Origin of the sequence: Salegentibacter sp. BLCTC (genome assembly GCF_015143665.1) — a bacterium.
In the GTDB taxonomy this organism is placed as follows: domain Bacteria; phylum Bacteroidota; class Bacteroidia; order Flavobacteriales; family Flavobacteriaceae; genus Salegentibacter; species Salegentibacter maritimus.
In genome coordinates, this window is sequence record NZ_WYEW01000010.1 from 1 (window position 1) to 57,671 (window position 57,671).

Annotated in this window: 53 protein-coding genes and 1 tRNA gene (1 of these 54 running past the window's edge); 21 read left to right on the forward strand and 33 right to left on the reverse strand. The window is 37.7% G+C overall.

The annotated features are described in order from the left end of the window. Positions 1-126 precede the first annotated feature (126 nt). Positions 127-1,080 (forward strand): amidohydrolase family protein, encoded by a 954-nt coding sequence (locus GUB10_RS12970; protein WP_227740411.1) that lies wholly within the window; start codon positions 127-129, stop codon positions 1,078-1,080. Positions 1,081-1,425: 345 nt separating this feature from the next. Here GUB10_RS12970 and GUB10_RS12975 read toward each other — a convergent pair whose 3' ends face one another. From GUB10_RS12975 to GUB10_RS13015, 9 genes are all read right to left on the reverse strand, one after another. Next, a complete protein-coding gene (locus GUB10_RS12975; protein WP_193711889.1) occupies positions 1,426-3,582 on the reverse strand; it encodes a prolyl oligopeptidase family protein in 2,157 nt (718 codons plus the stop codon). A 129-nt stretch (positions 3,583-3,711) separates the two neighbouring features. Beyond that, on the reverse strand, positions 3,712-4,221 hold the full coding sequence (locus GUB10_RS12980; RefSeq protein ID WP_193711890.1) for a DUF4625 domain-containing protein: 510 nt from the start codon (positions 4,219-4,221) through the stop codon (positions 3,712-3,714). A 51-nt stretch (positions 4,222-4,272) separates the two neighbouring features. Beyond that, a complete protein-coding gene (locus GUB10_RS12985; protein WP_193711891.1) occupies positions 4,273-4,617 on the reverse strand; it encodes a hypothetical protein in 345 nt (114 codons plus the stop codon). After that, on the reverse strand, positions 4,617-6,992 hold the full coding sequence (locus tag GUB10_RS12990) for a TonB-dependent receptor domain-containing protein (RefSeq protein WP_193711892.1): 2,376 nt from the start codon (positions 6,990-6,992) through the stop codon (positions 4,617-4,619). Before GUB10_RS12990 ends, GUB10_RS12985 begins: the two co-directional genes overlap by 1 nt. An 81-nt stretch (positions 6,993-7,073) precedes the next feature. Beyond that, the gene (locus GUB10_RS12995) at positions 7,074-7,394 is read right to left on the reverse strand and encodes a hypothetical protein (RefSeq protein WP_193711893.1); all 321 of its coding nucleotides are present in this window, start codon (positions 7,392-7,394) and stop codon (positions 7,074-7,076) included. A 71-nt stretch (positions 7,395-7,465) separates the two neighbouring features. Continuing rightward, positions 7,466-8,455, reverse strand: a complete 990-nt coding sequence (locus GUB10_RS13000; protein ID WP_193711894.1) for an aspartate-semialdehyde dehydrogenase — start codon at positions 8,453-8,455, stop codon at positions 7,466-7,468. A 267-nt stretch (positions 8,456-8,722) separates the two neighbouring features. Then, positions 8,723-9,157, reverse strand: coding sequence for a large-conductance mechanosensitive channel protein MscL (gene mscL, locus GUB10_RS13005; RefSeq protein WP_193711895.1), 435 nt, complete (start codon positions 9,155-9,157; stop codon positions 8,723-8,725). A 69-nt stretch (positions 9,158-9,226) separates the two neighbouring features. Continuing rightward, the gene (alr, locus tag GUB10_RS13010) at positions 9,227-10,333 is read right to left on the reverse strand and encodes an alanine racemase (RefSeq protein WP_193711896.1); all 1,107 of its coding nucleotides are present in this window, start codon (positions 10,331-10,333) and stop codon (positions 9,227-9,229) included. After that, complete coding sequence (locus GUB10_RS13015) at positions 10,326-10,973, reverse strand: thymidine kinase (RefSeq protein WP_193711897.1); 648 nt, start codon at positions 10,971-10,973, stop codon at positions 10,326-10,328. Before GUB10_RS13015 ends, alr begins: the two co-directional genes overlap by 8 nt. A gap of 385 nt (positions 10,974-11,358) precedes the next feature. Between GUB10_RS13015 and GUB10_RS13020 the strand changes: the two genes are divergently transcribed. Genes GUB10_RS13020 through GUB10_RS13030 form a run of 3 tightly spaced genes read left to right on the forward strand, consistent with a single transcriptional unit; the run spans position 11,359 to position 13,401 of the window. After that, positions 11,359-12,153 (forward strand): hypothetical protein, encoded by a 795-nt coding sequence (locus GUB10_RS13020; protein WP_193711898.1) that lies wholly within the window; start codon positions 11,359-11,361, stop codon positions 12,151-12,153. A 10-nt stretch (positions 12,154-12,163) separates the two neighbouring features. Then, positions 12,164-12,835, forward strand: coding sequence for a 16S rRNA (cytidine(1402)-2'-O)-methyltransferase (rsmI, locus tag GUB10_RS13025; RefSeq protein WP_193711899.1), 672 nt, complete (start codon positions 12,164-12,166; stop codon positions 12,833-12,835). After that, a complete protein-coding gene (locus GUB10_RS13030; RefSeq protein ID WP_193711900.1) occupies positions 12,835-13,401 on the forward strand; it encodes a uracil-DNA glycosylase family protein in 567 nt (188 codons plus the stop codon). Before rsmI ends, GUB10_RS13030 begins: the two co-directional genes overlap by 1 nt. A gap of 20 nt (positions 13,402-13,421) precedes the next feature. Here GUB10_RS13030 and ade read toward each other — a convergent pair whose 3' ends face one another. Next, the gene (ade, locus tag GUB10_RS13035) at positions 13,422-15,050 is read right to left on the reverse strand and encodes an adenine deaminase (protein ID WP_193711901.1); all 1,629 of its coding nucleotides are present in this window, start codon (positions 15,048-15,050) and stop codon (positions 13,422-13,424) included. Positions 15,051-15,182: 132 nt separating this feature from the next. Between ade and recJ the strand changes: the two genes are divergently transcribed. Further along, entirely contained in the window at positions 15,183-16,877 is a 1,695-nt protein-coding gene (gene recJ, locus GUB10_RS13040; protein WP_193711902.1) for a single-stranded-DNA-specific exonuclease RecJ, read from the forward strand. A 148-nt stretch (positions 16,878-17,025) separates the two neighbouring features. Then, a complete protein-coding gene (locus tag GUB10_RS13045; protein ID WP_193711903.1) occupies positions 17,026-17,379 on the forward strand; it encodes a hypothetical protein in 354 nt (117 codons plus the stop codon). On the opposite strand, the gene GUB10_RS13050 is transcribed toward GUB10_RS13045, so the two are convergent. Both GUB10_RS13050 and GUB10_RS13055 read right to left on the reverse strand, forming a co-directional pair. Next, a complete protein-coding gene (locus GUB10_RS13050; RefSeq protein WP_193711904.1) occupies positions 17,380-18,135 on the reverse strand; it encodes a UDP-2,3-diacylglucosamine diphosphatase in 756 nt (251 codons plus the stop codon). It abuts the gene before it with no gap. Between the two features lie 142 nt (positions 18,136-18,277). Then, positions 18,278-18,751 (reverse strand): 6-carboxytetrahydropterin synthase, encoded by a 474-nt coding sequence (locus GUB10_RS13055; protein ID WP_193711905.1) that lies wholly within the window; start codon positions 18,749-18,751, stop codon positions 18,278-18,280. 100 nt (positions 18,752-18,851) lie between these two features. Here GUB10_RS13055 and GUB10_RS13060 point away from each other — a divergent pair, with 100 nt between their 5' ends. Continuing rightward, positions 18,852-19,508: a 2OG-Fe(II) oxygenase gene (locus GUB10_RS13060; protein WP_193711906.1), complete on the forward strand. Its 657-nt coding sequence runs from the start codon at positions 18,852-18,854 to the stop codon at positions 19,506-19,508. Positions 19,509-19,788: 280 nt separating this feature from the next. Here the strand turns inward: GUB10_RS13060 and GUB10_RS13065 are convergent, their stop codons facing one another. The 4 genes from GUB10_RS13065 to GUB10_RS13080 form a co-directional block, all read right to left on the reverse strand. After that, the gene (locus GUB10_RS13065; RefSeq protein ID WP_193711907.1) at positions 19,789-19,977 is read right to left on the reverse strand and encodes a hypothetical protein; all 189 of its coding nucleotides are present in this window, start codon (positions 19,975-19,977) and stop codon (positions 19,789-19,791) included. Positions 19,978-20,066: 89 nt separating this feature from the next. Continuing rightward, entirely contained in the window at positions 20,067-20,834 is a 768-nt protein-coding gene (locus GUB10_RS13070) for an enoyl-CoA hydratase/isomerase family protein (protein ID WP_193711908.1), read from the reverse strand. Positions 20,835-20,950: 116 nt separating this feature from the next. Next, the gene (locus GUB10_RS13075; protein WP_193711909.1) at positions 20,951-22,279 is read right to left on the reverse strand and encodes an MATE family efflux transporter; all 1,329 of its coding nucleotides are present in this window, start codon (positions 22,277-22,279) and stop codon (positions 20,951-20,953) included. A gap of 69 nt (positions 22,280-22,348) precedes the next feature. After that, the gene (locus tag GUB10_RS13080; protein ID WP_193711910.1) at positions 22,349-22,882 is read right to left on the reverse strand and encodes a GNAT family N-acetyltransferase; all 534 of its coding nucleotides are present in this window, start codon (positions 22,880-22,882) and stop codon (positions 22,349-22,351) included. 72 nt (positions 22,883-22,954) lie between these two features. On the opposite strand from GUB10_RS13080, the gene GUB10_RS13085 reads away from it, so the two are divergent. Then, a tRNA-Ala gene (locus GUB10_RS13085) sits at positions 22,955-23,028 on the forward strand. A 291-nt stretch (positions 23,029-23,319) separates the two neighbouring features. On the opposite strand, the gene GUB10_RS13090 is transcribed toward GUB10_RS13085, so the two are convergent. The 5 genes from GUB10_RS13090 to GUB10_RS13110 form a co-directional block, all read right to left on the reverse strand. Continuing rightward, positions 23,320-24,222 carry a S9 family peptidase gene (locus tag GUB10_RS13090; protein ID WP_193711911.1) on the reverse strand — a complete coding sequence of 301 codons (903 nt, stop codon included), beginning with the start codon at positions 24,220-24,222 and terminating at the stop codon, positions 23,320-23,322. Positions 24,223-24,228: 6 nt separating this feature from the next. Further along, on the reverse strand, positions 24,229-27,012 hold the full coding sequence (locus GUB10_RS13095) for a PD-(D/E)XK nuclease family protein (RefSeq protein WP_227740412.1): 2,784 nt from the start codon (positions 27,010-27,012) through the stop codon (positions 24,229-24,231). Between the two features lie 27 nt (positions 27,013-27,039). Next, positions 27,040-28,458, reverse strand: coding sequence for an OmpA family protein (locus tag GUB10_RS13100; RefSeq protein ID WP_193711912.1), 1,419 nt, complete (start codon positions 28,456-28,458; stop codon positions 27,040-27,042). Positions 28,459-28,648: 190 nt separating this feature from the next. Continuing rightward, on the reverse strand, positions 28,649-29,842 hold the full coding sequence (gene kbl, locus GUB10_RS13105) for a glycine C-acetyltransferase (protein WP_193711913.1): 1,194 nt from the start codon (positions 29,840-29,842) through the stop codon (positions 28,649-28,651). 31 nt (positions 29,843-29,873) lie between these two features. Next, on the reverse strand, positions 29,874-33,005 hold the full coding sequence (locus GUB10_RS13110) for an exodeoxyribonuclease V subunit beta (protein ID WP_193711914.1): 3,132 nt from the start codon (positions 33,003-33,005) through the stop codon (positions 29,874-29,876). A gap of 169 nt (positions 33,006-33,174) precedes the next feature. Between GUB10_RS13110 and GUB10_RS13115 the strand changes: the two genes are divergently transcribed. Then, a complete protein-coding gene (locus GUB10_RS13115; RefSeq protein WP_193711915.1) occupies positions 33,175-33,783 on the forward strand; it encodes a superoxide dismutase in 609 nt (202 codons plus the stop codon). A gap of 501 nt (positions 33,784-34,284) precedes the next feature. On the opposite strand, the gene GUB10_RS13120 is transcribed toward GUB10_RS13115, so the two are convergent. The 4 genes from GUB10_RS13120 to purN form a co-directional block, all read right to left on the reverse strand. Beyond that, positions 34,285-36,183, reverse strand: coding sequence for an amidophosphoribosyltransferase (locus GUB10_RS13120; protein ID WP_193711916.1), 1,899 nt, complete (start codon positions 36,181-36,183; stop codon positions 34,285-34,287). Positions 36,184-36,243: 60 nt separating this feature from the next. Then, complete coding sequence (locus GUB10_RS13125; RefSeq protein ID WP_193711917.1) at positions 36,244-37,167, reverse strand: PfkB family carbohydrate kinase; 924 nt, start codon at positions 37,165-37,167, stop codon at positions 36,244-36,246. Positions 37,168-37,342: 175 nt separating this feature from the next. Further along, complete coding sequence (rnhA, locus tag GUB10_RS13130; protein WP_193711918.1) at positions 37,343-37,810, reverse strand: ribonuclease HI; 468 nt, start codon at positions 37,808-37,810, stop codon at positions 37,343-37,345. Continuing rightward, on the reverse strand, positions 37,810-38,409 hold the full coding sequence (gene purN, locus GUB10_RS13135; protein WP_193711919.1) for a phosphoribosylglycinamide formyltransferase: 600 nt from the start codon (positions 38,407-38,409) through the stop codon (positions 37,810-37,812). Before purN ends, rnhA begins: the two co-directional genes overlap by 1 nt. A 148-nt stretch (positions 38,410-38,557) precedes the next feature. On the opposite strand from purN, the gene GUB10_RS13140 reads away from it, so the two are divergent. The 5 genes from GUB10_RS13140 to pyk all read left to right on the forward strand — a co-directional run bounded on the left by GUB10_RS13140 (position 38,558) and on the right by pyk (position 42,841). Continuing rightward, on the forward strand, positions 38,558-38,794 hold the full coding sequence (locus tag GUB10_RS13140) for an acyl carrier protein (protein ID WP_013069791.1): 237 nt from the start codon (positions 38,558-38,560) through the stop codon (positions 38,792-38,794). A gap of 16 nt (positions 38,795-38,810) precedes the next feature. Continuing rightward, the gene (fabF, locus tag GUB10_RS13145; protein ID WP_193711920.1) at positions 38,811-40,064 is read left to right on the forward strand and encodes a beta-ketoacyl-ACP synthase II; all 1,254 of its coding nucleotides are present in this window, start codon (positions 38,811-38,813) and stop codon (positions 40,062-40,064) included. Between the two features lie 11 nt (positions 40,065-40,075). Then, positions 40,076-40,807, forward strand: coding sequence for a ribonuclease III (rnc, locus tag GUB10_RS13150; protein WP_193711921.1), 732 nt, complete (start codon positions 40,076-40,078; stop codon positions 40,805-40,807). 115 nt (positions 40,808-40,922) lie between these two features. Beyond that, a complete protein-coding gene (locus GUB10_RS13155) occupies positions 40,923-41,411 on the forward strand; it encodes an IPExxxVDY family protein (RefSeq protein ID WP_193711922.1) in 489 nt (162 codons plus the stop codon). Continuing rightward, positions 41,411-42,841, forward strand: coding sequence for a pyruvate kinase (pyk, locus tag GUB10_RS13160; RefSeq protein ID WP_193711923.1), 1,431 nt, complete (start codon positions 41,411-41,413; stop codon positions 42,839-42,841). Before GUB10_RS13155 ends, pyk begins: the two co-directional genes overlap by 1 nt. Positions 42,842-43,031: 190 nt before the next feature. Here pyk and dinB read toward each other — a convergent pair whose 3' ends face one another. Further along, on the reverse strand, positions 43,032-44,135 hold the full coding sequence (gene dinB / locus GUB10_RS13165) for a DNA polymerase IV (protein WP_193711924.1): 1,104 nt from the start codon (positions 44,133-44,135) through the stop codon (positions 43,032-43,034). A 295-nt stretch (positions 44,136-44,430) separates the two neighbouring features. On the opposite strand from dinB, the gene GUB10_RS13170 reads away from it, so the two are divergent. The 5 genes from GUB10_RS13170 to GUB10_RS13190 are packed head-to-tail and all read left to right on the forward strand — an operon-like array spanning position 44,431 to position 47,333. Continuing rightward, a complete protein-coding gene (locus tag GUB10_RS13170; protein ID WP_193711925.1) occupies positions 44,431-45,096 on the forward strand; it encodes an NAD(P)H-binding protein in 666 nt (221 codons plus the stop codon). After that, the gene (locus GUB10_RS13175) at positions 45,097-45,564 is read left to right on the forward strand and encodes a CYTH domain-containing protein (protein WP_193711926.1); all 468 of its coding nucleotides are present in this window, start codon (positions 45,097-45,099) and stop codon (positions 45,562-45,564) included. Positions 45,565-45,574: 10 nt separating this feature from the next. Then, positions 45,575-46,075 carry a YciI family protein gene (locus GUB10_RS13180; protein WP_193711927.1) on the forward strand — a complete coding sequence of 167 codons (501 nt, stop codon included), beginning with the start codon at positions 45,575-45,577 and terminating at the stop codon, positions 46,073-46,075. Positions 46,076-46,107: 32 nt separating this feature from the next. Beyond that, positions 46,108-46,389: a GNAT family N-acetyltransferase gene (locus GUB10_RS13185; protein ID WP_193711928.1), complete on the forward strand. Its 282-nt coding sequence runs from the start codon at positions 46,108-46,110 to the stop codon at positions 46,387-46,389. 17 nt (positions 46,390-46,406) lie between these two features. Next, positions 46,407-47,333 carry a DUF5996 family protein gene (locus GUB10_RS13190; RefSeq protein WP_193711929.1) on the forward strand — a complete coding sequence of 309 codons (927 nt, stop codon included), beginning with the start codon at positions 46,407-46,409 and terminating at the stop codon, positions 47,331-47,333. Between the two features lie 78 nt (positions 47,334-47,411). Here the strand turns inward: GUB10_RS13190 and trxA are convergent, their stop codons facing one another. The 7 genes from trxA to GUB10_RS13225 form a co-directional block, all read right to left on the reverse strand. Further along, on the reverse strand, positions 47,412-47,711 hold the full coding sequence (trxA, locus tag GUB10_RS13195; protein WP_193711930.1) for a thioredoxin: 300 nt from the start codon (positions 47,709-47,711) through the stop codon (positions 47,412-47,414). A gap of 134 nt (positions 47,712-47,845) precedes the next feature. Continuing rightward, the gene (locus GUB10_RS13200; protein ID WP_193711931.1) at positions 47,846-49,252 is read right to left on the reverse strand and encodes an efflux transporter outer membrane subunit; all 1,407 of its coding nucleotides are present in this window, start codon (positions 49,250-49,252) and stop codon (positions 47,846-47,848) included. A gap of 2 nt (positions 49,253-49,254) precedes the next feature. Next, positions 49,255-52,416, reverse strand: coding sequence for an efflux RND transporter permease subunit (locus tag GUB10_RS13205; protein WP_193711932.1), 3,162 nt, complete (start codon positions 52,414-52,416; stop codon positions 49,255-49,257). A 9-nt stretch (positions 52,417-52,425) separates the two neighbouring features. Further along, positions 52,426-53,547: an efflux RND transporter periplasmic adaptor subunit gene (locus tag GUB10_RS13210; RefSeq protein WP_193711933.1), complete on the reverse strand. Its 1,122-nt coding sequence runs from the start codon at positions 53,545-53,547 to the stop codon at positions 52,426-52,428. 16 nt (positions 53,548-53,563) lie between these two features. Continuing rightward, positions 53,564-54,046, reverse strand: a complete 483-nt coding sequence (locus tag GUB10_RS13215) for a GbsR/MarR family transcriptional regulator (RefSeq protein WP_227740414.1) — start codon at positions 54,044-54,046, stop codon at positions 53,564-53,566. A gap of 71 nt (positions 54,047-54,117) precedes the next feature. Further along, positions 54,118-54,957, reverse strand: a complete 840-nt coding sequence (locus GUB10_RS13220; protein WP_193711934.1) for a phospholipase A — start codon at positions 54,955-54,957, stop codon at positions 54,118-54,120. Positions 54,958-55,107: 150 nt separating this feature from the next. After that, positions 55,108-56,184, reverse strand: coding sequence for an isoaspartyl peptidase/L-asparaginase family protein (locus GUB10_RS13225; RefSeq protein WP_193711935.1), 1,077 nt, complete (start codon positions 56,182-56,184; stop codon positions 55,108-55,110). A 196-nt stretch (positions 56,185-56,380) separates the two neighbouring features. Between GUB10_RS13225 and GUB10_RS13230 the strand changes: the two genes are divergently transcribed. Both GUB10_RS13230 and GUB10_RS13235 read left to right on the forward strand, forming a co-directional pair. Continuing rightward, positions 56,381-56,923, forward strand: a complete 543-nt coding sequence (locus GUB10_RS13230; RefSeq protein ID WP_193711936.1) for a 3-hydroxyanthranilate 3,4-dioxygenase — start codon at positions 56,381-56,383, stop codon at positions 56,921-56,923. Between the two features lie 60 nt (positions 56,924-56,983). Continuing rightward, a protein-coding gene (locus GUB10_RS13235; RefSeq protein WP_193711937.1) for an aldehyde dehydrogenase family protein crosses the window boundary here: on the forward strand, positions 56,984-57,671 show its 5' end (the start). It continues 866 nt past the right edge of the window; only the first 688 of its 1,554 coding nucleotides appear in the window; its start codon is at positions 56,984-56,986; its stop codon lies off the right edge, out of view.

Genomic DNA, 57,671 nt, shown 5'->3' on the forward strand with positions numbered 1-57,671 from the left:
AACGTTTACACTCTTTTTTAGGGTATAAAACTCCTTATGAAGTAGAACAAAAATTTTATCAATTTAAAAATGTAGCATAGGTCTTAGAAAAAATGTCCGACTTTTTCTTGCAAGTCCAGAATTGCTTTGGCGGCATTAATAGACGGGAGTAATGCAAATATGACTGCTACAACACCATCTGACGGAAGACAAACCGTTAGACTTGCAAAAGGTGAAGGTTATGAGTTTATAAAAGTATATTCTCAATTGAATATTGAGACCTATAAAGCTATTATTGATGAAGCAGAGAAACAGGGAATCAAAGTTGTGGGTCACGTTCCTGCCGCATTTGAAGGAAAACCTGCCGAGGATTTTTTTGTTCCTCACTTTGGGTTAATCGCACACGCAGAGGAATTATCAAAACAAACGGAAGAGTTCAGCTTTGAAAAAGCACAAGAGTATGCACGTTTGGCTAAAAAAAATGGTACTTGGTTAATTCCTAATTTATCCAATCTTGTTTATATAGCAAAACAAGCACGTTCGCTTGATAGTGTATTAAACCTTAAAAGTTTTAAGTTTGTCCACCCGCTTATGCAGAGTAAATGGATTGAATCCAATCAGTATTACCAGGGTACAAATGCCAAACGTATTGCTTACTTCGATAAGCTCGTAGACTTTCATGTTAAAGTAGTTAAGGCTTTTAAAAAGGAAGGTGTTCCAATGGTTACAGGAACGGATGCAGGAACTTCTGGAATTGTATGGGGGTTTTCACTTCACGACGAACTTAAATTATTGGTAGAGGCAGGCTTAACTAATGAAGAAGCTTTAGCCTCTGCAACCCGATTAGGCGCTGAATGGCTTGAAATTGACGATAAAATTGGAACAATCGAAAAAGGAAAGTTTGCAGATTTAATTCTATTAGATAAAAATCCGTTGAAGAACATTAATAATACCCGCAAAATTTCTGGTGTCTTTATAAATGGCAAATGGATTGATGAAAATAAACTTGATGATATGCTTTCTTATGTTGAGGAATGGAACAATGCCAATAAAGAAAATTATAATTGGAAAGAAGTGATAAGAAAAATAAGAGGGAGATAGATTAAAACTATGCCTAATAACTAAGCTTTCCGAGAAGATAAATTCGAAGCGGGCGGTATTGCCAGAAATGAAAGTATTTTTAACTAAGCTGGTTTCTTGCTAGTGAGCCATATATGGGATTTAGTTTAATGAAATACATATAATTATTATAAATATTTGTACATAAAAAAGAGGCTATCTGAAAAGTCTATTCTCGTCAAGCTGAACTTGTTTCAGCTTCTAACATGTTTTTAATTATCAACACGTTAGATCCCCGATAAAGAATCGGGGCAGGCTTTGAAATAAATTCAAGATGACGGTTTAAAACCTTTTCAGACAGCTTCTTTAAAATAAATACTAAATAAATTATCCTTTTAGGTTTTCTTCAGTTTTATTGGGTAAAGTCTCAAAACCCATATTGTAAAGTGTAAAGCCAAAAATATCGGCATATTCTTCAATAATCATACTGGTAGGCTTTCCGGCTCCGTGCCCGGCTTTGGTTTCAATTCTTATTAAAGTGGGGTTATTACCGGCTTGTTTTTCCTGCAATTCAGCAGCAAATTTAAACGAGTGCGCAGGTACCACACGGTCGTCATGATCTCCGGTAGTAATTAAAGTAGCAGGATATTCTGTTCCTTCTTCAACATTATGAATTGGTGAATAATTGTAGAGATACTCAAACATCTCTTTGTTATCTTGAGATGTTCCATAGTCATAAGCCCAACCCGCACCGGCGGTAAAGGTATGGTAACGTAACATGTCTAACACCCCAACGGCCGGAAGGGCTACTTGCATAAGATCTGGGCGTTGGGTCATGGTAGCTCCTACTAAAAGTCCGCCGTTAGACCCTCCGCGAATGGCCAGGTAATCGCTAGATGTATAGTTTTCTTCAATAAGGTATTCGGCAGCTGCAATAAAATCGTCAAAAACATTTTGTTTTTTCAATTTTATCCCGGCATCGTGCCATTCTTTACCATATTCGCCACCACCCCTAAGGTTTGGCACGGCATATACGCCGCCTTGTTCCATCCAAATCGCATTTGCGGTATTAAAAGAGGGCGTTAAACTTACATTAAAGCCTCCGTAGCCATAAAGTATTGTTGGGTTCTTACCGTTAAGCTCAAGGCCTTTTTTATGGGTGATGATCATAGGAACTTTTGTTCCGTCTTTTGAAGTATAAAATACCTGTTTGCTTTCGTAATCTTCGGGGTTGAATTTTATATTTGGTTTATTATAAATCTCAGAAGTCCCTTCTTCAATATTGTATTTGTAAATCGTACCCGGAGTTACATAATTGGTGAAAGAATAATACAATTCTTTATTTTCTTTTTTAGTTCCAAAGCCACCAGCAGAACCAACTCCCGGAAGTTCAATTTCACGAACCAATTCGCCTTTATAATCATATTGTTTTACTTCTGAAACTGCGTCTACCATATACCTGGCAAAAAAATAGCCTCCGCCGGTAGAAGGGCTTAATACATTTTTGGTTTCAGGAATAAAATCTTCCCAGTTTTCGGGACCGGGATTTGTAGCGTCTACGGTTACAACTTTACGATTAGGTGCTTCTAAATTAGTAACGATAAATAATTTACTTCCTTCATTTTCTATAACATAAGTATCAGAATCTTCGTGATCTAAAATGCTTACTAATTCTGAGTTTTCTTTAGAAAGATCTTTCATAAAAAGTTTTCCTCCTGAAGTAGAATTCCTGGCAGAGATAAATAAAAAGCGATCATCTTCTGAAACACTACCACTAACATAACGATGCTTTTGTGCTTCTGAATCTCCAAAAATTATTTGATCTTCATTCTGTGGGGTTCCCAATTTATGATAAAACAGCCTATGCTGATCTGTTTTTGCCGAAAGCTCGCTACCCTCGGGTTTCTCGTAGCTGGAATAGTAAAAACCTTCGTTGCCTTTCCAGGAAATCCCACTAAATTTTACATTTTGGATCGTGTCTTCTATACGTTCTTTATTTTCGGTATCTATTACAATCACTTTCCTCCAGTCGCTACCGCCTTCAGAAATGGCGTATGCCGCTTTGCTACCGTCTTTAGAGAAACTTAAACCGGCCAGGGAGGTGGTGCCATCTTCGCTAAATTTATTAGGATCAAGAAAGGTTTCCGTTTCACCATCATCACCTTTTTTCCTATAAACCACATATTGGTTTTGAAGTCCGTCATTTTTATAAAAATAAGTATAATCACCTTCCTTAAAGGGAGCCCCTATTTTTTCGTAATTCCATATTTCAGAAAGACGTTCTTCGAGTTCTTTTTTATACGGAATACTGTTTAGATAATCAAAAGTAACTTCGTTTTGGGCTTTTACCCATTTTTCTGTTTCTTCGCTTCGGTCGTCTTCCAGCCAGCGGTAAGGGTCTTTTACTTCGGTCCCAAAATAATCGGTTACCGTATCTACTTTCTTGGTTTCTGGATAGTTCAAAGTAATTTCTTTTTCTGATTTAGAATTGTTGCACGAAGCCAGGACGGCAAGGGCAAAAATTCCGGAGAATGTTTTTTTCATAAATTATTATTAATGAGGATAATGCCAAATGTAATTAATTTTAGAATGTATTTTTATAAAGTTGATAAATTAATGATGGCCGTATTATTAATAATACGGCCATCATTAGTAGAATTAAAAATTTAACTATTAGTGGTCATGGTCATGGTCGTGATCGTTACCATCACCATCATGATCCCCTTCTATATGAAGTTCAAGAAAGGCTTGCGACTCGTTGCCGGCAGCATCGGTTACAAATAAACCAAAATGGTAATGCCCTTCGCTAATATGCTCTCCATTAATTTCAGCAGGCACTGGAATATGATGATGAGCTTCAAAGCTTTTTTGTCCTGGTTCTATTTCAAAAACCTCACTGTAGCTCCACGGATTATCCTTATGCCCTTCCTGTTTTGCAATGGCGTGTGTATGCCCGTCAAAAGCATTGTGAATTTCCACCTTATAAGAAGCCAATTCTGTATTATCGGTTAAAAGTGCATCAAAATGAACTTCCCCTCCCGGGGCGATCTCTTCTCCGTCTACTGGATCTGAAATTACAATTTCCGGAGCTTCTGTGTCTATTACATTGTCATCGTCTTCACTACAAGAGGCCAGGAATAATGTTGCGGTAATACTAAATAAATAAACTAATTTGGTTTTCATTTTTGAATTTTTTTATGTTTTTCTCTATATCGAGATTGAAATTTTATGTTTTTATTTTTTATACGGGAAATTACTTTTGAAAGGTGGCCCACGTAGCTGAAAGTTAAAATTAGGTTGCTGTACATAATTTTCCAGGCAGCAGTGTTTTATACGATTTCTTAGCGTTTCGTTTTTGTGCGATTTCTTTAACTTTTCTTCGCTTAAGATTAAAGGAGAGAATCCATTTAGATGGTAGTTGCAAGTATGATATTCAAACTCATTTGACTTCTTAAAAACAAGCTTGCTATTATCGTAGGAGTGATGCTTTACTACAAAATAATGCATAGCACTTACTCCCTGCGGAAATAAAAACACGGCAAGTAAAAAGATGCTGATATGTTTTTTAAGCTTTTGCATTATTTGATGGGTATCTTCACCATTAACTGGATGTTTCTACCCATTTCAGGGATTTCCAGGGCCCGGTAAAAATTGGTATGGTTAAAATATTTAGTATTAAAAACATTGCTAGCCTGAAGGTTTATGGCCGCTTTAAAGTTTGCTAGTTGGATATTAGTTCTTAATCCACCACCAAAAACCTGATAACTGGGAGTTATTTCTTCATTTTGCGCAACCCTTTCCTGTTGAAAGGCAAAAGTGCTAGTGGCAAAGATTTCGGTATTTTTAAATGTTTTAGACTTATGGGAAAAATCGTAACCTATTTCAAGAAAACCATTTACGGGCGGGGTAAAAGGTAAAGGGAAGTTGCGGGATTTGTCACTGGTTACCTGTCGGTTATATAAATATTCAAAAGTGAATTGGGTATGCCACTTTTCTGCAAAAACTGTATAAAAATCGAACTCTACCCCGGTTAATAGTGCTTCACTTTGAGTGAATTGGTAAACTTGCCCGGCGTGTGGTAAAATTGAAAATCGTCCGCTGGGATTTAGAAAAATGTAATTTTCAAAATAATACAAATAAGGGCTTAGGGAAGCCTTTAAATCGTTTTTACGGTAATTCAATTTTGTATCTAAAACATAGCCTTTTTCAGGGTCTAAATTTGAATCGCCCCGCTCGTGCCTAAAAGAACCGTGGTGAATACCATTGGCGCCCAGCTCTACGGCCGTAGGTAGCCTAAAACTGGTACCGGTGTTTACAGAAAAGTCCCAATTTTTGTGGAAATTAAATAGCGCCCCGGCCATTACATTTACGTTGCTGAAGTTCCTGGTTGTTTGTTCGCTACGAGTGGCATAATCTGTAGCGGTGGTTGTGGTGCTTCCATTTCCAATTAAATATTCATATAAATTGCTATCGTAAAAGCTTTCAATTTTAATCTTGCTAAGATCCAGTCTTGCACCTGCATTTAAATTGATGTTTTTTGAAACCTGGTAAGAATGTGTGGCATAAATTCCCTGGTTAACGCGAGCGTATTCCGGGAGCAAAAAATTGTAACCACTAATAGTATTATCCTGAAGCTGGGTTTGAACCCCAATAGAAGTAGTATGATTTTCAATAAAATCTTTAGTAAATTTCACCTGGGCGTCATAAGTGTTAAGGTCAAAATTGAGCTCTAAATCTGGGTTAACTGCAGGGGCTAGCTGCCCGGTATAATGTGTATGGAACCGGCTCCATTCCTGCCGGTGGTTATTTTGGAAACCTAAGATAGCTTCTAGCTTGAAGTTGTGAAAAAACCATTCATTTTTGTTGATAAGCTTTAGATGGTTAACCCGCTGAAACGGATACTCGATATTTCTTTGGTCCCCATCGTCCTGTACCCTGTTTGTAGAAGGAATACCATGGGCCCCCGGGAAAAAACCAGATTTAAAATAAACATTGCTAATGCTAAGGCTTCCTTTGTAATGCTCTCCCAAATAACCTACCTGTCCATATAAATTAACCTCTTTTCCTGCGGTGTTTTTTAGCCTATTATTAAAAATAGGGACATTTCGGTTTAAGTATACAATAGTATCTGTAGGTACCGAATAATCTCCAAATTCACTTCCGGTGGCTTTAATTTTATAAAAAAATCGCTTATTTCTTAAGGCCAAATTGGTTGAAGCGGTCAGAGTATTGTTCACGCTTTTGGTAAGTCCAATTACTTCGCCTGAAAGCCCTTCCCCGGGCACTCTATCATTAATTATTTTTATAACTCCGCCAATGGCGTCGCTACCGTGTTCTATAGCACCAACACCTTTTATAATTTCAATATCTTCTACAGAGAATGCGTCTATTTCCAGCCCATGGTCGGCACCCCATTGCTGGCCTTCCTGTTTAATACCGTTTTCGGTGACCGCTACACGGTTAAACCCAAGTCCGCGAATTATAGGTTTAGATGCACCTGCACCAATTTCAGAAGCATTCACGCCGGGTAAGCGTTCCAGGCTAGTAGCCAGTGAGCCAGAAAATTGTTCCTGGAGGTACTTTTTGTTAACTTTTTCGATATTTTCAGAAGACCTTCTGCGCGCATGGCTATTTATAAAAACTTCTTCTAAAGCGGCAGCATCTTCTTTTAGTTTAAAATTAACCACAGTATCTTCAGCCAGTGAGATTAGTGTATCTAAAGTTCTAAAACCAATATATGAAACGTTGATACGATGCTCACCTTCCTTTAAAGCACCAATGCGGTAACTGCCATTTTCCCCGGCTAAGACAAACCGGTTATTTATATGAATATGAGCTCCTAAAAGAGCTTCATCCTGTTCATTTACAACCCTTCCCTCTAATTTTAATTGTTGGGAAAAAGTAATTGTAGGAAAAATGGTAAAAAGCAATAAAACAAATTGTAATTGTTTCATAGAGAAAAATACTGTGATTAATAAAAAGAGAATACAGTAAAATCAACTTTTAAAAAGTTAGATTTTATGCTTAAAAATTATTTAGCTAATCACAGCTGGAGGAGCCCTAAGGGAAAATAATCGGTTAGGAAAAAGGTTAACTGTTTCTGCTAAAGAGATAGCGTAAACCGTTTCTTTTTGGGGAGTATATATTTCGTAAGTAAATATTGAGGGGGCATCAATATTGGAAATGTGGAAATCACATACATCACAATCTATAGATGCCTGGGTAAACTCTATACTTATTGCTGAATTGCTTTCAGAGCTTACTTCATGATGAAACGCGTGCAGGGCAGGCAGAAGGCTTGCTGCTAATATCACTATACCTAAAATAGTGCTTATATGTACGCTAATTTGTTTCATTGGTCGCAAAAGTAGAAAACCGGCCCATAATTACAAGCCGGTTTCTTTCTTTTAACAAAATTAGTCGAAATTTACACCAATTTATTTTCAACCAGGTATTCGGCAATTTGTATAGTGTTGGTAGCGGCGCCTTTTCTAAGGTTATCGGCTACTATCCACATATTTAAACTTTTGGGTTGCGAGTAATCCCGACGAATCCTACCTACAAAAACATCGTCTTTGCCTTCAGCATAAATGGGCATTGGGTAAGTATTGGTGTCTGGATTGTCCTGTACACTTACTCCCGGGAATTCACTTAATATTTTTCTTACTTCGGCTTCCTCAAAGTCGTTTTCAAATTCAATATTCACAGATTCTGAATGCCCGCCAACCACAGGAATTCTAATCGCGGTTGCACTTACCAATACCGATTCGTCTCCCAAAATCTTTTTGGTTTCTTTGGTAAGCTTCATCTCTTCTTTGGTATAGCCGTTTTCCTGGAAAACATCACAATGTGGCAAAGCATTCTTATGAATAGGGTAGGGGTAGGCCATTTCCCCTTTTTCATTTTTATATTCGTTTTCCAATTGTTCTACAGCTTTTACGCCGGTACCGGTTATAGACTGGTAAGTAGAGACAATAACTCGCTTAATTTTAAAAGCGTCGTGCAATGGTTTTAATGCCATTAATAACTGGATAGTAGAACAGTTAGGGTTGGCAATAATCTTGTCTTCTTTTGTTAATTCTGAAGCGTTAATTTCGGGAATTACCAGTTTTTTGGTTTCATCCATTCTCCAGGCCGAAGAATTATCTACTACCGTTGTTCCGTTTTCGGCAAATTTGGGAGCCCACTCTAAAGAAGTTTCGCCCCCGGCAGAAAATAAGGCGATATCTGGTTTAATATCTACCGCAGTTTGAAGACCAATAACTTCATAGTCTTTTCCTTTAAAATTGATCTTTTTTCCTACAGATCTTTCAGAAGCTACCAGGTATAATTCAGTAATTGGAAATTCCCTTTCGGCTAATACTTTTAGCATAATTTCGCCAACCATTCCGGTGGCACCTACCACTGCAATTCTCATAATTATATTTTTTTGTCATTTCCGCAATTCGACAAAGTCTAGCATAAACTTTGGCGGAAATCTTCTTTGTTTAATATATGTTCTTAAAACAAGCCGCAAATTTATTATCCTTGGCTTAACTTACATAGTTTCAGTCCTTAAAATTGAAAAGAATTATTGTTTTTAAACTAATTTGTGATTTTAGTTAAAAAAAGACCCCGCAGTTTCCTGTGGGGTTTAGTTAAATTACGACATTTTTAATATGAGCAGTATAGCGGTGCTCGTATCTTAAGTTCTACTGTTTTGTTTTTTTAACTCATCTCTAATTTGAGTAAGTAAGTCTTCCTGGGTGGGACCTTTTGGTTCTACTAACTTTGGAGCCTCTTTTTCTTTTTTGGTCTTTTCGTAGGCACGCAGTACTAAAAATATAAAAAAGGCAACAATTAAAAAGTGAATGATCGTATCTATTAAATTTCCATAGGTAATTACAGCGGCTTCAGCTTCTTTTGCTGCTTCAAGGCTGTTGTAAGAAGCGCCGTCTAAAGAGATAAACTTCTGTGAAAAATCGGTTCCACCTGTTATTAAACCTATTATAGGCATAATAACATCGGCCACAACAGAAGCGACAATTTTATTAAAAGCAGCACCTATCACTACTGCAGTTGCAAGAGCTATAATATCGCCCTTGAGAATAAATTTCTTAAAATCTTTAAAAAAACTCATGCTAAATTTTGGTTAGATTAGTAGAAAACCAAATTACACAATAATTGAATATAAAAGGAATTAAATTAATTAGTCGATAATTAAGCGCTTTACTCGTTGTGAGATACCGGTAATAAGTTCATAGGTAACAGTGCCTCCTTTTACTGCTAAATCACTAGCCTGCTGTGGGCCACCAAAAATAATTACTTCATCACCTTCATTACAGTCAATACCTGTAATATCTACCATAATACTGTCCATACATACAGTACCTACAATAGGAGCGTACTGTTCGTTTATAAAAACTCCAGCTTTTTTATGGCCATAAATACGTTTTATGCCGTCTGCATGGCCTACGGGCAGGGTAGCGGTTTTTCCAGTTTTCTCTGCTTTAAAAGCTCGCCCATAACCTACCGTATCGCCTTTTTCTAAATATTGAATCTGAGAAATAATAGTTTTAAAAGTGGCAACAGGTTTAAGTTTTTTGTTGAGGTTTTCATCGTTGGCAAAGCCATAAAGTCCCAGGCCGCTTCTTACCATAGAAAAGGCAGCAGAAGGGTAGTTGAAAATCGCTGAGGTATTACAAAGGTGCAATAAGGGTTCGTAGCCAATATCTTTTATAAGTTTGCCTGCCAGTTCTTTGAATTTATAAATTTGAGAAAGGGTGAATTCCCTTTCTTTCCAGTTTTCGCTGGCTGCTAAATGAGTAAATGCCGAAACTACTTTAACAGATTGTGTGCGCCTTAAACTTTCGGTAATATGGTGGTAGTTAGCCTCGGTAAAACCAAGCCTATTCATACCCGTGTTAAACTTTATATGTACCGGATAGTTGTGTTGCTTTTGTTTTTCAGCTAATTCTATAAAAAGATGAAGTGTTCTGGCGCTATATAAATTAGGCTCCAGGCAGTGTTCAATAATTTGCGGATAATTTACAGGTTGCGGATTTAATATTAAAATAGGTGAAGTAATTCCTGCTTTTCTAAGCCTAACTCCCTCTTCTGTATAGGCAACCGCAAAATAATCGGTACCTAAACTCTCCAATTTCAGGGCTATGGTATCAGCATCATGACCATAGGCAAAAGCCTTAATAACCGACATAAATTTAACACCCGGTTTTAGCTGGGATTTTATCGTTTTAAAATTATGAGCTAAGGCGTTAAGGTCTATTTCCAGAACGGTTTCTTCGGCTTTAGGCATTTTTATTCTTTAATTTAGCTTGTAATTCTTCAGCATCTTTCACATCAAACTTATTCACTCTTTCTTTAAGCATAGCCTTATAATAAGCAGCACGGCTTAAAGGTTCGTACTCTTCATTCTCCCCAAGAAAAACCAAATCGTCATTAATTGCTTTTCTGTAACTAAATTGAGCCAGGTTTCCGGTATGGGTACAAACGGCATGTACTTTGGTAACATATTCTGCCGTGGCCATAAGATAGGGCATAGGGCCAAAGGGGTTTCCTTTAAAATCCATATCCAATCCTGCTACAATTACCCGAATTCCCCTATTGGCAAGATCGTTACAAACCGTTACAATCTCATCGTCAAAAAACTGGGCTTCATCTATACCTATCACGTCGCAGCCATCGGCCAGAATCCTAATGTTGGAAGCCGAAGGCACGGGAGTAGACCTAATTTCATTAGAATCGTGAGAGACCACCATTTCCTCGTCGTAACGGGTGTCTATGGCAGGTTTAAAGATCTCTACGGTTTGTTTGGCAAACTGGGCCCTTTTTAAACGGCGAATCAGTTCTTCGGTCTTGCCCGAGAACATACTACCGCAAATAACCTCAATCCATCCAAATTGCTCTTCGTGATTTACTGTATTTTCGAGAAACATTTTGTAATTTTCAAATCGAAATGGGAACTTGCCCTTTTTGATAAAGTTGGAACAAATTTATTAAAAATACAAGCTGTTAGCGGCTCGTAATTACTAAAGTTATTAAAGTGGGCTATACGAGCCCGATTAAAGCCGGGGAGCTAAGTATTGCAAAGAGAAATCAATAATCCCGAATAAAGGTAAAAGTTAAGGACTGCTGGGGGAGTTTAATGAGTAAGGCACTTTTTTTGCAGCTATATTAGCTGTTGGTTGGTGCGTAAATACTCCTGGGAGGCTTGAAACTCGTAAGTTTTCCTATTTAAAACTTTATAGGTTTTCCCTAGGTGATTTTATGGATATTTGAGTTATTGTAGATAAAATTGGGTTTATAAATATTGCTAAAAAGATGAAAAACAGACTTAAAAAAAGCTTAGTAGAGCTTGCCGAAGAAATAATTTCGGAAAAGGAAAAGTTAGATACCAAAGCCCTTAAATTAAAGGCAGCGAGCTTATATGAGCAGCTTTCTATATTGAATTTTATGGAACAAAACCTCGAGGCACTTGAAACTCCTGAGGAAGTTCCGAGCCCTAAAATAGAGAAGAAGCCCGAGCAGAAAGAACCAATGCAGTATCAAAGGGACGATTATGCGCCTGATGGAACAGAATACCGAAAGGATGCCGATGCCATTACCGAACCTAATACAGAAAAAATAAAAGATATAGTTGCGCAAATGCCTGCGGAATCTGAGCGTGTAGATGAACTTATAGAACAGGCAAACCCTAAACCAAAGGCCCCTCCGGCACAGCAATCTCTTCAAATGGATATAGAAGAGCAATCAAAACCTAAACCCCAGGCACCTAAAAACGATTTTAGAAATATTGGGGTAGATTATGATAACCTTCCAGATTTTACTCCTTTAAATAACAAACAAAAAGACCAAAGGCCTAAATCGGTAAACGACAGGTTAAAAAAAGGAATAAATATTGGCCTTAACGAACGTCTGGCATTTATAAAAAATCTTTTTGATGGAAATACTTCAGATTACAACCGGGTAATTTCCCAATTAAATACCTTTAGCTCTCTAGAGGAAGCTCAAAAATTCATCCAATTGGTAGTGAAGCCAGATTATAACCACTGGGAGGGAAAAGAAGATTATGAAGAGCGGTTTTTGGCCAAAATAGAGAATAAGTTCAGTAATTAAAACTGTTTTAATGGCAAAACTGTTCCTGGTGCCCACTCCAATAGGAAATTTAGACGATATGACTTTTAGGGCTGTAAAAGTGCTAAAGGAGGTTGATACCATACTTGCGGAAGACACCCGAAATAGTGGTAAACTTCTAAAGCATTTTGATATTGGTACGCCTATGCAAAGTCACCATATGCATAACGAGCATAAAACCGTAAATCATATTGTTGACCGGATTAAGAGTGGAGAAGACATAGCATTAATTAGCGATGCCGGTACGCCCGCTATTTCAGACCCGGGATTTTTATTAACACGGGCCTGTGTGGAAGCAGGTATAGAGGTAGATTGTTTACCCGGCGCAACAGCTTTTGTCCCGGCGCTGGTAAACAGCGGTTTCCCTAACGATAAATTTATTTTTGAAGGATTTTTACCGGTAAAAAAGGGCCGGCAAACCCGTTTAATTTTACTGGCAGAAGAAACCCGTACCATGATTTTTTATGAGTCACCCCATAAATTACTAAAAACACTAAAGCATTTTTCAGAATATTTTGGCCAGGACAGGCCGGTTTCGGTTTCCAGGGAAATTACCAAACTGCACGAAGAAACCATTCGCGGTACAGCCACCGAGGTGCTTGAACATTATACAAATAAACCTCCTAAAGGAGAAATTGTTATTGTGGTAAAGGGGAAATCTTAATGCAACAACTGCTAAAAGAAGCCCGGAATTGTAAATTTTGTGAAAAGCATTTACCGCTTGGGGCAAAGCCTATCGTAAATGCCACTAAAAATTCTAAAATCGTTTTAATTAGTCAGGCGCCGGGTAGAATAGTGCATCAAACCGGGGTTGCCTGGAATGATCAAAGCGGAAAAAAGCTTCGGGAATGGTTGGGGGTAAACGAAAATACTTTTTATAAGCCTAATAACTTTGCCATTCTGCCTATGGGCTTTTGTTACCCCGGAAAAGCTAAAACCGGAGATGCACCACCCCGAAAGGAATGTGCACCTATGTGGCACAATACTATACTTTCAGAATTAAAAAATGTAGAGCTTACAATTCTTATTGGAGCCTATGCAGCAAATTATTACCTGCCCGGCGAATTAAACCTTACCGAAAAAGTAAAGGCTTATCGGGATTTTTTGCCCAATTATTGGTGTTTACCACATCCTTCGCCGGTAAACCGGTTTTGGCGTACTAAAAACCCTTGGTTTGAGGAAGAAGTAGTCCCTAAATTACAAAACAGGATCCGGGATATTATTGCTTAGAGTAACCTTGTTACCAGGATTTAAATTTTCTGTAAATCAACAAAATCAAACTTTTTCCCGCTAAACAAGCCTTTATCCGAAAGTTTTAGATCGGGAATGACCAAAAGAGCCATAAAGGAAAGCGTCATAAAAGGAGCTTTTAAAGTACTGCCCAATTCTTTGGCCATTTTATCTATTTCCTGGTATAATTTGCCGGTTTCCCAACCATCTTTATCGCTAATAATTCCGGCAATTGGTAGCGGTAGAACTTTTTGATCATTTTCATTCACGCTACAAATTCCGCCTTTATTTTCAATGATGAGGTTTACCGCATTGCAAATCTCTTCGTCTGAAGTTCCCAGCGCGATAATATTATGCGAATCGTGCGCAACCGAGCTGGCGATGGCTCCTTTTTTCAATCCAAAATTCTTTATAAACGCTACCGCAGGAGCTTTGTCTTCATACCGGTTAACCACCGTTATCTTTAAAATATCCTGTTCAATATCTGAAATTAATTCCCCGTTCTTTTCTAAAGCTTTCTGCTGAATTTCATTAGTAATAAGTTCTCCATCCAGGGCTTCGATTACTTTTATAATATCTCCAGCGGCTTTTATTTTAAAATCTTCCGGGTTTTTAGAGGAAGTATTAAAATTATTCGGCTTTTCAAAGGCAGAAGATTTGATGTGAGAGTTACCATTTTCAGCAACTAACTTACCGTTGATATAAGTTTGTAAAACTTCAAAGCTGGTTAGGTCATTTACCACAATAAAATCGGCCGGATCGCCTATTCTTAGTTGTCCAACTTCCAAATTATAATGATTCACCGGATTAATACAGGCAACTTTCAGTACCTTAAAAACATCAATTCCTTTGGCAACTGCTCTTGCACAAAGCTGGTTAATATGCCCTAAAATAAGGTCGTCTGGATGTTTATCATCAGAGCAAAACATCATATTTTTATAATGTTCGGGAAGCAAACTTATAAGCGCTTCAAAATTTTTGGCGGCACTACCTTCACGAATAATCACTTTCATGCCTAAGCCAAGCTTTTCGGCTGCTTCTTCTACGGTATAGCATTCATGATCTGTAGAGATACCCGCTTCAGCATATTTTTCGGCATCGTCGCCGCGCAAACCGGGCGCATGCCCATCAACGGGTTTTTGAAAATGTTTGGCCCAGGCAATTTTCTTAAGTACTTCTTCATCTTTAAAAATTACGCCGGGATAATTCATCATTTCGGCAAGATATTTTATTTCAGGTAAGGCCAATAAATCTTTAATAGCTTCAGAATCAATAATCGCCCCCGAAGTTTCAAAACTGGTTGCCGGCACACAGGAAGGCGCACCAAAATTAAATTTTAACGGACTCTCCTTTCCGTTTTCAATCATAAACCTAACGCCTTCTTTCCCTAAAACATTGGCAATTTCATGCGGGTCGGAAACTGTGGCTACCGTACCGTGAATTACAGCCAGACGGGCAAACTCTGTGGGGACCAACATAGAACTTTCAATATGAATATGTGCATCTATAAATCCGGGAAGTAAAAAGCTTTTTACATTGTGTTGCTTTTCTTCAATCATTGTGATTTTCCCGTTTTCGATGCTGATTTCTGCAGGGAAAATCTTTCTGTTTTGAATATCTACGTACTGTCCCTGTATAATTTTAGTCATATTTTATCTATAAATCCTGAAGTGTGAAAGTAGGGATTATTATTAATTACTGAAATTTTTTGGAAGTCGGTTTTAGTGAAATCCCTCTTATTTTGATTGAAATACAATACGTATTTTTGGGAAAAAATTACAATGCGCTGGACTATAAAACCTAAACCCGATCCCTTATTAGTTGAAAGATTAGCCGAAGAATTGGGGGTAGAAACACCCGTGGCAACATTGTTGGTTCAGCGGGGTATTTGTAGTTTTGAGGCCGCCAAAAAGTTCTTTAGGCCCAGCCTGAAAGACCTGCACGATCCATACCTGATGAAAGACATGAATTTGGCGGTAGACCGAATTCAGCAGGCCATCGCTTCCGGAGAAAATATTATGGTGTATGGCGATTATGATGTAGATGGGACTACCAGTGTAGCCCTCATGGCTTCTTATTTAAAAACCCTTACCGCAAATATCGCCACCTATATTCCCGATAGATATACCGAAGGTTACGGGGTTTCCTACTGCAGCATTGATTTTGCAGCCGATAATGATATCTCCCTAATTATCGCGCTTGATTGTGGAATTAAAGCTATAGATAAAGTAGCTTATGCGGCCGAAAAAGGAATAGATTTTATTATTTGTGATCACCACCGGCCGGGAGAACATATTCCCGAAGCTGTGGCAGTTTTGGATCCCAAAAGGGAAGATTGTGAATACCCCTATAAAGAACTTTGTGGTTGTGGGGTTGGTTTTAAATTAATTCAGGCCCTAAATACTAAAAGAGGGGGAGCTCCTGAGGTTTTATTGCCTTATCTAGACCTGGTTGCTACAGCCATTGGTGCCGATATTGTGCCCATCACCGGAGAAAACCGAATTCTGGCTTATCATGGGCTGAATGTAATTAATGTAGCCCCAAGAATGGGTTTCAAAGCAATTTTAGCTCAGGTTAAAAAAGATAAACTCACGATAACCGATGTTGTGTTTATTATTGCGCCTCGTATAAATGCCGCCGGAAGAATGAAGCATGGTTTGCATGCGGTAAATTTACTTACCGAAGAAGATGAGGCTACTGCTATGAATTTTGCCGCAGAGATAGAGAGTTTTAATGCAGAAAGAAAGGATACCGATAAAGCAATAACCGTGGAAGCACTGGCCCAGATTGAGGACTTAAAAGAGCAGGAACGATATAGTACCGTGGTGTACCATGAATCCTGGCATAAAGGGGTAATTGGGATAGTAGCATCGCGATTAACCGAAACCTATTATCGTCCCACCCTGGTTTTTACCAAAAGTGGGGAGAAACTGGCTGCTTCAGCGCGTTCGGTGAAGGGATTTGATGTGTATAATGCCCTGGAAGCCTGTAAAGAGCATATAGAACAATTTGGCGGGCATAAATATGCAGCGGGACTCACTTTGGAAGCTTCGGAATATGAGAATTTTAAAGCGAAGTTCGAGTCGGTGGTTTCTGAAACTATAGATAGAAGATTACTAACTCCTGAGATTGCTGTAGATGCCGAAATTGAACTGGATGAGATTACCCCGAAATTCTTTAGAATTTTAAAGCAATTTGCTCCTTTTGGCCCGGGTAATATGAGTCCTGTTTTTATGACCCAAAACCTTAGTGATACCGGTTATGGCAAATGTGTGGGTGCCGATGAAGCACATTTAAAATGCCGGGTAAAACAAAAGGGTAAAGAACCCGTTTTTGATATGATTGGTTTTGGGCTGGGAGAGAAATTCGAGACAATTTCAGAAAAGAAAACTTTTAAGGCGGTGTATTCTTTAGATGAAAATGAATGGAAAGGGAAGGTTTCCATTCAGTTGAAATTAAAGGATATCAGTGAATAAATTACTTCTATTTAGATTCATTTTAAATAAAAACTTTATATTTGACTAAGCTTCCTGGAAATAAGGTAAGTGGTTAGGAAATGATAGTTGAACTTTGAGCTTGGTTTCAAAGTTTTTTAATCTCGATTATCGAGAAAAATATTTTAAAATGGAAGATGTAGCTTTAATTTATCATAACAAATTGGGGATTTCCTTTAGGTGGAAAAATAACTTACCAAACGCCGATCCTGCGCGGGTACAGATGGTTTTTAAAGATATGGGCTTTTATTTATTGCCCGAAGAAATTAAGTACTTTTCCAACAATATACAGGCAGCTAAATATTATAATTGCGGTAATTGTAGCAGAGAAAAATCCTGTAGGAATATTCTTTTGAGATCTCCACTTGAAAAAATGGATTTTGCGGTAAGTTCCATAGAGCTGGAACAAATTTCAGATTTAATAGAGGGAACTTTATTTAAGTTAAACCTGGAAGATTATTTAAACGGCTGTGGGAGGAATTAGTTATTTCAATTTTTTCAGCTCAGTCTCTTTCCCATCAAAAACCGCGTAGGTATAAAAATCTATCCAATCGCCGGTGTTGATATAGGTAGATTTTCCGCTTAAATCTATTTCCAGGGGTAAATGCCGGTGACCAAACAGAAAGTAATCGTAATGTTTTTCTTCTAATTTTCTACGGCAATATTGAATAAGCCATTCTTTTTCTTCTCCTAAAAACTCCTGCTCTTCCTTTCCCGAAATTGCCTTATTTTTTACCGAAAAATATTGTGCCAGCGGAATGCCTAAATCGGGATGTAACCATCGATAAAGCCATTTTGAAAACGGATTGGTAAATACCTTTTTCATACGCTTATAGCCGTGGTCCCCAGGCCCCAAACCGTCCCCATGGCCCACAAGAAAAGTTTTATCGTTAAATGTGAATTCCTGCGGCTTATGAAATACAGGGATATTTAATTCTTTTTCAAAATAATCGTGCATCCATAAATCGTGATTGCCTACAAAGAAGTATACGGGAATACCACTATCTTTAATTTCGGCCAGTTTTCCTAAAACCCTCACGAAACCTTTAGGTACAGCATGCTTATACTCAAACCAAAAATCGAATAAATCTCCGAGTAAAAATATGGCAGCAGCGTCTTCTTTAATTTCATCCAGCCATTTTACAAACCTTATTTCCCTTGGTTTGCTTTCTTCCTGGGTAGGTGCACCCAGGTGATTGTCACTGGAGAAATAAACTTTTTTGCCTTCGGGGATATTCATTTATGATAATTCTAAGCTGTAAATATAAATATTTTAGGAAATGAGTTTATAGGTTTGGAAAACCTGAGATTTTAACCCTTCCGTCTTAATCTTCTCTCGAAGATTAATCCACCTTCCCTCAAAAGGGAAGGAGTTTCTTTGGTTACTCCCCCTTTGGGGGCTGGGGGGCCTGATCGCTTGCATACCATTCAGCAAAACTGGATTCGGTTTCCTGTAGTTTTAGGGAATGTAGTTTTATATGCTCGGGTAAATACTTTTGAATCTTTTCAGCAAAATCCACTACCATATTTTCGCTGGTAGGCTGGTAATTTACCAGGATTACGTGATGCCCCCTATTTTTTAATTCCTCGGCAAGCTCTACGTGGGGGGTGTTTTTATTGAAAACCGTTGCGTGGTCAAACTGATCTACAATTTCAGATTTTACAATTTTTTTTAAGTCCCCAAAATCTATCACCATACCAAACTTTACATTGTCTTTATCGGTAATTGGCTCCCCAATCACACAAACACTAAGTTTATAACTATGGCCGTGAACATTTCGGCATTTTCCATCATAACCATACAAGGCGTGGCCGGTTTCAAAAGAGAACTGTTTGGTAATTCTAATCTTGCTCATTCTGCGTTATTTTTGGCAAAGTTAAGGGTTTTTTAGCGTTATATTTTTTTCCTAAACAATTAAGTTTCTGTTGTATATTTGTAGGCTTTTTTTATAAAAAATGAAAACCAAAACTGATTTAGAACTGTTTGAACAACTGGATTTTAAAGAAAATCCTTTCTACGAAAATATTATTACCAATTTAGTTGAAAATCACTATAGCATTGTAGATAATTTCTTTAATACTGAAGAGGTTGCGATGCTTCGAAGGGCATTAAAATTAAAATTTGACGAATCCCAATTTAAAAAGGCTGCAATTGGTAATAGAACCAACGAAATTGTGGCGAAGTCTATTCGGGGAGATTTTATTCTATGGCTCAATGAAGCCGAAGCAGGGGAGGCTGAAAATTTGTTTTTTAATAAAATCAATTCATTAATAGCCTATTTAAACAAAACCTGCTTTTTGGGGATTTTAACCAAGGAATTTCATTATGCGCTTTATCCCGAAGGTACTTTTTACCAGCGGCATTTAGATACCTTTCAAAATGATGGAAGGAGAAAACTTTCTTTGGTATGTTATTTAAACGAAGAAGATTGGAAACCTGAAAACGGTGGGGAATTGGTAATTTATTCCGAAGAAAATGGGGCGGAGGTAGCCAAAGCTATTTATCCAATGCCGGGTAGGGTAGTGATTTTTGAAAGCCAGTTAATGGAACACGAGGTAAAACCGGTAAAAACTGCCAGGTTGAGTATAACCGGTTGGTTAAAAACCCGATAATCGAGAATAAATTCTCCCAAATTATTTTCTAAACTAAACTACCTCTGGGAAAGCCCACGGGGCATTAGTTGAAACTATTTTTTAATTTCGAGGTAAGCCCTGGGGTATTAAACCACTTGGCGTTACCAATAAAGCTTTTTAATCTCTGGTCGAAAATTGGCCGCAATAGGTTAATTCTTGAATTTCTTATAAAGCACTACAACAATTAAAACAAGTGCTAAAATTAGCCAAAATCCCATTCCGCTTAAAAAGCTTAAAAATTCCCAGGTATCTTCTCCCATTAGTTCATACGTTTTTTCTGCTGCCTTTTTCTCCAATTATAACGCGCATAGAAGAAAACGGCAAGAATAAGTAAAATACCCAGCAAATACAGCCAGTTGCCAATAATAAACTCCCAAATGGTAAAACCCCATTCCTGTTCGCTGTTGGGGTCTCTATCTTTTGGTAAATGTTCCTGTAGTAAACTCATAAGCTTGTTTTCAAAGTGGAATTTACGTTTTTCCGGCCGGCAAATATGTTATAAGGATGCTAATTTAGAACTATAATTACCTGGCCTATTTACTTTTTATATTTGGCTAAAGCGTTTTTTGTAAAATCTGAAAGCACTAATTCTCCAGATATTGCTGCTCTTTCCGGAAGTAATTGTTCCCAGTGATCTGTATTTTTCCAAAGCATTTGCTTCATCTCATATAAGGCTTCGGGGTTATAAGATGCCAGCTTTTCGGTAAAAATGGCTATTTCTTTATCTAAATCTTTTAGGTTTTCAAAAACACGGGCGTAGAGACCTTTATCTTTTGCCCAATAGGCGTTTTTCCATTCGTGGGCAGCCAGGCTTAGTTCACCCAATGCACCCACACCAATTTTGCGTTCTACAGCCGGAGCAATTACAAAGGGGCCAATACCTATGCTAATTTCTGAAAGCTTTATTGCGGCAGCATCGGTAGCCATAGCATAGTCACAGGCAGCAACCAGGCCTACGCCACCGCCAACTGTTTTTCCCTGAATGCGGCCTACGATAAGTTTCTTACATTTCCGCATAGCGTTTAAAACTTTGGCAAAGCCCGAAAAGAAGAATTTTCCTGCCTGCATAGTTTCAATTGCTACCAGCTCATCAAAAGAAGCACCGGCGCAAAAGGCTTTTTCGCCCTCAGATTTTAATAAAATAACTTTTACGCTCTGGTCTTCCGATAGTTTGTAAAACTCTTTCTCCAGTCGTTCTAATAAGTCTGAAGGAAAAGAATTACTGGCCGGATGACCAAATTCTAAATGAGCAATCCCATTTTCTATATGTGTGTATAAACTTCCGTTTTCTCGTGTGGTTGCCATAAATTCATTTTTCAGTTAGCTGAATACTCAAATTTAGAAAGATTAATTTTGAAAAGTACTGTTTTGGTTTAATTGTTTTTACCTGCTCACTGTTACTGCCAACTGGCCACTGAGAATCAAACTTCTTTTTGCAAATATTTCCTTCGGAATTTAATAACCAGTCCGGCACTGCGAATAAGCATCCAAACAAAAAATGCGATCCATATACCATAGAGTTGTAGCCCAAAATAATCTGAAATTAACAGGGCAGGGGTAAAGCCCAAAAACGTGGCCACAAGCAATAGGTTTCGCAGGTATTTTGCTTCGCCCAAACCTTTAAAAATCCCATCGAACATAAAGGCAATGGCGTTTACCGGTTGCATTAATAATACGATCCAGAATACCGAGGAGAAAATGGCCAATACCGCTGTGTCTTTATTAAAAACCAGGCCAATTTCATTGTATAAAAGTCCGCAAACAGCCATAAGGATAAAGGCTATCAAAACCGCGTATTTGCTAATTTTCTTACTGAGTTCCCATAAATTTTTATAATCCCTGGCACCCAGTAATTTTCCGCCAATCGCGTTTCCGGCATTGGCATAGCCATCTATAAAAAAGCTAAAAAACAACCAGATATTCATTAAAATACTTTGTGCTGCGATATAATTTTTCCCATAATCTGTTGCATAGGCATTTGCCAGGTATATTGCGAAATTTAAAGCGGCTGTTCTTACAAAGAGGTTGGCAGCCATAAGCAAAAGACCTTTTAGCCTGGGGTTTATATTCAGACTTAGTTTTAAGTGGAAAGGTGTCTTTTTAAAGAAAAACCAGAGTGCCATTACCAGCATGGTCCCCTGCGCAGCAAGACTGGCATAAGCAGCGCCTTTTAAATGCATGGGAGGTATAAGGCCGTCTATACCATACACCAAAAGAAAGTCCAGGCCAACGTTAACAGCTGCACCTACAAGGCTGCACTTCATTGCCCAAAGCGTATTTTGAAGTCCGCGAAATACACCAAAAATGGCAAAGGTTACTAAAGTTAACGGGTACCCTAAAGCCCGAATTTGATAATAGTCTTCAGAATATTGCAAGATAAGGCCTTCGGCATTATAGGCACTAAAGATTGCTTCGGCAAAAAAAGCGGTGGTGGTATAAATCACCAGGCTAAATGCAAGATTGAAATAAATGGCCTGGGGAATAAGTGTTTTTACTGCGTGAAGCCGGTTTGCACCTAAATGTTGTGAGACAATAGCAGAAATCGCGGTTTTGGTTTGCGCTACAATCCAGATAATAGCCGAAAGAAATGAACCCACAATTCCCGCTGCAGCAAGGGCTTCAACCGAGTTTTTTTCTACATTTCCAATAACCGCAATATCAGTGAGTGAGATAAGCGGCTCGGCAATCCCGGCAATGATGGCGGGGATGGCGATTTGATTGATATTTTTAAAACTAACGGAAGATTCCAAAAAAACAATTCTTTATAATCGGCAAATATAGAATGCTTTCTTGTAAAGCCTCATTTTACAATTGATTTCTTAAGGGTTTTTATCGGTTTTTTCTATGTGATTTGATAGTGGTTTTTCATAACAGTAAAAAGGATATTCATTTTTATGCGGAAAATAAACGTCCCCAAGTTTTATATACCCCCGGGTTTCATAAAATTTCTGGTTGCGTTTGTTCTTGCTAAATGTATCTAAACGTATGGAGTCAAAATTCCTGTTTTTAGCAAATTCTTCGGCAAAATCCATCATTTTCCTGGCGTAAGCTTTTCCCCAGTAAGCCGGATTCGTAGCGAGCCTATGCACATAAAGGTTGTTGCCGGTCTCGGTAAGCCAATCAATATTCTGGTAAACCTTATCCATTTTTGGGGTGAGCACAACAATGGAAATAATAACTTTTTCTTCCTCAAAAACATATAATTCCTTATTCTGAATATCGGTTTGAAGCTTTTCACGGGAAGGATAATGTTCGTTCCACTGAAATATATTTTGCCCCTGAAGCGCTTTGGCACAGGCTTCGGTTAAGCTTTTTATTTCGGAGAGATCGGTTATGCTTGCTTTTCTAATCATTTCTTAATTATAATAATAAATAAAAGTTCTTTGCTGAAATTTATAGAAAATTATTACATTTGCTTTCCAATCGGGGGATTAGCTCAGCTGGCTAGAGCGTTTGGCTGGCAGCCAAAAGGTCATCGGTTCGACTCCGATATTCTCCACAAAACCACCGTTTTTCGCGGTGGTTTTTTTATTTCTAAACTTTTATTTTTAAAATATCGAGAGCTTGTTGGATCTTGCCGATCTTTCATCATGAAGATCTAAATTCAGCATAAAAAAGGAAATTCACTTAGAAGGGCTCATTGCGTCAAGCTGGTCTTCTTTCAGCTTTTAACTTGTTTAGCTTTTCAAAATCTTAGATTCTGAACTAAATTCAGAATGACGATTTATAAAAAAACGATCTTAAAAATTAATTCAAGACCGTTTTTGGTGCAAACATACTTTAGAAAAGCCTAAGAGTCGGCTTCATCATTATCTATATATTCATCTTTTAAGTCCTGGACGCTAGCAGCTAAAAACTCTGATGTCCTGTTTAAAACATGCTGAAACTCCTTTGATAATTCATCTTTATTCCAAGGATGGGAAATACCAAAAACGTGATCGGCATTTTCAACTAAAAGCAATTTTGAAATTGCACTCCATTCAAATAAATTCCCGGCATCTGCAATAGAAACTGTAGTGTCGTTACTACCGTGCGCAATGAAATGAGGGATGTCTAATTTTTTGGCCGATTTTTTAATGTTCAGCCGCTCCCTATTTTCCCTAAAATTTTTGTAAAACTGATAATGATGGGGTAATTGCTGCCCTGTACGGGTGTTTGTTATGTATTGCACACCTTTTTTCTCCCAGGCCTCCAGCTCTTTTTCTTTTGGAAAACGCGAGGCAAAGTCACTTACAGCGGCAAAAGTAATAAGTTTATTAATCCTTTCTTCTTCGGCAGCTTTTATAACCGCAATTCCACCGCCCCTTGAATGCCCAATTAGATTGATGCTCTTTACGTCTATTTGTTGTGCTTCCTGAAAATCTGGTGTTAAAACCCAGTCTATAACACTTTGTAAATCGTCTAGCTCTTTAATATAGTTGTTATCTCCAAAAGCCTCTATATTTAAAAATTCGGTGGGATTATCGGGCGAAGTGCCATTGTGGGAGAAATTAAATTTTACAAAGAAATAACCTTTTTCGGCATAAAATTCTCCCATTTTATTCCAGGCTCCCCAATCTTTAAAACCTTTGTAGCCGTGGCAAAAAATAACGATTGGTTTTGGTTTTTTATCGTCCTTAAAAATCAGGTCGATTAAGATCGGCTTATTATGTTTCCCATCAATCTGCAGATTGGTTCTTTTTGTAATTTCCATAGACATTTATATTTCTTTTTCCTTGAAAGGAACCTGTGGATCGCAAATTTCTGTAATTAATTTTTTTAATTCCATTTCAAATGCATCCAGTGTTTCTTTATTTATAGCAGTTTCTTTATTTTTTGTTCTCGGTTTATCTTTTTTTGCGAATTTCAGGAACCCATTTTTTAAATTTTTAAACGAAATTATCCCTGCTTCAACTGGAAAATCCAGCGAATTCTGGTCATGTATCATTTTGGTGTATGCCAGTACCTGAAAACTCTTGCTGTATTTATCATAATCTGAAGTGAGATCTTCCCAATCTACAATTTCAATTTTATCCTGGGTTACCTTTCCCGTTTTATAGTCAATAATTCTGGTAATACCGTTAGTATTTTCTACTCTATCTACTTTTCCGCGCATAAATATCGGAAAATCAAGCTTCCCTATCTTAATTTCAGATCTTAAGTTTTCCTCAATTTTTAAGATCTTAATTTCTTCATTTTTAAGTCGTTCCAGTTCCTGATTTAAGAAATTACGAAGATAGCGTTTGGCCACTTCAAAAATCAATAGGTTTTTCCCCTGGTTAAGCGGCCCGTTTAAATAAGATTTTTTAAACTGAAGCGCGATTTCTTTCTCAATTTTTGCTTTAAAAGCTTCAATATCTTGTGCCGTAAGAAAATTATTCTCGAGGGGCTTGTAGAAGTTTTCTAAACTATCGTGCACCACAGTGCCCAGGGTGTTGTAGGCTACCGTTTCCTCTACTTCCTGGCTGTCTCGAACGCCAAGCACGTACTGTCGGTAAAAATCCAGGGGGTTCCTTATATATGAGGTTAGGGCCGAAGGTGAGAAACCGTAAGCAGCAAGCGATTTTATTTTCTCAATAATTTCGGGCGTTTTTTTTATCTCGCGAAGTTCATTTTTAATAGCCGGTACTTTGGGGCTTACCGTGGTGTGTTTAAGCTGGTGTGCCGGCTGTTTTTCAATTTCCAATTGCGTGAGAAACCTGCTCTTTTCGCCCGAGTTTAAACCGTCGGTTTCTGTGTTGTAAAGCAAATGTATGTTTTCTGCCCGCTGTAAAAGCCGGTAGAAATGGTATGTATAAACAGCATCTTTTTCTTTGTATGTTGGAAGTTTATAAGTTTGTTTTAAATCGAATGGAATAAAAGAACTCCCAGATTTTCCCGAGGGCAAAACCCCTTCGTTAACCGAACAAACTATTATATTTTTAAAATCTAACGCACGTGATTCCAGCATTCCCATAAGTTGTAGGCCTTTAAAGGGTCTTCCCTGAAAATCCAAATTTTGAGTGCTTATTGTTTCTTTATAAAATTGGTAAAGTGAACTAATACTTTTTAAATGCGGATAGGCTTTATTTAAATTTTCCAATTTGTTAAATAACACGTGAAAGTGATATAAAAATTCCAGGGCAAGCTTATGTCCGCTACTCTTCAAATGACTTTTAATCTGGTTTATCATCTCCTGAAAAGCTTCCAGAGCTTTGGAAGGCGAATTCTCCCAGTCTGTAAAACAAGCTTTTACTACAGACTGTGCGGTACCTGAAAAAGCATTTATAATTTCTTTAGAAGATAAGTTTACTGTATTTTCTGACTGAATTTTTTCTATAAAATCCCGGTTTTGTTGCTTTAGTATTTCGTTTAAGGCGGGATGATTGATTACTGAAATAACATCTTTATAATAATAGGTTGAAGCTGTATGTTGATGAATTTGAAATAACTTATCAAAAAGGGAAGCTATGGGTGCGTTCTTAAGCGGGAACCCCATGGTAATATTCAAATCTTTTACATTTGGGGGCAAACTGTTTAGCACTGGAAGTAGAAGGTCCTCCTGACCCAAAACCACGGCGGTTTCCTGTAGGGTTTCTTCGTCTAATTCTGCCAGTAATTCCCCCAAATATTTAGCCTGGCCAACATTTTTAGGAATTCCGGTAATTTGAATTTTTTTTGGTTTGTGATATTCACTTACCTGCAGCTTTGCCTTCCTTTTTTTGTAAACCGGCCAATCTTTCAAATACTGATTTATAAAAAGGGACGCATCATGTTGCCGATCTTTAACAAAAACCTCGTCGAGGTCCCAATAGATTTCGGTTATATCTTTTTCAAGTAAATGCTGAACAATTTGTTGTTCTGCTGTATTTAGTGCGTTAAAGCCAATGAAAACGTGTTTAGTGGGATGATTTTGAGCATAATTAATTATTTTTTCTGAAGCCAACCGGTAAATTAGTCCCTGGTAGGCGTTATTTTGGGAAAGTAACTCCTTTCTTAGTCCATCGTAATAAGTGGGCAAACTTTTCCAGAAGGCCAGGTAATTATTTATGAGCTCTGTTTTGGGCTCCTGAATAGACCAGTGTTTTAAATCCTGAATGTCTGCCAGGTAATTAAAGAAGCTCTTATGGTCTATTAAATAGCGATCAATTTCATTAAAATCGTGGATTAGGCTTTGGGCCCAGGCGGTAAAGGTTTCAAAATCTTCCTGTGCCTCTTCGGGAGTAACTGATTTATAAACCTCGTAAAACTCAAATAAGGTTATTGTATTATCTACTGTTTTTGCTTCCGAAATAATTTCGGTAAACTCTTCAATACTATAAACTTTGGGCGCAAAAATATGATGCATGCCTAATGCCGAAAGTTCTTTAAGTAAAAAGCTTCCTGCTCGTTTGCTGGGAAGTATAAAAGTTGTTTCTGAAATATTTTCTTCGGAAGAGATAAGTTCTTTAAGAACTTTTGAAATAAAAGATACCATAGCATAAAAATAAAAAACGCCCCGGAATCCGGGACGTTTTTGTATCATAAATATCCAATCTAATTGGAAGATTATTTATTCCATAGAAGAATCAGAATCTTTTACTTCTTTATTCTTATCTAAAGAAATTTCAACCCTACGGTTATCCTGTCTTCCAGCGGCAGTACTGTTAGTAGCAATTGGTCTTGATTCACCATAACCTTCAGAAGTCAATCTGCTGCTTTCTACACCATTTTCTTCTAACCAGGCTTCTACTGATGCGGCACGCTCACGAGAAAGTTTCTCGTTATAATCGGCGTTACCGGTACTATCTGTATGCCCTTCAATATGGAAAATTGTGTTAGGATATTCGTTCATAATGTCTGCAATAGACTGAAGTGCTTCTTCTGAATCGTCTCTAATCGTAGCTTTGTTCAGGTCGAACAATACAGTTTTAGAATATTCATTCAATTCAGAAATAACTTCTACGTCTGGCTCAGGACATCCGTTGTTAGCTGCAGTTCCAGCAACTTCAGGACAATCATCGTCTTTATCTAAAACACCATCACCATCCATATCTTCGTAAGGACATCCGTTGTTTTCAGCAGGACCTGCTTCGTTAGGACAGTCGTCTTCGTTATCGGCAACTCCGTCTCCATCGGCATCAGGACACCCGTTCATTTCAACAGAACCAGCTTCTTCAGGACATTCGTCTTGTGGGTCTGGAACTCCGTCTCCATCTGTATCAGGACATCCGTCAAATTCAGCTAAACCAGCTTCATCAGGACAGTTATCCATACGGTCTTCAATACCGTCTCCGTCAGTATCAGGGCATCCGTTAAACTCAGGTAATCCTGGAGTTTCAGGACATTCGTCGTCTTTATCGTAGATTCCGTCACCATCAGAGTCGGTACCACCAAACATGAATTTTATACCACCGGCGTGTTGAAAGTGGGTTGCACCATCAACATCAAAAACGTGCTTGTAGTTTGATTCAAGTGTTAAGGCAATGTTGTCGTTAAACCAGAAGTTTAAACCTACCTTACCGTTAAGTGTCGCTGCACTAAGGCCTGAAATTGGAATATCACCATTATCAGCAATGTTAGTGTAACCACCACCAATACCAACAACAGGATCAATCCATCCATCGTTTAGTAATGCTCTTAAGCTATAGTTGAAAGACCCATCAACGGCATAGTATGCCATTTGGGAAACTCCCATGTCACCATAATTTTCAATTTGGTTTAAAGAACCCGCAAGTTCAAAAACGAAACCGCTTCCAATATAGCGTCCTACAGATAATCTTGATACAGAAGGTAAAATATTCCAGTGATCTCCTGTATTAAAATACTCGTCGAAAGTCCCTCCTAATGGAGCATCTTCACCAGTAGGGTAAAAATCTACCGCATTGGTCTGGACACCAATAGCCCAGGGATTGTTAGCATCCTGTGCCTGCACCGAAGTGATACCCAGAACCAACATTGTAGCGAATAAAATTTTGCTAAGATGTTTCATATTCAATAGTTTAGTTTTAAGTGTTAATTGTTAACAAAAGTATACCGTTAAAGCTTATCAACAAAGCTTAAAATAATAAAGTTTTCTTAATAATCCCTTTGATAGTCTGCTTTTTGAGAGCTTTTTAAGAATTGTAGACCTTTATTTTTGATAAATTTTCATTACAGTTTTCCCCCTAAAACACGATCTCTTAAATAACTCCTAATTCTTTCCCAACCCTTGTAAATGCTTCAATAGCTTTATCTAAATGCTCCTGCTCATGCGCTGCCGATAGTTGTACTCTAATTCTTGCTTTTTCTTTAGGAACAACCGGGTAAAAGAATCCAATTACATAAATACCTTCTTCCAGAAGTCTATCGGCCATTTTTTGCGATAATTTGGCGTCATATAACATTACAGGGACTATAGCCGCTTCACCATCAATAATATCGAAACCTGCATCTTTAATTCCCTGTTTGAAGTATTTGGTGTTACTTTTTAGTTTTTCACGTAGTGTATTATCGTTTTCCAACATATCAAAAACCTTGAGAGACGCGCCCACAATGGCCGGTGCCAGTGAATTTGAGAACAAATAGGGTCTTGAACGTTGTCTTAATAATTCTATGATTTCTTTTTTAGCGGTGGTGTAGCCTCCCATTGCACCACCAAGGGCTTTACCCAGGGTTCCTGTAATAATATCTACTCTATCCAAAACCCCTTTTTCCTCCAGGGTACCAATACCTTTTTCACCAATAAACCCGGTAGCATGGCATTCGTCTATCATAACCAGGGCGTCATATTTATCGGCCAGGTCACAAATTTTGTCTAATGGAGCTACAAGGCCATCCATAGAGAAAACACCGTCGGTTACAATAATTTTAAAGCGAGCACCTTTTTCGTTGGCTTCCTGAAGTTGTTTTTCCAAATCGGCCATATCACCATTTTGATAGCGATACCTGGCTGCTTTACATAAACGTACCCCATCAATAATAGAGGCATGGTTTAGTGAATCTGAAATTATCGCGTCTTCTTTGGTTAAAAGTGGCTCAAAGATTCCGCCATTGGCGTCAAAACAAGCAGCATAAAGAATAGTATCTTCTGTTCCGTAGAAATCGGCTATTTTTTGTTCTAATTCTTTATGAATATCCTGGGTTCCACAAATAAACCTAACACTAGACATACCAAAACCGTGACTGTCCATAGTATCTTTTGCGGCTTTTATAACCTCTGGGTGGGAGGATAATCCTAAATAGTTGTTAGCGCAAAAATTAATCACTTGCTGCCCGGTAGAAATATTGATTACCGCATCCTGAGGGCCGGTAATTATTCGTTCTTTTTTAAAAAGACCGTCTTCTTTAATTTGCTCGAGTTCTTTTTCTAAATGTTGTTTTATCGATCCGTACATAATTCTATTTTTTTACAAACTTACATTTCTTTTATACAAGGCGCACATTTAGCCTTTTATTTGTATACACAAGATTTTTACTGCTTACCGTATAACCCATGTCCTCCAAAACCTTAGCATAATTATTAATTTGGTTTTCGTGGGTAATATTAAACTTCCCGGTTTTGTAATCTATAATGTCCACTTGATTTCCCGAAAAATTAATTCTATCTGGTCTTAGCCTTTTGCCATCGGGAGTTAAAATATCCCGTTCATTATAATTTTTTGCTTCTTTGGTATAAAACGATAAAAGTTGTGGATGATTGGTGATTTCATAAAGTAAGACCTCTATTTTTTCTGCTGAATCTTTAGTAATTACACCTTCATTTACCGCCTGTTCAACAACCGGTTTAACCTGTTCTTTATAGTTGATTTTTGCCAGTAACTCGTGTAAAATTTCTCCTTTTTCAATCGCTTCTTCTTGTTTGCTGTCCCAAAGCATTCCCGATTTTGTAACGATATTAACCGCTTGATTTTGTGTTGCAGAAGAGTAAAAACTTTCTAAAACAATATTTTTAGAATTTGTTTCTTTTGAAGTATCAGGATTTGCTATTTCCCCAAATTCATAGGTGTTTTTATTAACATCCCACTTTCCGATTTCTTTTAAAAAGCCAATTAATAAGCCTGATGTCTTATAGGCTTTTTCATTGCCTTTTGCATCTATTTCCTTTTTGCTTAAAAGATAGAGTTGTTGCGAGGCACGGGTGCAGGCTACATAAAGAACATTTAGTGTATCTAACTCTTTTTGATAAATTAAGTTGGTGTAAATGTTTGAAGACTTTGGACCCCAATTTAGCATTTTGTCTGTTGCGCTTAAATAGTTTACAGGAATATCATCTAAAGGTGGTTCCATGGGAAGCCAAACTGAATCCATTCGGGTGCTTTTGGAATCTGAATTTGCATAGGGGTAAATTACCACCGGGAACTCCAGGCCTTTAGATTTATGAATGGTCATTATTTGTACAGCATCTTCAGCTTTAGGAACCACTATACTTAAATTTTCTACCTCCTGTTTCCATAAATCAATAAAATCGGCTATTCCGGCAGTAGCCTTTTGCGTACTTTCAAAGATAAAATCAAGAAAGAACTGAACATAAGCATTAGAAGTCTTTACAAGTGAGAAACATCTAATAATATACTCGGCGGCTTCGTAGACAGAGAGTTGCTGTATTTCGTCCAGGTTAAAATTGATACTATAGTCTTTTAACCAATTAAAAAATAGTTTTCCGTCTTTTGGCAAATTAGCCGAAATAATAGGGTAGCGGTCTTCTATTTGTAGAAAATTGGCAAGAAAATCAAAAAGTTCAAGTTTTAAGTTGTTGTCTTTAGGATTTAGAGAGAATTCCAGTAAATGAGCAATAAAATTTACCTCCGGCGAATTCCCCACAAGCAAAGTTTCTGATGAAACCACCGGAACTTTATGTTCACTTAAATAATTTGCAATCGTAACCCCTTCTTTCTTTTTACGGGTTAAGATGCAGATATCCCCTTTTTTAAAATTCTCATGCTCCAGGTTTTGAATGATTTCCAGAATTTTTTCTGGATAGATCTCATCTTCTTCTGTAGAATTTTCAGCCTCTATAAAATCGATGTTTACATAACCAAAGTCTCCTGCCTGCGGACTTTGATTGCTTTCCTTGAATAAATTAGAGTAAGAAGGGTTTTGTAAAGTGCCCGCTGCATAATTAAATAAACTATTGTTGAAGTTTACAATTTGGCTTCCGCTGCGATAATTATTGGGAAGGTTTTCTACCTGCTTTTCTATACTAAAGGGGTTTGTATCCAAACACAGGTCTATAAATTGCTCGGCTTTTCCACCGCGCCACCTGTAAATTGATTGTTTAGCGTCACCTACAAGCATGGCATTGGCAGAATCTTGCGCGTTTTCTGAAGAAAGTTTATGGTCTATTAGAGGGATAAGGTTTTCCCACTGCATCTGTGAGGTATCCTGAAATTCATCTATAAAATAGTTTTGATAACGTTCCCCAAGTCTTTCGTAAATAAATGGAGCTGGCTGGTCTTTAACCTGGGCACTAATTTTAGGATTGAATTCTGAAATAAGAATTAGGTTTCGCTCTTTTTTTATAAGCTCTACTTCCTGGTTTATCGCATTGAGTAGCGAAAGTTGGGTTAGGTTCTTTTTGATGGCTTCTAGAAAATCCAGATTTAGATAAGCTCTTTTAGAAAGCTCAAAAAGGCTAACAATAAGTGGCTGAATACCGTCTAATGAATCTTTTACAGCTTGATTCTTATTAGATTTAGCATAAAGGGGGGCGCTTTCTAGTTTTAACATCCAGGCTTTTTCAAAACCGTCTATAGTTTTTTGATCTCTTAATTTTACAAAGTGTTTATAGACGTAACCCCCGCTAAAGTCTTTTTCTTCAATATTATTGCTTTCAACAAGCTCAAAAAATTCTGAACTGGTTTCTGCAATAATAGCTTTGGTTTTTTTAATTTCTAAACTGATTTTTTCCTTGAATTTTTGAAAATCTTCAGTAGTTTTTCCTTTGAGTTTTTTTAAGGCTTCCTGGTGGTTTTCCCCAATGAGCAATTCAGAAATTTCAAATAAATCTTTAGCAATATCCCAGCTTTTATCATCATCGGTTTTATTGATGGCAAAGGCCACCAGAACCTTTGTGAGATCTTTATGAGTCCCAGCTTTGGCAATAAGTCTATCTACTGCCTCTAAAAGAATTTGTCGCGTATTAAGTGCGATCTCAAAATTTACCGGTAAGCCTAGATCTTTGGCAAAAGTTCTAAGAACCCGGTGGGTAAACCCATCTATGGTAGATACTTCAAAGGCCGCGTAATTGTGGATAATGCTTTTAAGGATTTTTGCAGCTTTAACTTTAAGTAACACCTCAGTTAGCCCGGTTTCTTTAGCAACAGCTTTAAAGAGCGCATTATTTTCAGAAGTCGTCTCTTCGTCAGTAAAGCTTCTTAAGCTACTAATAATTCTAGACTTCATCTCATCTACCGCCTTGTTGGTAAATGTGATGGCCAAAATGTTTTTATAAGCGTCGTTTTTTTCGCTTTTAAGTAATAAAAGTAAATATTCCTTGACCAGGGTAAAAGTTTTTCCCGATCCTGCAGAGGCATTATAAATGGTGAAATTGTTTGTCAAAAAAAGAATTTGGTATTTGTGAGTTTTTTCAATTTTAAAGGTAAAATAAAAATGTTTGTTGGTTTATATAGGCTTTTAAGTATTTTATAACATTAAAATGTTTTGATTAAATCGCTTAATACCTAAATTTGATCGAATTTAATACTAATCACTAAAAAAATATATTCAAATGGCTTTTGAGTTACCAAAGTTAAAATATGCTTTTGATGCATTAGAACCACATATAGATGCGAAAACCATGGAGATTCACCACGGGAAGCACCACGCAGGTTATACCAGTAAATTAAACGCTGCGATTGAAGGTACAGACCTTGAAGGAAAGACTATAGAAAATATCCTTGAAAATCTTGATAAATCGAATAATGCTGTAAGAAACAACGGTGGAGGTTTTTATAACCATAGATTGTTTTGGGATATTATGTCTCCAGATGGTGGAGGAAAACCAGAAGGCGAACTTGCTAAAGCAATAGATGCCGCTTACGGTTCTTTTGAAGCTTTCAAAGATGAATTTTCTAAAGCAGCTGCAGGACAATTTGGTTCTGGATGGGCGTGGCTTTGTGTTCATGAAGGCGGAAAAGTAGAAATTTGTTCTACTCCAAATCAGGATAACCCTTTAATGCCAGGAATTGGCTGTGGAGGAACTCCTATCTTAGGATTGGACGTTTGGGAACATGCATATTACCTAAACTACCAAAACCGTCGTCCAGATTATATTGACGCTTTCTTTAATGTTATTGACTGGAAAGAAGTTGGAAGCAGATATGCTAAACAGAAATAAAAAATAGTTATTTCTATAATATTAAAAAGGCCGCCATTAGTGCGGCCTTTTTTATTGGTGCCGCCAAAGGCTGTAATGCCCTGAGGTAGTTTCTTAATTTTATCAATAAAAAAAGGCGGGAATAAACCCACCTTTTTTTGCCCCAAATCTACCATGAACTTAACCTACTTATGTTATGGTGATTCTAAAGTAGAGTGAATAAATCTTGATTACAAGTTTTTTAGATGAAAGGGCTATTTTCTTGTTAAAGTATTGATAGTGAGGGGAAATTGTAAGAAAAAATGAATTTTATGTACGTTGTATCGTGGGAAAAACTTTTTGGATGAAAGCTTTAGAAAATACAAAGGGCATAAAAAAAGGCAGATCATAGATCCACCTTTCTTTGCCCCAAATCTACCATGAACTTAACCTACTTATGTTTATGGTTCTGCTAATGTATGTAAAGTTTGTCCTGCTAGAAATCATTTTAGATGAAAGGCAGAAATACTAGTTAAAATGCATTTAGTAGGCTCTACCCTCGTTACCTTCATAAAAATTAATGAAAGCTCTATTCACAACCCGGTTACCTCCAAAGGTTGGATAGTTCCCTGTAAAATACCAGTCTCCAAGATTTTTAGGGCAAGCCTTATGTAAATTATCTACAGTTTGGTAAATCACTTTTACCTTGGCATTTACATCGGTATCGCAAAGCAATTCTGAAATTTTATCTGAAATCTGTTCATCAGTAAAAGGTTCGTAAATTTCTTTTACAAAATTTTTCACTTCTTCATCGGCCAGGTTCACCTGTAGTTTACATTTTTCATATACTTTTTCTACGATATCATACTGGTTGTTATCTTTTAGAAGCTCTAGTGCTGCTCTAAAAGCTACAAGACCTTCCAGGCGTGCCATGTCAATTCCATAACAATCAGGATAGCGAATTTGCGGTGCTGAAGAGACTACTACAATTTGTTTGGGGTTTAACCTGTCCATCATTTTAATGATGCTTTTCTTTAAAGTGGTTCCCCTTACAATGCTATCGTCTATAATAACCAGGCTGTCTTCGGGTTTAATCACTCCATAAGTTACATCGTATACATGGGCTACAAGATCGTCCCGGCTACTGTCTTCTGTAATAAAAGTTCTAAGCTTTACGTCTTTAATCGCAATTTTTTCGGTACGTAACCTATGGGCCAGGATTTCTTGCAATCTGGCATCGGTTAAAGTTTCTTTTTCGGCAAGAATAGCGTCATTCTTTTGCTTGTTAAGTTCGTCCTGTGCGGCTTCCACCATTCCATAGAAACTTGTTTCTGCTGTATTTGGAATAAAAGAGAAAACGGTATTTATGGTGTCGTGGTTTATAGACTTTAGTACTTCGGGCATCAGTAAACGCCCAAGCATTTTACGTTCTTTATAAATCTCGGCATCACTTCCTCGTGAAAAATAAATACGCTCAAATGAACAGGCTTTTCGTTCTAAGGGTTCTAGAATTTTCTTAATATTTACCTCTCCACTCTTTTTGGTAATAATAGCATTTCCGGGAGGCAGCTCATGTACATCGTCAAAATTTACGTTGAAGGCAGTTTGAATTACCGGTCTTTCTGAAGCCACAACTACCACTTCGTCGTCTTTATAGTAATAGGCAGGCCTTATTCCGGCGGGATCTCGTAAAACAAAAGAGTCTCCGTGACCAAGCATCCCGGCCATCGCATAACCACCATCCCAGTTTTTGGAAGACTTTCTAAGAATTTTAGCGAGGTTTAATTTCTCTGCGATAAGAGGGGAAGCAGCTACTTTTGAAAAGCCTTGCTTTTTTAATTTTTTATAGAGTTTTTCAACTTCGGAGTCCAGGAAATGGCCAATTTTTTCCATTACTGTAACGGTATCGGCTTTTTCTTTTGGGTGCTGCCCAAGTTCTACCAGGTTATTAAAAAGCTGGTTTACGTTGGTCATATTAAAGTTTCCTGCCACAATTAGATTACGGTGCATCCAGTTGTTTTGTCTAAGGAACGGGTGTACACTTTCAATACTGTTTTTCCCGAAAGTTCCGTAGCGTACGTGCCCAAGGTAAACTTCACCTACATAAGGAATGTTCTTCTTTTGCAGGGCAACATCATCGGCATATTCGGGATTGGCTTTGATCTCGTCATTAATCCTGCCATTAATTTGTTCAAAAATATCCTGAATTGGCTGGGCTTCGTTAGATCTAATTCTACTAATATAGCGATCTCCGGGAGCGGTATTTAACTTGATATTGGCAAAACCGGCACCATCCTGGCCGCGGTTATGCTGCTTCTCCATCATTAAATACATTTTGTTTATTCCGTAAAAGGCAGTACCATATTTTTCTTTATAATACTCCAGCGGTTTTAACAATCGTATTTGGGCAATCCCACATTCGTGTTTTAAGGCGTCACTCATAATTAAAGGATTTGAATCCTGTTTTATATAAAAAATGCCCTGAAAATTCAGGGCATAGGTTTAGGTTAATGCTATTTCAAACTGAGTTAATTTTTTGAACTCTTCAAGGCGCGAATCAACTTCTTTGCCTGAAAGCTCTTCCATTCTTTCGGTGCCGAATTTTTCAACACAGAAAGAAGCAAGGTTAGCCCCGTAAATAATAGCGTTTTTCATATTTTCAAAACTAATATTGCCAGACTTTGAAAGATAACCTGCAAAGCCTCCTGCAAATGTGTCTCCGGCGCCTGTAGGGTCAAAAACCTCTTCTAAAGGAAGGGCGGGAGCAAAAAATACCTGTTCTTCGTGGAATAATAATGCGCCGTGTTCTCCTTTTTTTATCACTACATATTTAGGCCCCATGGCAGCGATTTTTTTAGCAGCTTTTGCTAAAGAGTATTCTCCAGAAAGTTGCCTGGCTTCTTCATCATTAATAGTAATTACATCTACTTTGCTAATTACTTTCATCAAGTCTTCCAATGCATTGTCCATCCAAAAATTCATGGTGTCAAGAATGGCTAACTTTGGAGATTCTAGTTGTTCCAAAACGCTAAGCTGAACCAATGGATGTAAGTTGCCTAGCATTACAATCTCGGCATCTTTATAGTTAGCTGGTACTACCGGTTTAAAATCTGCCAGAACATTTAGCTGTGTGTCTAAAGTATCTCTGGAGTTAAGGTCGTTATGGTACCGGCCGCTCCAAAAGAAAGTTTTCCCACCGGGAACTACTTCAATTCCGTCTATATTTATATTGTTTTTAGTAAGCAGGTCCAGATATTCTTGTGGAAAATCGTCTCCCACAACAGATACTACTGCGCTGTCTACATTAAACTGTGAAGCCGAAAGCCCAATATAGGTTCCTGCGCCTCCAAGAATTTTATCGGTTTTTCCAAATGGAGTTTCAATAGCATCAAAGGCTACAGTGCCTACAATCAGTAATTTACTCATAGTTTTATTTAAAAAATGTGCTGCAAATATACAGTTTGTTTTTCAAGGGCTCAATCAAAATTACCCGATAATAGCGATTTAAATAGCAAGTATTCCGTATGAAAATACGCCTGGGTTTTTAATAATGCCTTTTAGGGCTTGCTTTAAAGGAACTTATCAAAAAATATAGTTGAATCTAACTTTGTTGAAAACCTTCATCTATTAATAGTTTTTTTTCTTTTGAGGCCGCTACCGCTAAAGCATCACAACGTTCATTTTGTGGATGGTTGTTATGTCCTTTTATCCATTTAAAACTTACAGTGTGTTTTCGAATTTCTTTTAAAAGTTCTTTCCAGAGATCGGCGTTCTTTCGGTCTTTAAAATTTTTCTTTTCCCAACCAAAAACCCAATTTTTGTTTACGGCATCGGCCACATATTTTGAATCTGTAAAAACAATGGCTGTAATGCCGGGCTTTTTTAGCTTTTTTAAAGCATCAATTACCGCGAGTAATTCCATCCTGTTGTTGGTAGTGTGTTTAAAGCCTTTTGCAAATTCCTTGCGATAGCTTTTTCCTACCCATTCCATTACAATGCCGTAACCACCGGGGCCCGGATTTCCCCTTGCAGCACCATCGGTATAAATGTGCACCTGGGCTGTTTGCATTAATACGAATTCTTTTGAAGTAATTGTTGAATAATTTCCGGAAAATGCTTGTATTCTAATTCGTGTATTTTTTCGGCAAGCGTTTCAGGAGTGTCGTCTTCTGAAATGTTTGTTTTAGCCTGAAAAATCACTTCTCCTTCATCGTAGTTTTCATTTACGAAATGAATGCTGATGCCGCTTTCTTTTTCCTTATTTTCAATAATGGCTTTATGCACATTCATACCATACATACCTTTTCCTCCATATTTTGGAAGCAGGGCAGGGTGAATGTTTATAATTTTACCGGGAAAGCTTTTTAAAATGTCCTGGGGAAAAATCCACATAAATCCGGCTAAGACAATTAAATCTGGATTTATATCTTCCAAAATATGCAGAACATCATAACTATTGTAGAGTGCGTCCCTATCAAAATGAAGCGCCTTAACATTTAAATTGTGGGCTCTTTTCAGTACTTTGGCCGACCGTTTATTGGAAAAGACCGCTACAACACTGGCATGAGGCGAGTTTTTAAAAAATTTAATAATATTTTCGGCATTGGTTCCGGAGCCGGAAGCAAATACAACTATTTTTTTTTGGTTAAAATCGGTTGGAGTGCTCAAAATAAGCTTGTTAACAATTATTAGAGTGTAAAATTAAGTCCTTTCAATGAAATTTATGTAAATTACAGCCACATTTTTAAAGTAAAAATCGGTTTTAAAATAAAGTTTTTTATTTTTGCCACCTAATCAAAATTTAAATAAAAATATTATGTCAGACATTGCATCAAGAGTAAAAGCGATTATCGTTGACAAATTAGGTGTTGACGAGAACGAGGTAGTTAATGAAGCGAGCTTCACAAACGACCTGGGTGCTGATTCATTGGACACTGTGGAATTGATCATGGAATTCGAAAAAGAATTCGACATCCAGATTCCTGATGACCAGGCTGAGAACATTGCCACAGTAGGTCAGGCAATTTCTTATATTGAAGACGCAAAAAAATAAAAAGAGTATAGACCATATGGAGTTAAAGCGAGTTGTAGTAACGGGGCTGGGAGCCCTAACCCCCATTGGTAACAATATTGAAGAATATTGGGAGGCTTTGGTAGCTGGAAAAAGTGGTGGTGCACCTATTACCTATTTCGATACTGAAAAATTCAAAACCAAATTCGCTTGTGAACTCAAAAATTTTGATCCGCTGGATTTCTTTGATCGCAAGGAAGTAAGAAGGCTGGACAGGTTTGCCCAATATGCCATCGTAGCTTCAGACGAAGCCATAAAAGATTCCGGCATCAACCTGGATACCGTAGATAAGTATCGGGTTGGTGTAATATGGGGGGCCGGAATTGGCGGATTGGAAACATTTCAGAATGAAGTTATAAATTTTGCTGAAGGGGATGGTACTCCAAGATTTAATCCTTTCTTTATTCCTAAGATGATTGCAGATATTGCCCCGGGTAATATCTCTATTCGTCATGGGTTTATGGGTGCAAATTACACTACTGTATCGGCCTGTGCATCGGCGGCCAACGCCATGATAGATGCCTTGAATAATATTAGGCTGGGACATAGTGATATTATTGTATCTGGAGGTTCTGAAGCAGCGGTAACTTTGGCCGGTATGGGTGGTTTTAATGCCATGCATGCGCTTTCTACCCAAAACGACAATCCGGAAACGGCATCAAGACCTTTTGATGCTACCCGCGATGGTTTTGTTTTAGGAGAAGGTAGTGGGGCGCTTATTCTGGAAGAATATGAGCACGCAAAAGCCAGGGGAGCTAAGATTTATGCAGAAGTACTTGGAGGAGGTTTGTCTTCTGATGCTTACCATATGACGGCACCTCACCCTGAAGGAAATGGAGTGGTTGCGGTTATGGAGAATTGTCTAAGAAATGCAGGTATGAAGCCTGAAGATGTAGACGCCATTAATACGCACGGAACTTCTACTCCTCTAGGAGATGTGGCCGAATTGAAGGCTATAAGCAAAGTGTTTGGTGAACATGCCAAGACAATAAACATCAATTCAACAAAATCAATGACCGGACATTTGCTGGGTGCCGCCGGAGCGGTAGAAGCTATTTCGGCAATTTTATCTATGCAACACGGTATAGTACCACCTACTATTAACCACGAGCATAAAGATGAGAATATTGATCCTGAATTGAACCTTACTTTAAACAAAGCTCAGAAACGAGATGTAAAAGTTGTTATGAGTAATACGTTTGGGTTTGGAGGGCACAACGCTTGTGTTTTATTTAAAAAATATGATGAATAACCAAATATATTATGGGTGTTATTCGAAATATATTAAATTCCCGCTCTGGTAAAGGCGGGAATTTTTTTTCGGTTTTACATAAAATACTTGGTTTTAGGCCCAAGAACCTGCTTCATTACGAGAAGGCGTTTACCCACCGCTCCCTTAATATGAAAGATAAAAAGGGTAATGCTATAAACTTTGAACGTATGGAATTCCTGGGAGATGCCATATTAAGTGCGGTTATAGCTTCTCATCTTTTTAAAGCAGTCCCCGGGGGCAATGAAGGTTACCTCACCAAAATGCGTTCTAAGGTGGTTAGCCGGAAGCATTTAAATGAGCTGGGCAAAGACCTTAAGCTCATAGACCACGTACAAACCAATATTCCTAAAAATCAATTTGGCTCTAATATTCATGGAAATTTATTTGAGGCTTTAATTGGCGCCATATATCTTGATAGGGGATATAAGTATTGCAAACGCTTTATATACGAGCGTGTAATAGATCCCTATGTTGATATAGAGCAATTGGAAGGCCGCGTAATAAGTTACAAAAGCCTTTTTATAGAATGGTGTCAAAAAGAAAAACGAGAGTTTGATTTTGAGGTTTATGAAGATACGGGCAATGACGATGTTAAACATTTTGCCGTAAAATTGAGGTTAGACGATAAGGTGGTGGCCAAGGCCAGAGCCACTTCTAAAAAGAAGGCAGAAGAAAAAACGGCAAAAAGAGCTTATTACGCGCTTCAAAATAAAATTACTTAAAATCATGAAAATTACTATAAACTAAAACGTTTTCGTATGTAATCGTAAAGTTTTGAAGAGATAAAGCTTCATTTTTCTCAATCTTAATCTTATCTTTAGCCTTAAATTAAAAGCTATGCAATTGCATAAAACGCTGCTTGAAGATGTTGAGGAAGACGATTTTGGATTAATTGCACTTTATGGCGATTTAGAAGATTATAAGATGGCTTATTTGCTAAATAAGTATCTTAAACTTCAATTAAAGAGAGAGCGCAGGGATTTAGATTTTAACCATAAACAGGTTAAAGCCTTTTATGCTCATTATTCTTTTAAAGACCTAAAAAATTTTAGATCTTATCATCTGGTGGCTAACAAATTTAAAGGAGAATCCAAAAAAGTATTAAGTTCAGGTTCATTGTTTGAAGAAGAGGAAGTTAGACCCTTGCAGGTAAACCTGGTGCCTGAGTATAAGAAGGTTGATTTCTTTCTTAAAATAGATGAAGAACTTAGTGAAAAAGACCTCAATTTACTTGTTAATGCCATAAGCCAGATACCACCGGTTAGAGCAGTTTATAAAATTGACACAGATTTACTGAAATCCAAACAAAATTTAATTTTTGAATAATGCCAACAAATAAGAAGACTAAAATAGTTGCTACCCTGGGACCGGCAACTAGTTCCAAAGAAACTTTAGATAAAATGCTCCAGGCCGGAGTAAATGTTTTTAGAATTAATTTTTCCCACGCCAATTATGATGATGTAAAAGAACGCATCCAAATGATTAGGGACCTTAATAAGGAGAAAGGTTACAATGCCGCTATTTTGGGAGATCTACAGGGCCCTAAACTTCGTGTTGGGGTAATGAAAGATGAAGTGGTTGTTGCCGAAGGCGATGAAATTGTTTTTGCAACCGGTAAAGAATTTAAGGGAACTGCAGAACGCGTTTATATGAATTATGAGACTTTTCCGCAAGATGTATCAGCGGGAGAGCGTATTCTTTTAGATGATGGAAAACTTATTTTTGAGGTATTAAGTTCTAATAAAAAAGATGAAGTTAGAACCTGTGTTATTCAGGGCGGACCTTTAAAATCTAAAAAGGGGGTGAACCTTCCAAACACTAACATCTCACTCCCCGCATTGACTGAAAAGGATGTGAAAGATGCGATTTTTGCTTGTGAGATGCAGGTAGATTGGATAGCTCTATCTTTTGTACGTCACGCCGAAGATTTAAAGGAACTTCAGGAGTTAATTAAAAAGCATAGTGAATACAAAATACCTATTGTAGCTAAGATTGAAAAGCCTGAAGGTGTAGCCAATATAGATAAGATCGTAGCCTATTGTGATGGTCTTATGGTAGCCAGGGGAGACTTAGGTGTAGAGATACCTGCGCAGGAAGTTCCTCTTATTCAAAAGAAATTAGTACTTACGGCTAAAAAAGCCCGAATCCCGGTAATTATTGCCACACAAATGATGGAAACCATGATCACCAGCCTTACCCCAACCAGGGCTGAGGTAAACGACGTGGCCAACTCTGTTATGGATGGTGCTGATGCGGTAATGCTTAGTGGGGAAACTTCGGTAGGACAATACCCGGTACAGGTAATTCAAAAAATGGCGCAAATTCTGGTATCTGTAGAGAACTCGCCATTGATTAAAGTTCCTCACGACCCGCCACACGTACGTACCAAGCGGTATATTACAAAGGCGGTTTGTTACCACGCGGCACATATGGCCAACGAAATAAAAGCAAAGGCTATTTGTACCCTAACCAATAGTGGTTATACAGCCTTCCAGATTTCTGCCTGGAGGCCCGAAGCACATATTTTGGTGTTTACCTCTAATAATAGAATCTTATCACAACTAAGTTTACTTTGGGGGGTTAAGGCCTTTCATTACGATAAGTTTGTAAGTACCGATGAGACCATTGAAGATATTAACCGAATTGCAAAAGAAAAATCTTTTGTTGAAACCGGCGACTTTACCATTAACCTGGCAGCAATGCCTATAGGTGAAAAAGGAATGGTAAATACCTTAAGGGTTTCAGAGATAGAATAAGTTCTAGCTATTTTAAAAAGTAAGCCACGAATACATAATTAGTGAATTCGTGGCTTTTTGTATTGACAGCGACAATGGGCATAATGTCCCGAGACAGTTTAATCTGTAAATTTTTACTACTAAATTTAGAAAACAGGTTTCTACATTATTCGTATTTGGAATGATGGTTTATGCAGTCCAAAACGAAATTTTAAAACTCAAACTTTAACTGCACTTCTATTTTCTTTTCCTCCTTTGGTTTCTTTTCGTTCTTGTCCGTATTTAAATTGGAAAGCGAAATTCCCAAAAGTCGAACCGAATCTTTCATCTTTTCCTGATATAATAATTCTTTAGCGTTTTCAAGGATTAATTCTTTGCTGGAAATATAAAATGAAACGGTTTTACTGCGGGTTTGTTGGGTAAAATCACTGTACTTAATTTTTAGGGTAATAGTTTTACCGGCAACCTTACTTTTTTTAAGTCGGCGTGCGATTTCTTCGGCGATATTTTCCAACCTTTCCAGCATAAAGATTTCCGAAGAGATATTTTCATTAAAAGTGCGTTCGGCACCCAACGATTTTCGTATGCGGTTTGGTTTAACCTCGCTTAAATGAATTCCGCGAACTACATTAAAATAATGCGCACCGCTTTTCCCAAATTTTTCGGTTAGATATTCCAGGCTTTTGGTTTTTAGGTCTTTCCCGGTAAAAATGCCCAGCTTATACATTTTTTCGGCCGTTACTTTTCCAACGCCATGAAACTTCCTGATATCCAAAACCTCTAAAAAGGCTTCAACTTCCTCAGGATTCACCGTTTTTTGTCCGTTTGGTTTATTAAAATCACTGGCGACTTTCGCAATAAATTTATTGATAGAAATCCCGGCCGAAGCATTTAAACCTGTTTTCTCCTTAATTTTCTCCCTAATTTCTTTCGCGATAAGGCTGGCGCTGGGATTTCCTTTCTTATTTTCGGTAACATCCAGGTAAGCTTCGTCTAAAGAAAGCGGTTCCACCAAATCTGTATATTCATAAAATATCTCCCTAATTTGCTGCGAAATTTCGCGGTAACGGTCAAAACGGGTTTTTACAAAAATTAGATGCGGGCAGTTGCGTTTTGCAATTACGCTGCTCATAGCGCTTTTTACGCCATATTTGCGAGCTTCATAACTTGCTGCGCTAACAACCCCTCTTTCTGAAGTTCCGCCTACAGCAATGGCCTTACCTCGTAATTCGGGATTGTCCAGTTGTTCTACCGAAGCGTAGAAGGCATCCATGTCTATATGAATAATTTTGCGAATTGGAAGTTTTTGGCTCACTTTACAAATTTAGTGAAACTTCAACTTGTCGTGATATAAGAGACAGCAAATTGAATAGGTAAACTTATCTCCTGTGCAGGCAGGAATTTCTTTTGAAAATTAATTTTAGGTGAACCTTGCACTTTTTTAACCAGGTATGCTTTCTTAAAGTTTCGTTAGGGCATAGGTAGAGATGGCTTATTTTGTTTATATTATTTATTGGCACCGCCAAAGGGTCTAATACCCCGAGGTAGTTTACCGAAAGCTATTATTGTTGCCAAAACAAATTAGTAACCAATTAAAAAAAAAGAATACAATGCCAAAAACAGCAATAATTTTAGGAGCTACCGGACTTACCGGAGGAATTTTACTTCAGCAATTACTGGAAGACGAGCGCTATGAAAAGATTAAACTTTTCTCAAGAAACTCAGTAGAAGTAAAACACCCTAAAATTGAGGAACATTTAATAGACTTATTCAAACTGGAAGATTATAAAGATAAATTTAAGGCAGATGAGGTTTTTTGCTGTATAGGTACCACCAAAAGTAAAACACCAGATCACGAAACCTATACCCGGATAGATCGCGGAATTCCAATTACCGCTGCGAAATTGAGTAAAGAGAATAATATTGATACTTTTCTTGTAATTTCTGCGCTGGGTGCCAATCCTAAAAGTAGGGTGTTTTATAATCGTACCAAGGGGAAGATGGAAAAAGAAGTCTTGGCGCAGCAAATTAAGAATACCTATATATTGCAGCCTTCGCTTATTACCGGTGAGCGAAAGGAGAGTAGGAGTTTTGAAAAAATAGGAAAAATAATGCTGAATTTTATTAATCCGTTTTTTCTTGGAACTTTACGAAAATATAAATCTATTTCAGCTGAAAGTATTGCCAAAGCCATGGTAGCCATTGCCAATTCACCTGAATTGGACGTGCAAAGAATACCTTCAGATGAAATTAAAAACATAGCACATAAAAATTAGATGCAGGAAATAGAACGTAAATACCTTGTCACTTCAAAAGATTTTAAAAAAGAAGCTTTTAAGAACTTCTTTATAAAACAAGGGTTTTTAAATAAAGATCCGCAGCGAACGGTTCGGCTAAGAATTACCAACAATACCGCTTTTTTAACGATTAAAGGAAAATCTTCGAAAAGTGGATTATCCCGATTTGAATGGGAAAAGGAAATTGATATTAAAGAAGCTGAAGCTCTTTTTGAGCTTTGTGAACCGGGTATTATAGAGAAAACCCGGTATTTGGTCCAAGCCGGGGAGTTTATGTTTGAAATTGACGAATTTTATGGAGATAACGAAGGTTTAATCGTTGCCGAAATAGAACTTAATACAGAAGCCGATTCTTTTAAAAAGCCAGATTGGCTGGGAAAGGAAGTTACCGGAGACGTAAAATATTACAATTCGCAGTTAAGTGAAAAGCCTTTTAAAAATTGGTAGTCCTCACGTTATGAGAAAATTAATATACATATTCGTATTACCGCTTTTACTGGTTTCCTGTAACGAGCTACCCAAACAAAAACGTGGCTATCCGCGGGTTGAAAAAGGTGTGGAGGAGAGATCTAAAATCAATATAGATTCCGTAGAAAATGATCTAAAGCAAAAAGGCTATCAAACCTTTAGGTATAAAGCCGATGACACCACCTATTTAATGCAACAATATTATATGGTTTTTCTAAAAACCGGAGAAAATAGAAGTCAGGATTCTACCGAATTAGCACGTTTGCAAAAGGAGCATTTGGCCTATTTAAGCAAGATGGCTAGTGAGGGCTATGCCAGTTTAATAGGTCCTTTTGGCGGTAACGGGGAAATTCGTGGAATTGCAGTTTATAATACCGCCACCCTGAAGGAAGCCGATAGCTTGGCCAGGCAGGACCCAATGGTGAAAGCCGGTAGGCTGGAGGTTGAGGTTAACCCGTGGTGGACCGCCAAAGGCGGAAAATTAAACTAAATTTTAATGAATTGAATTTAAAAATTTGAAGTATGAAGATTGAGCAAATAGATGAAGTTACCAAAGGATTTTTTAAGGCTGTAGAGTCTGGGAAACAAGCGGGGAAGATAGAATACACCTGGGCCGGAAAGAATAAATTTATAGTAGATCACACCGAAGTGAACCCAGAGTTTAAGGGAAAAGGTGTTGGTAAGAAATTGGTACAGGCAACGGTAAATTTTGCAAAAGAAAATAAGTTAAAGGTAATCCCTCTATGTCCATTTGCTAAAAGTGTGATTGAAAAAACATCGGAATTCCAGGAAATACTTGCTTGATTTTTAATGATGTAACTATGAATAGTAACTCCCTTCCTGATTTAAAATATGTGGGTTTTGAGAAAGAAAAACTTAGCCTTCACCTTTTGCTACAAATAGTGGGCAAAATTAAATTGGGGCTTATGCCAAGAAAGAATCATTGGTGGAATATAACCCATTATGTGAACCAGCAAGGTTTTAGTACAGGGGCAATTCCTTATAACAATGGATTCAGTAATTTTTCTATTGATTTTAACTTTATTAAACATCAATTGGAAATAGCCACAAGTGAAGGTGGTTTTGAGCTTTTAAAGCTGAAAAACGGTTTAAGTGTTTCCTATTTTTACAATGAGATTTTTAAGGTTCTAAAAACATTGGATATAAAAGTAGATATTGTTGACAAGCCTTTTGACCTTGGAATTCAAAACAAATTTTCAAATCTTTCAGAAGTTCATCATTATCATAAAGATTATGCTGAAAAACTTTGGAAAAGCTTATTATGGATAAATGGAGTTTTTAATGAGTTTAGTGGGAGGTTCTATGGAAAAACCTGTCCGGTACATTTATACTGGCATTCTATGGATCTCGCGGTAACCAGGTTTTCCGGTAAAAAAGCTCCAAAAATGCCAGATGCAGCCAGACTTTCAGACAAGGATGCTTATAGTCATGAATGTATAAGTTTTGGTTTTTGGCCCGGGGATGATACCTTGAAGGAGCCGGCCTTTTATTCTTATACTTTTCCTAATCCTGAAGGCCTGGAAAAACAAACCTTACAACCCAAAACTGCGATTTGGGAAATGGAAAGTGGGAGTCCTATGGCTTTACTTACATACGCTAATCTTAGGAGTGAAAAGAATCCGCGACAGGCTTTATTAAATTTTATGGAGAGTGCATATCTGGCCGGTGCCGGGCTTTTAGGCTGGTCAATTGAAGCACTGAAAGTACCAAAACTTACCAATTTATAAATATTGAGCTGAATCTAAAAAAAGACTTCTGCTATAATCCTAAATTGATGTACTGTAATTTTTGTGATGTAATTTACATTATGACTTTGAATTGATAACTTCAATTATATCGGCCTTTTGCAATACCCCAGATTGTCTCCAAAGTTGCTGGCCATTTTTAAATAGAATCATGGTGGGAACTCCACGAACCTGATATTTTCCTGCCAGTTCCTGGTTTTTATCTACATCTATTTTTACAATTTTTACTGTATCGCCTAGTTCGGCTTTTACTTCTTTTAGAATTGGCGCAAGCGTTTTACAGGGGCCACACCAGGTTGCGTGAAAGTCGACCAATACGGCCTTTTCACCTTTTATAATATCACTAAAATTACTTTTCATAAGTCTTGGATTAAGCCTTTTTAAAGCTACTAAATTTCGTGCTTTAGTCGAAACCAAATTGTTTTTATAACAAAAAACAGCCACGAAATTCATCCCGTGACTGTCTTTTCAACAATTAACAAAAATTCAAAAAATTATTGCCAGCCTCCACCAAGGGCTTTATATAGGTTTACTATTGCGTTTAATTGATTGTACTCTGCATTAATTAAATTTAACCTTGAATTTAATGCGTTTTCTCTGGCGGTTAAAACTTCAAGATAATTGGCCAAACCATTATTCAGCAGTTCTTCTGAGTATCCGGAAGCTTTATTATAGGCTTCATATTCATTATTTAGTATTTCAATACGTTCTGTACTGGCAGTGTAATTAGAAAGTGCATCAGAAACTTCCCTACCGGCTACCAATATGGCTTTTTTAAAGTTCAGCAAAGCTTGTTGTTGCTGAGCCTGGGAAACTTCATACTGAGTTCTTATTTGCCTCTTGTTAATGATAGGTTGTAATAAAGACGCTCCTAAATTGGCAAAAAGAGAGTTTGCATTTAATAATTTATCTAATTCTAAACTTTGGAAACCTCCCGAAGCAGTTAACCTAAGAGAAGGATAGAAGTTTGCCCGTGCTGCATTGGTAAGCTCAAAAGCGTTAATAAGCCCATATTCTGCGGCAATTACATCAGGCCTGTTTCTAAGAAGTTGAGAGGGTACACCGCTATTAAGCGAAGTGTTAATACGTTGCCTTGATAACTCACTTCGTTTTATATCCTGAGGCCCTTCGCCCAACAGAATGGCAAAAGAGTTTTCAAGCAAGCGAATTTGATTTTTAAGCTGTACCACTAAAGCTTCGGCTGTGTGCAACTGTGCCTTGGTTTGTTGTACACCAACCTCGGTAACATTACCGGCTTCTTTTAAAGCCTGTGTAGTTTCAAGGCTGCTTTTTCTATATTCAAGAGTTTGCTCTGAAATTCTAAGTTGTTCGTCCAGGCTAAGTAACTGGTAATAGTTACTGGCAATACTGGCAATAAGCTGTGTTTTAACCGCTTTATGGGCGGCTTCACTTTGCAAATATGCAGCAGTAAAAGCCCGATCGTTACTTCTTATTTTTCCCCATATATCTGCTTCCCAGGAAAGGTTCCCGGTTACATCATATTGCGTGATGTTTCCGTTGAAAAAGGAACCAAATTGACTGTTTCTGGACAATATTTGGTGACTTACAGACGGCCCTGCGCTTAAGGTTGGAAAATAACTTGCTTTCCCTTGCTTTACGTAAGCTTCAGCTGCCAGCATTTGCTGAATAGCAATTCTAATATCAATATTGTTTTCCAGCCCTTCTTCAATATGGCTTTTTAAAATAGGATCGGTGAAAATCTCCTGCCAGGAAATCATCGCAATATTTAAAGAGTCTTGCGGAAGTTTATCTGTTCTATAGAGTTCTTCCGAAATTTCTTCTAATTCAGGACGTTCGTACTCCTTGGCTGCAAAGCAGGAAACCAGTAGAAATGGTACGGCTCCTGCTAGCAACAATTTATATATTCTATTCTTTTTCATTTTTATACTTTTTCAGAAATTGATTTCTTTTCTGTTTGGGCCGCTTCCGGTGCTCCCGAAATTTTTTCTTGTAACCATTGGAATATGATATAGAGAATAGGGATTACAAAAACACCTAGAAGGGTTCCTATCAATAAACCTCCTACAGCTCCTGTACCAATAGAACGGTTTCCAGCTGCTCCTGTTCCGCCTGCAAAAACCAAAGGCAGTAAACCAATAATAAATGCGAATGATGTCATTAAAATTGGTCTTAACCTAACCTTAGCACCATCTAGTGCGGCATTTACAATAGAAAGCCCTGCTTTTCTTCGTTGCATGGCAAATTCTATAATTAGAATTGCGTTTTTAGCAAGCAATCCAATTAACATAATTAAAGCAATTTGGAAGTAAATATTTACCTGAAGTCCGGCAAATTTGGTAACCAAATAAGAACCCATTACTCCTACAGGCAGCGAAAGTAAAACGGCAAAAGGAATAAGATAGCTTTCATATTGAGCTGCAAGAATAAAATACACAAACAAAATACTTAAAATTAAAATAAATGTAGATTGGGAACCAGCCGATATTTCTTCACGTGTAAGTCCGCCATAATCTATGGAGAAGTTAGATGGTAAAGATTCTGCACTTACTTCCTGAACAGCAGCAATAGCGTCTCCCGAGGAATAACCAGGGGCCGGAGCACCGTTTATGGTTGCCGAGTTAAATAAGTTAAACCTTGTTACAGATTGTGGCCCATAAACTCGCTGTAAACTCACAAATTCACTTAAAGGAGCCATTTCTCCAGATTCGTTCCTTACATAAAGAGAGTTTAGATCATCTGTACTTGCCCTATCTTCTGGGAAAGCCTGAACATATACACGGTATTGTTTACCAAACCTAGAGAAGTCTGCAGCGTATATACTTCCAATATAGCCTTGTAAAGTAGAGAATATGGTAGAAATACTTACACCGGCCTCTTTAGCTTTGGGGATATTTAGCTCCATCTCGTATTGTGGGTAGTTCGTATTGAAAGAACTTTGTGCATACTGTATTTCTGGCCTTTGTGAAAGGGCAGCGATATAATTTTGCGTTTGTTCATCCAGTTCCTGGAAGCTACCTCCCGATCTATCCAATAGTTTTGCTTCAAAGCCTCCGGAAACTCCAAAACCTGGAATACTGGGAGGGGAGAAGAATAGCATTTCTGCATCGGTAAATGAAGCTCCAATTTGGAATAGCTGTGCCTGTATAGATTCTACAGAGAGATGATCTTCTTCACGCTCACTCCAATTATCTAATTTAACAAAACCAAGCGCAAAGTTACTTCCTGCTCCACCAATTAAACTAAATCCATTTACTAAAGAAACACCTTTAACTCCTTCAATTTGCTGCGCTTTCTTTTCTAATTGTGATGTAATTCCTACCGTTCTATCCAGGGATGCTCCTGCCGGTAATTCTACATTTACAAACAATATTCCCCTGTCTTCATCTGGAACAAATCCAGTTGGAGTGGTTTTAGCTGCCCAAATAATTGCCACAACCGAGGCTACAAGCGTAAGGCCTGTAATCCATTTATGCCTATTTAGAAAGGATAGCGAATTTACATACTTATCTGTAGTTACTTTAAAAGCTGTATTAAAAGAGCTGAAAAATCGTTGTAAAAAGTTCTTTTTCTTATAGTCTTCATCTTCCCGGGGTGGTTTTAGGAAGATTGCACATAGTGCCGGACTTAAAGTTAAAGCGTTTACCGCAGAAATAGCAATGGCCACTATAAGGGTAACCCCAAATTGTTCATAGAAAACTCCGGTAGGCCCGGTAATAAATGTTACCGGAATAAAAACTGCACCCATTACAAGTGTAATAGAAATAATAGCTCCGGTAATTTCGTCCATAGCTTTTCTTGTACCGGTTAAGGCATCTTTGGCTCCTTCTTCCATTTTTGCATGAACGGCTTCTACAACCACAATGGCATCATCCACAACAATACCAATGGCGAGAACGAGAGCAAAAAGCGTTAAGAGGTTTATAGAGTATCCAAAAAGGTTTAAGAAAAAGAAGGTACCTATTATGGAAACCGGCACCGCAATAGCCGGAATTAATGTAGACCTAAAATCCTGAAGGAATATAAATACTACAATAAATACCAGTATAAATGCTTCTATAAGAGTAACTATTACCTTGTCTATAGAGGCTGTTAGGAACTCGTTGGTATCAAAATTTATATACACCGAAAGGCCGGTTGGAAACTCCTTTTCCATTTCTTCCAGCTTATCGTGTATATTTTCAATAATTTCCTGGGCATTTGAACCTGGTGTTTGGTATACTGCCATGGCCACACCCGGCTTTCCGTTGGTGTATCCAATAACATTGTAGCCTTCAGCATCAAGTTCAACTTCTGCTACATCACCCAATCTTAGAAATTGACCATTATCAAGTGCTTTAATGATGATATCTTTATACTGGTCTTCGTTTTGATACCTTCCGCTATAGCGCAGTACATACTCGAAAGCCTCGGCATTGTTTTGACCCAAAGAACCGGCAGCCGCTTCCTGGCTTTGTTCATTTATAGCTCCAATAACATCGGAAGGAATTAAATTGTATGCCGCCAATTTTTCCGGCTGAAGCCAAATACGCATGGCATATTTCTTAGATCCAAAAACATTTACATTACCAACTCCTTTAATACGTTGTAATTCTGGAATAACGTTAATGTTAAGATAGTTTTGAATAAAAGTGGCATCGTATTCTTCATTTTCTGAAAGTACTGTGAAGAACATCAATGCACTGGTTTGTTCTTTTTGAGTGGTAACACCAGATTGCGTAACCTCCTGTGGAAGTAAGGGAGTGGCCCTGGACACCCTATTTTGTACGTTTACCGCGGCAATATCGGGGTCAATACCTTGTTCAAAAAATACCTGAATGCTGGCACTACCATTATTACTGGCAGTTGAGGTAATGTAATCCATTCCTTCAACCCCATTAATTTGCTCTTCAATAGGAATAATAACACTTTCCAGTACCGTTTGAGCGTTGGCACCGGGGAAGTTTGCACGAACCTGTACGGTTGGCGGAGCAATGTCTGGATATTGGGTTACCGGAAGCGTTGAGATTCCCAGAATACCCAGTATCACTATTATAATGGAAACAACCGTAGATAATACCGGTCTTTCTATAAATTTCTTTAGCATCTTAAAATCTTATTTAAATACTCTATTAATGGAATTCGCAATACTGTCAAAAGGAATTTCTTGCGGTTTTATAGGGGTGTTGTTTCTCAATTTGGCAACGCCCTGGGCAACAATTTTATCGTTATTTTCCAGTCCTGATTCAACAACTATAAAATTATTTACCCTTGCGGTTTCTTTAATTGTAGTAGAAACAGCAATGCTATCGCCCTGAACTTTGTAAACATAGGTTTTCCCTTGTTGTTCAAAACTTGAAAGTTCGGGTATTAAGAGCACATCTTTATAAGTTTTTGGAATTCGAATCTTACCGCTATTTCCATTGGACAATAGTTGGTTGGGGTTTGGGAATTTTGCTCTAAAAGTAACCGAACCTGTTGAAGGATCAATTTGTCCCGAAACAGTTTCTATTTTACCTGTTTCGTTATATTTCTCGCCGTTAGCAAGGATTAAAGAAACTTCAGGAAAATTGGCTATTTTTTCTGCAATAGTATTTCCCGCAGTTTCCTGAATAAAACTCATATAATCTTTTTCATTCATAGAAAAGAAAGCGTAAACCTCATCGGTTTGGGAAACGGTTGTAAGTGGAGTAGGGTCGCCTGGAGAGACCAGGGCTCCATTTCTATAATTAATATTACCTACGTAACCATCTACCGGACTTTTAATATTGGCGTATCCTATACTGGCAGCAATACTATTGTAATTCGCCTCTGCCTGAGAAAGTTTCGCTTTTGCAGTCTCTAGCTGTACCTTACTAATAATATTTTTTTCAACAAGGGGTTTTAGTTTTTCTACTTCTACCCGGGCTGCATTTACATTGGCCTTTGCAGCTTCGGCATCGCCAGATAAAGATTCGGTTTCAAGTTTAAACAGGAGCTGTCCCTTTTTAACTTTTTCTCCGGCATCAACCAAAACATTGGTAACATATCCGGGTACCTTTGCACGTACTTCACTATTTACAACACCTTCAATACTTGTTGGATAAGAAGTGTGTCCGGTAACTGTTTTAGTAGGTACACCTATTACGGGAAAAGGCCTTGGCCCCTGGGCTCTTTGTTGTGCTTTGGTACCATCTGAGCAAGAAGTAAAAACTCCCGCACTTAGTATAAAGAGACTAAAATAAATTATCTTTTTCATTGCTATGCTTATCTAGTTATTTGTTTATATTTTCTTTTAATTTATTTACTGCTGCGATTGCTTCCTCCAGAAAAGTGAGTAAACTTCTTTGAAATTCCAGGTCAAAATTATCTTCATTATCCAGCTTGTTCATTTGGGTTTTATATTCCAAAACCTCTAAGTGAACCGTTTTTTGAGCTTCCCATTTGGCGGTCATTTCATCAATGTAATTCAACATTAAATCTGGTTTTACAATAAAATAGCGTTTGCGATCACCGGCTTTTGTGTAGTATTCCATACGGTTTGTTGCCTGTAGATGATCTAAATGCGTAGAAACAGTACTTTTACCTGCGTTTAAATTAGTAACAAGCTCGTCAAAAGTAATTCCCTTTTTTCCTGTAATAATAGCCGTAGAGAAAATTCTTGCCGCTACGGGGGCTAACTGGTGTTCTTTTTCTAATTGAACGCCCAGTTTTTCAATAAGTCGCTTTTTTTGCTTTTCTAATTCTGTAATATTCATTATTGGAATTTGAGGTTGCAAAAATAATATTTGGTTCCGAATAAACCGAACCAATAAGTTTTAAATATTTGTTAAATCGCGTCAGGCAAGGATTTAAGGAAGTTTAATTCATTAGATTTTAGCACGAATCCGGCGCGAATCATACTACGTTTCTCCTGATAATTCAAGAGACTTTCGGCATGTCCTTTAAACCACTCCAGCATCAAATAGATGTTTGAAGAATTAAATGGTTTGTACATTAAACGGGTTTGTAGCGTACCATTCCAGTCTTTTGTGCCTTTTAGCAACATTAAATCTATATATAATTCGTTGGGTATAATGTTGTAAGTGAGGTTAAGTTTTCCATAGCCTATATATTCCATTAAATCGGCATTATCTTCATATTTAAAAGGAACCCAGGCCTTAAAGCTTAAAAGAAGTCTTTCGTTTAATGCTGTATGATATCCCAGGGAAACCTTATTCCAGCTTCTGGAATAGATACTATCACGACCATTAGATTCGTGTTCTATTTGAAAGAATGCCATGCCGGCTAAATGATCTTTTTGGTTATAAATAGGTTTGCCAAGCGCAATTCCGGGCTTAAAGTTAATCTCTCTAAATGGACTGGAAAATTTATAAATATTCCAAAAAGCCTTTTGGGTATAGGTAAGAAACAAATGCGTGTCAAAAGGAAGGGTATTTCTGGTAATTAGGGCTTTAAAGCTAATTTGATATTTTGCATCGGCAGTTTCTGACGAGACCTCTTTATTGGTGGGGATGCCGGATATAAAATAATTATCCTTATGAATAGAAAAAACAGGCATTTTTTCTAGTGTATCATTTATTTTATCGCGAGACAATCTTTGGGAATAGGCCTGAAACGTACAAAAAGTGAAAAGGATTATTAAGGAAAAGCTGTATTTACTATTCATTTTCAATTGAGGTTAAAGAAAATTAAAACAATTTACTCTATATTAAACCCTTATTTTTTGGAAAGGTTTACAATGTTAGAAGCCACAGCGATTACAGGAATACGGCAATAGGTTTTTGGTACCGGTATAAAAACAAAAAACTGGCTAATTTTAATTCTTATAAATTCCTATTTCTAATTTTCCATTTTTATTCATTTTAGCCCGGTACATGCCTGCAGTATTAAATTCCATAGAAACATTTCCCTGTTGATCTATCGCGATAATCCCGCCACTACCTCCAAGTTCCGGATTCTTTTTTTGTATTACTTCTTTTGCAGCCTGTGCAAGACTCATTTTTTTATATTCCATAAGTGCAGAAATATCGTAAGCTACCACACCGCGAATAAAAAACTCGCCCCAACCGGTTGCAGAAATCGCTGCGGTTTTATTGTTGGCATAGGTGCCGGCTCCAATTATGGGGGCATCGCCTATGCGCCCCCATTTCTTATTCGTCATTCCCCCGGTTGAGGTTCCTGCGGCCAGGTTACCGTTTTTATCTAAAGCGGCACAACCTACCGTCCCAAATTTTGAATCTTTAATAAATGGATCTACAAAAGCGGTCTTGCCATCGTGGTCCAGTTCTGTTTTTTCGGTGTTTTTTGCTTTTAAACGTTCCAGGCTTTTAAATCGGTTTTCGGTATAGAAATAACCCGGATCTACAATTTCCAGGCCGCGTTCTTTGGCAAATTGTTCGGCACCTTTTCCCGAAAGCATGACGTGTTCGGAGTTTTCCATCACTTCCCAGGCTAGATTTATAGGATTCTTCACGGTAGTTACTCCCGATACTGCCCCGGCATTTAATGTTTGCCCATCCATAATAGAAGCATCGAGCTCATTTTTACCTTCGTTAGTGAAAACCGCTCCTTTTCCGGCGTTGAAAAGTGGTGAATTCTCCATGATATTTATAGTTCGCTGTACAGCTTCAATGGCAGTCCCACCATTTGCCAAAATCTTGTGACCGACCTTTATGGCTTCTTCAAGTTTGGCTTGATATTCCTGTTCCAGGGAATCGCTCATATTTTCTTTTAGAATAGTACCTGCTCCCCCGTGAATTACGATGCCAAAATTCGCTACGGAATCCTGTTGTTTTTCGGTATTATTGGTTTGTTTCGTTTCAGGTTCCTTATTAGTGGAGGTATTGCAGCTTAAAAAAAGTGATAAACTAAACAGTAGAATGATTTTTTTCATAAAATGGTATTTTTCCTTCTAAGGTAGGCATTTGTATATTTTGTATTTGCGCCAGGGATAGCAGTGTAAATCCCACAGGCGCAGCAGGCGCCGAGGAATTGCAGCGAATAGCCCGTTAAGGCGCCCAAAAAGATAAGGAAATTGCCCTTTCTTTTGCGCTTTAAATTGTAATTTTAAACAATATAATTATAAAATCATGGCAGTAAATAAACCTTTTAACCTTAATAAATGGATAGAGCAAAATCGAGAATCGTTAAAGCCACCGGTTGGTAACCGAAACCTTTATAAAGAATCTGAAGATTATATTGTAATGGTGGTGGCCGGGCCAAATGCGCGCAAGGATTACCATTATAACGAGACTGAAGAGCTTTTTTATCAGCTAGAGGGCGAAATTGAAGTGCATATTCAGGAAGATGGAAAGAAGAAAACAATGCAATTGGGGCCTGGAGATATGTATTTGCATCCGGCAAAAGTTCCGCATTCCCCGGTTAGAAAAGAGGGGTCTATTGGTCTGGTAGTGGAAAGAAAACGTGTACAGCTAGATGCAAAAGATGGGTTGTTATGGTTTTGTGATGCGTGTAACCATAAGTTGTACGAAGTTTATTTTCCGTTAAATGATATTGAGCGCGATTTTTTAAAGCATTTTAAACATTTCTACGGAAGTAAAAAGTTGCGTACCTGTGATAACTGTGGCGAAGTGATGCCGGTAGATGAAAGATTTGTGATTGATACAGAATAGTCTTTAATTTTGTTATTTTAGCAGTAAACACACAAAAGAACAGATAAAATTTACAACTTAATGAGTGAAATAGCAGAAAAATTCGGAATTAAGCAAGCTTTAAAAGATCTTGGATTGCAGGAAACCAACAACGGAACGTCTACCGGAAAAGATTTTTTTAGTAGCGGTGATGTGATTGAATCGTATTCTCCGGTAGATGGTGCGCTTATTGGAAAAGTAAAAGCCACGATCAAAGAAGATTATGAAAAGGTAATTAGCACAGCTACGGCAGGTTTTAAAGAATGGCGCACCTGGCCGGCACCACAGCGAGGAGAGGTGGTTCGCCAATTTAATGATGAATTAAGAAGGCTAAAAGAACCTCTTGGTAAATTAGTTTCTTACGAAATGGGAAAATCATACCAGGAAGGTTTGGGCGAAGTTCAGGAAATGATAGATATCTGTGATTTCGCAGTTGGACTTTCACGCCAATTGCACGGATTAACCATGCATTCTGAACGCCCGGGGCATAGAATGTACGAGCAATACCATCCGCTAGGAGTGGTTGGAATTATCTCGGCGTTTAATTTTCCCGTTGCTGTTTGGTCCTGGAATACTGCTTTAGCCTGGGTTTGCGGAGATGCTTGCGTTTGGAAAGGATCAGAAAAGACTCCGTTAACTTCTGTAGCCTGTCAAAATATTGCTGCTCGAGTTTTTGCTGAAAATAATGTTCCGGCAGGGATTTCTTCATTGATCACCGGCGATTATAAAG

Coding starts and splice junctions, on each gene's coding strand:
- GUB10_RS12975 (WP_193711889.1), bottom strand. CDS start 3,582: ATGAAAAAAACATTCTCCGGAATTTTTGCCCTTGCCGTCCTGGCTTCG.
- GUB10_RS12980 (WP_193711890.1), bottom strand. CDS start 4,221: ATGAAAACCAAATTAGTTTATTTATTTAGTATTACCGCAACATTATTC.
- GUB10_RS12985 (WP_193711891.1), bottom strand. CDS start 4,617: ATGCAAAAGCTTAAAAAACATATCAGCATCTTTTTACTTGCCGTGTTT.
- GUB10_RS12990 (WP_193711892.1), bottom strand. CDS start 6,992: ATGAAACAATTACAATTTGTTTTATTGCTTTTTACCATTTTTCCTACA.
- GUB10_RS12995 (WP_193711893.1), bottom strand. CDS start 7,394: ATGAAACAAATTAGCGTACATATAAGCACTATTTTAGGTATAGTGATA.
- GUB10_RS13000 (WP_193711894.1), bottom strand. CDS start 8,455: ATGAGAATTGCAGTGGTAGGTGCCACCGGAATGGTTGGCGAAATTATG.
- mscL (WP_193711895.1), bottom strand. CDS start 9,157: ATGAGTTTTTTTAAAGATTTTAAGAAATTTATTCTCAAGGGCGATATT.
- alr (WP_193711896.1), bottom strand. CDS start 10,333: ATGCCTAAAGCCGAAGAAACCGTTCTGGAAATAGACCTTAACGCCTTA.
- GUB10_RS13015 (WP_193711897.1), bottom strand. CDS start 10,973: ATGTTTCTCGAAAATACAGTAAATCACGAAGAGCAATTTGGATGGATT.
- GUB10_RS13020 (WP_193711898.1), top strand. CDS start 11,359: ATGAAAAACAGACTTAAAAAAAGCTTAGTAGAGCTTGCCGAAGAAATA.
- rsmI (WP_193711899.1), top strand. CDS start 12,164: ATGGCAAAACTGTTCCTGGTGCCCACTCCAATAGGAAATTTAGACGAT.
- GUB10_RS13030 (WP_193711900.1), top strand. CDS start 12,835: ATGCAACAACTGCTAAAAGAAGCCCGGAATTGTAAATTTTGTGAAAAG.
- ade (WP_193711901.1), bottom strand. CDS start 15,050: ATGACTAAAATTATACAGGGACAGTACGTAGATATTCAAAACAGAAAG.
- recJ (WP_193711902.1), top strand. CDS start 15,183: ATGCGCTGGACTATAAAACCTAAACCCGATCCCTTATTAGTTGAAAGA.
- GUB10_RS13045 (WP_193711903.1), top strand. CDS start 17,026: ATGGAAGATGTAGCTTTAATTTATCATAACAAATTGGGGATTTCCTTT.
- GUB10_RS13050 (WP_193711904.1), bottom strand. CDS start 18,135: ATGAATATCCCCGAAGGCAAAAAAGTTTATTTCTCCAGTGACAATCAC.
- GUB10_RS13055 (WP_193711905.1), bottom strand. CDS start 18,751: ATGAGCAAGATTAGAATTACCAAACAGTTCTCTTTTGAAACCGGCCAC.
- GUB10_RS13060 (WP_193711906.1), top strand. CDS start 18,852: ATGAAAACCAAAACTGATTTAGAACTGTTTGAACAACTGGATTTTAAA.
- GUB10_RS13065 (WP_193711907.1), bottom strand. CDS start 19,977: ATGAGTTTACTACAGGAACATTTACCAAAAGATAGAGACCCCAACAGC.
- GUB10_RS13070 (WP_193711908.1), bottom strand. CDS start 20,834: ATGGCAACCACACGAGAAAACGGAAGTTTATACACACATATAGAAAAT.
- GUB10_RS13080 (WP_193711910.1), bottom strand. CDS start 22,882: ATGATTAGAAAAGCAAGCATAACCGATCTCTCCGAAATAAAAAGCTTA.
- GUB10_RS13090 (WP_193711911.1), bottom strand. CDS start 24,222: ATGGAAATTACAAAAAGAACCAATCTGCAGATTGATGGGAAACATAAT.
- GUB10_RS13095 (WP_227740412.1), bottom strand. CDS start 27,012: ATGATACAAAAACGTCCCGGATTCCGGGGCGTTTTTTATTTTTATGCT.
- GUB10_RS13100 (WP_193711912.1), bottom strand. CDS start 28,458: ATGAAACATCTTAGCAAAATTTTATTCGCTACAATGTTGGTTCTGGGT.
- kbl (WP_193711913.1), bottom strand. CDS start 29,842: ATGTACGGATCGATAAAACAACATTTAGAAAAAGAACTCGAGCAAATT.
- GUB10_RS13115 (WP_193711915.1), top strand. CDS start 33,175: ATGGCTTTTGAGTTACCAAAGTTAAAATATGCTTTTGATGCATTAGAA.
- GUB10_RS13120 (WP_193711916.1), bottom strand. CDS start 36,183: ATGAGTGACGCCTTAAAACACGAATGTGGGATTGCCCAAATACGATTG.
- GUB10_RS13125 (WP_193711917.1), bottom strand. CDS start 37,167: ATGAGTAAATTACTGATTGTAGGCACTGTAGCCTTTGATGCTATTGAA.
- rnhA (WP_193711918.1), bottom strand. CDS start 37,810: ATGCAAACAGCCCAGGTGCACATTTATACCGATGGTGCTGCAAGGGGA.
- GUB10_RS13140 (WP_013069791.1), top strand. CDS start 38,558: ATGTCAGACATTGCATCAAGAGTAAAAGCGATTATCGTTGACAAATTA.
- fabF (WP_193711920.1), top strand. CDS start 38,811: ATGGAGTTAAAGCGAGTTGTAGTAACGGGGCTGGGAGCCCTAACCCCC.
- rnc (WP_193711921.1), top strand. CDS start 40,076: ATGGGTGTTATTCGAAATATATTAAATTCCCGCTCTGGTAAAGGCGGG.
- GUB10_RS13155 (WP_193711922.1), top strand. CDS start 40,923: ATGCAATTGCATAAAACGCTGCTTGAAGATGTTGAGGAAGACGATTTT.
- pyk (WP_193711923.1), top strand. CDS start 41,411: ATGCCAACAAATAAGAAGACTAAAATAGTTGCTACCCTGGGACCGGCA.
- GUB10_RS13170 (WP_193711925.1), top strand. CDS start 44,431: ATGCCAAAAACAGCAATAATTTTAGGAGCTACCGGACTTACCGGAGGA.
- GUB10_RS13175 (WP_193711926.1), top strand. CDS start 45,097: ATGCAGGAAATAGAACGTAAATACCTTGTCACTTCAAAAGATTTTAAA.
- GUB10_RS13180 (WP_193711927.1), top strand. CDS start 45,575: ATGAGAAAATTAATATACATATTCGTATTACCGCTTTTACTGGTTTCC.
- GUB10_RS13185 (WP_193711928.1), top strand. CDS start 46,108: ATGAAGATTGAGCAAATAGATGAAGTTACCAAAGGATTTTTTAAGGCT.
- GUB10_RS13190 (WP_193711929.1), top strand. CDS start 46,407: ATGAATAGTAACTCCCTTCCTGATTTAAAATATGTGGGTTTTGAGAAA.
- trxA (WP_193711930.1), bottom strand. CDS start 47,711: ATGAAAAGTAATTTTAGTGATATTATAAAAGGTGAAAAGGCCGTATTG.
- GUB10_RS13200 (WP_193711931.1), bottom strand. CDS start 49,252: ATGAAAAAGAATAGAATATATAAATTGTTGCTAGCAGGAGCCGTACCA.
- GUB10_RS13205 (WP_193711932.1), bottom strand. CDS start 52,416: ATGCTAAAGAAATTTATAGAAAGACCGGTATTATCTACGGTTGTTTCC.
- GUB10_RS13210 (WP_193711933.1), bottom strand. CDS start 53,547: ATGAAAAAGATAATTTATTTTAGTCTCTTTATACTAAGTGCGGGAGTT.
- GUB10_RS13215 (WP_227740414.1), bottom strand. CDS start 54,046: ATGAATATTACAGAATTAGAAAAGCAAAAAAAGCGACTTATTGAAAAA.
- GUB10_RS13220 (WP_193711934.1), bottom strand. CDS start 54,957: ATGAATAGTAAATACAGCTTTTCCTTAATAATCCTTTTCACTTTTTGT.
- GUB10_RS13225 (WP_193711935.1), bottom strand. CDS start 56,184: ATGAAAAAAATCATTCTACTGTTTAGTTTATCACTTTTTTTAAGCTGC.
- GUB10_RS13230 (WP_193711936.1), top strand. CDS start 56,381: ATGGCAGTAAATAAACCTTTTAACCTTAATAAATGGATAGAGCAAAAT.